This window comes from Marinobacter sp. bablab_jr008 (genome assembly GCF_016464145.1).
GTDB classification, from domain to species: domain Bacteria; phylum Pseudomonadota; class Gammaproteobacteria; order Pseudomonadales; family Oleiphilaceae; genus Marinobacter; species Marinobacter nauticus.
In genome coordinates this window covers 114130-171800 of sequence record NZ_JACDWW010000054.1, presented here as the reverse complement: position 1 = coordinate 171800, position 57671 = coordinate 114130, and the positions used below count along the sequence as shown (strand labels likewise).

The following is a 57671-nucleotide window of genomic DNA, read 5'->3' as shown; positions in this document are numbered from 1 at the left end:
GTGGAGAACCCGTCCCGGATGACCAATCGCCGGATCTACGAGACCATCGGCATTCGCTATGCCGATGTGCATTCCATGAAAACCATCGTGGACGAAATCCGGGAGATGCTGAAGAATCATGAAGAGATTGATGCCAACGAGACCTTGATTGTTAATTTTCTGGCATTCAATTCATCGTCACTGGATATCATGGTGTACACCTTTACCAAAACCACCCAGTGGGTGCGTTTCCATGAGGTGAAGGAAGATGTGTTACTGAAAATCAGTGACATCATCGAAAACCATGGTGCCGAGGTGGCCTTCCCGACGCGCACGCTGCATCTGCCGGATGGGGTGCGGGTAGACGGGCGTGATTCCTCAAAACGTGAGGACTCAAACGACAAGTCCTCGGACAAGGACGCTGATTCCGGAAAATCCGGAAAAAATATCGATCATGATGGCGGTTACGGTGAAGCCGATTCAGATTCCGGAGACGGGGAATGACAGTAACGAATGACAATGTGCCGGTAGGCATTATCGGTGGTACGGGGCTGACCAGCCTGAGCAATATCCAGATCACCGGAGAAGAGACAGTGACAACTGCGTGGGGTGAGCCCTCTTCCGCGCTGGTGCGGGGGCAACTGGGTGATCAGCCTGTTATCTTTCTGGCGCGTCATGGTAACCCGCACCGGATTCCGCCCCATCAGGTCAATTACCGGGCCAACATTCAGGCGTTGCATGATGCCGGCGCTCGGGTGCTGGTGGGTGTAAACGCGGTTGGTGGCATACATGCCAATATGGGGCCGGCCCACATCGTGATCCCGGATCAACTGATCGACTATACCTGGGGCCGGGCCAGTACTTTCTTCGAAGGCGAGCTGGAGGAAGTTACACACATTGATTTTACCTGGCCCTACGATCAGGAAGCGCGTCAGGTGTTGATTGATGCTGCTCGCGCGGCGTCGCTGTCATTTTCCGGGTTTGGCGTCTACGGCGCGACGCAGGGGCCCAGGCTGGAGACGGCGGCGGAAATCCGCAGGATGGAGCGGGATGGCTGTGACATCGTTGGTATGACCGGCATGCCCGAGGCAGTGCTGGCGGCAGAGCTGGGCTTGCGGTACGTCAGCCTCGGGCTGGTGGTGAACTGGGCTGCGGGTAAAACCGACCACATTATTACCATGGCCGAGATTGAAGAAGCGATTGCCCAGGGCATGTCCGGCGTTCGTCAGATTCTGGAGCGTTCCATGGCAAGTCTGGGGCAGCTTGCGCTTACCCCTCGATCTTCTTGAAGAAAACCAGGACGCCGACGGTGGGGGAGTCGATGAAGTGGATTTCCTCACTGCGCATCCGCCGCGTTTCACGAATCCAGGTCACCAGTTCTACTGGTGCCGGACGAAGTTGGTAAGCGGTACCGGTGCCTTCTGATGCTGAACCACCGGTTTCGCTATCAAGTGTATTGCCCGAGTCCTGATCGGAAAACTCCGCAACCGCTTCGGTCTGAGGCGGTGTTTCAGGCTCTGCCGGCAGAGCCTCGGGATCATCGCTGACGGCCCAGTGGTTAAGCTGCACATTGACGTGCAGGTAGCGCTGGCGGTCGATGGTTATCTGGCCTTCCACCGCTCGCTGGCCAGACTCGGCCAGCCAGTCACCGATTGCGACACGCAGAGGTTCGCCCTCGTAGTCGGGCGGAAAGGCTTCATACCAGCCGGCACTCGCCAATACCCGGTAGTTACCGCTTCGCTCGAGCCGGTTGGCCGCCTCGCCCAGGTGCAGTTGGTTGCGGGGTACCAGGTTGAGTTCGGTTACCCGCTCCCCGGATTCCTGCTCCACCCAAAGGGTTTTGCCGGCCGCTTCGACAGGTTCCACCGACTTGTTCGCCATCTGCTCTTCAATGCCGGCCGGGTCCACCAGACGCTGTAAAATCACCAGCTCTGCCCGGTAGTAGTCGTTCGGGACATTGCCTGAAGCGCCCTGGGCCCACAGGGTTGCCGGTGTGAATGCAACTGAGGCGAACAGCGCGGCACTGGCCAGGGTTTGCCGGGAGCATAAAATGTGAGCTTGCAAGGGCGTTACTCCACCTGAATCCTTTTTTGTCATGATGCCTTTGCCGGGGCCTTGTCGGGCGCCAGTTCGTCGAGCATCGCTGCGATGGCGTCGAGTTTACCATCGGTTGAGTCATCATTCAGCCGGAAGCGAAAGCTGTTGGCGCCTTCGAGCCGGTATCGATCCGGAGCGGATTGCACTTTTTTAACCAGTTCGAGAGGGTCGACCGGTGTCGTTGCCCCGAACTCAAGCCGCACCCATTCCTTGCCGGCATCCACTTTCACGATGCCCAGAGTCTCTGCCTGCAAGCGTAGCTGTGCCTGGCGCATGAGGTTCTTGGCCGGGGGCGGTAATAATCCGAAGCGGTCAATCATCTCAACCTGAAGTTCTTTTAATGCCTCACGATCCTTCACGCTGGCAATACGCTTGTACAGCATCAGGCGGTTGTGGACATCCGGCAGGTAGTCGTCGGGAATCAGGGCCGGAATGCGCAGGTTCATTTCGGTGCCGTGGCTGAGAGGCAGCTCGGCGTTGGGCGTGCGGCCGTCGCGAATCGCTTTTACGGCTTCGTCCAGCAGCTGCATGTAGAGGGTAAAGCCGATGCTTTCGATCTGACCGCTCTGTTCTTCACCCAGCAGCTCGCCAGCGCCCCGGATTTCCAGGTCGTGGGTGGCCAGCATGAAGCCTGCGCCCAGGTCCTGGGATTCGGAAATCGCATCCAGTCGCTTCCTTGCATCGGCGGAAATGGCCTTTGGCGGTGGTGTCAGCAGATAGGCGTACGCCTGGTGATGAGACCTGCCCACGCGACCCCGAAGCTGGTGCAGCTGCGCCAGGCCAAATTTGTCTGCCCGTTCAATAATAATGGTGTTGGCGCTGGGGATGTCGATGCCGGTTTCCACAATAGTGGTGCACACCAGTACGTTGAAACGCTTGTGGTAGAAATCCGACATGATCTGTTCCAGCTGGCGCTCGCGCATCTGGCCGTGTGCCACACCCACCCGCGCCTCCGGAATCAGTTTGCGCAGATCTTCCGCGGTTTTCTCGATGGTGGCGACATCATTGTGCAGGAAATAGACCTGACCGCCCCGCAGGATTTCCCGCAGAATCGCTTCTTTCACCATGGCGTCGTCGCGCTGGCGCACAAAGGTTTTCACCGACAGCCGGCGGGCTGGTGGGGTCGCGATAATGGACAGGTCGCGCAGGTGGCCCATAGCCATGTTCAGGGTTCTGGGAATCGGTGTGGCGGTGAGGGTCAGCATATCCACCTCGGCCCGCAGGGATTTCAGTTTTTCCTTCTGCTGAACGCCAAACCGGTGTTCTTCGTCGATAATCACCAGCCCCAGATTCTTGAAGTTGATATCGCCTTGCAGAAGCTTGTGGGTGCCAATGACGATATCTGCCTTGCCTTCCTCTATGGCAGTGATGGCCTTGCTGGTCTGGCTGCCGCTGCGGAAGCGACTCAGAAGCTCTACAGTTACCGGCGTATCCGAGAACCGGTCACGGAACGACTCGTAATGTTGCTGGGCCAGAAGAGTAGTGGGCACCAGCACGGCCACCTGTTTGCCAGACCAGGTGGCCAGAAAAGCCGCGCGCATGGCGACTTCGGTTTTACCGAAGCCGACATCGCCGCATACCAGCCGGTCCATCGGGCGTTCGCTCGTCATATCCTCGAACACCGATTCGATGGCCACCTGCTGGTCCGGCGTCTCCTCAAACGGGAAGCCGGCAGCAAAGGTCCGATAGGCCTCTTTCGGGTCCTCAAACTGGAAGCCTTTCCGGGCTTCCCGGCGGGCGTAAACATCCAGCAGTTCTGCGGCGGTGTCGCGGATTTTTTCCAGCGCTTTTTGCTTGGCGTTGCTCCAGCGTTCTGTTCCGAGCTTGTGGAGCGGTGCGTGTTCCTCATCGGTGCCGGCGTAACGGGAAATCAGGTGCAGGCTGGACACCGGTACATAGAGTTTGGAGCCGCCGGCGTATTCCAGGGTCAGGAATTCGTCGGATTGGCCGCCGGCGGTGAGTGTCTCCAGCCCCTTGTAGCGCCCCACGCCATGGTCGATATGCACGACCGGTGCGCCAATTCTCAGTTCAGACAGGTCCCGGTAGCCGGCATCGTCGGTTTCGGTTGGTTTCTGGCGCCGGCGACGCTGCAGCACCCGCTCGCCAAACAACGCCGATTCGGTAATCAGTGCCAGATTCTGGCCGGGCAACACCATGCCCTGTTCCAGTGGGGCAATGGTGATGGCCAGAGTGGTGCTCTCGTTTTCGAGGAATTCCGACCAGCTCTGCACGGTTGACAGCTTGAGCTTGTGATCGGCCAGGTTGTCGATCAGCGCCTCCCGGCGCCCGGACGATTCAGCACAGATCAGGATGCGCCCGTGGAACTCCTGAATGAACCGTTTGAGGCGCCCTGCCGGATCAGCGGCGCGCCCGTCCATGGCGACATCCGGGAGAGATTCGGTACCGCAGTTGCTGGCGCCCGCGCCGTCTTCGGGTTGACTGCTGCAGGTAATACGCGGGTAGTGTTTGAGTTGCCCGAACACTTCATCCGGCTGCAGAAACAGCTCGGTGGGGGGCAGAATAGGGCGCAGTCGATCGTGGCGGCGGTCTTCGTAACGGGCCCGCGTTTCCGCATCAAAGGCATTGACGGCATCATTGAGGCCGTTGGCAGTAAACACCAGAGTGTTGCCCGGCAGATAATCAAATAACGTGGCGGTTGCATCGAAAAACAGTGGAAGATAGTACTCAATGCCAGGCGGTGTGATGCCGTGGGTAACATCCTGGTAAACCGGCGCGTCTTTGTCGGCATTGGGGAAATATTCGAACCAGCGATTGCGAAAGCCTGAGCGGGCTTCCTTGTGCCAGGGAAATTCGTTGGCCGGCAGAAGTTCGATGCGTTCGGTTTTATCGATGGATCTCTGGGTTTCCGGGTCAAAGGTCCGGAGGGTTTCGATTTCGTCATCGAACAGATCAATGCGGTAGGGCAGGTTAGAGCCCATGGGGTAAATGTCGAGGATGGCCCCTCGTACCGCATACTCGCCGTGTTCATACACGTTGTCGGTATGATGATAACCGGCTGCCTCCAGTTGCATTCGCCAGCTGTCGATATCCAGGGTCTGGCCCACTTCCAGCAGCAGGGTGTTACCCTGCAGATAGCTTGGGGGGGCAAGCCGGTGCATCAGGGTGCGCGCCGGTACTACCAGAATGCCGTGGCGTGTGCCGGGTAACCGGTGCAGGGAGCGAATCCGCCTCGAGGTAATGTCCTGGTGTGGCGAAAACAGATCGTAGGGCAGTGTTTCCCAGTCCGGAAGCGACAATAGCTCAATGCCATCGGAGGTAATGATGGCGCCGTCTTCATCCGTGGGCAGCCCTAGGAAAAACCGGATGGATTGCTCCAGCTGGATGGCTTCGCTGGTACTTTGAGTGATGACCAGTGTCAGACCTTTGTGGGCGCGGGCGCTCTCGCAGATGGCCAGGGCGTCGGCACAGCCATTCAGTTGCCCCCATTTTCTGTGGTCGGCAGCCTTTTCAGGGGCAGCGGGGGCGATAAGCGGGGCGTGGGCCTGGCCTTTGGTCATGGGGCAAGCGTTCTCCTGAATAAATGCATCATTTGCCGGGGCGGCGCTATTCTATCGCCCGGTTGTGACAGTGTCATGGTCGGGGCAGACAAACGGCTATTTGCCGTATCGCCTTTTAAGTTGGATAATGTGCGCCCCAAATTATTTCCAGTGCTATACGAGGTTCCAACCGTGAGTCACGAACAGATCAACCAGCACCTGTCCAACTGGACTGACCGGGAGTCTACCGCAGAAGCGATGATCCCGTTGATCGGCCGCCTGTACCGTAAAAACAACGTTGTTACGTCCGTATACGGCCGTGCGATCATCAACCAGTCTGTTATCGATATCATCCGCGCCCATCGTTTTGTGCGTCAGGTTGAGGACAGCGAGCTGTCTGTTCACGATACGCTGCCCATTCTCGAGGCGATGGACAAGCTGGAGCTTGGCCGCGCTCACGTGGATATTGGCAAGCTGGCGGTCAAATTCAAGGCAGAGGGCGGTGACCTCACCGAGTTCCTGAAAAAGGAAATCGGCCCGGTGGTTGGCAAGTACGCCGAAGAGGCGGCCAAGGATGCCAAGGAAGAAACGAAGGATGTGGTGCTTTACGGCTTTGGCCGGATCGGCCGGCTGCTGGCGCGGATCCTGGTTGAAAAGGCCGGTGGCGGCAACAACCTGCGCCTGCGTGCGATCGTTGTCCGCCAGGGTGGTGCTGACAACGATCTGGAAAAGCGTGCCAGCCTGCTGCGTCGTGACTCCGTGCATGGTCCTTTCGATGGCACCATCACGGTCGATGCCGAGAACTCTGCGCTGATCGCCAACGGCAACTTTATCAAGGTGATCTACTCCGATGGTCCGGACAAGGTGGACTACACCGAGTACGGCATCAACAACGCCATCGTGGTCGACAATACCGGTAAGTGGCGCGATGAAGCGGGCCTGGGCCTGCATCTGAAGTCCAAGGGTGTCAGTCGAGTGATTCTGACTGCGCCGGGCAAGGGCGACATCAAGAACATCGTTTATGGCATCAACAACGACTGGATCACCGACGAAGACAAGATCCTGTCTGCTGCTTCCTGTACCACCAACGCCATCACTCCGGTACTGAAGGCCATCAATGACGAGTACGGTATTGAGGATGGTCACGTTGAAACCGTTCACTCCTACACCAACGACCAGAACCTGATCGACAACTACCACAAGGGCAGTCGTCGTGGCCGCAGCGCCCCGTTGAACATGGTTATTACCGAAACCGGCGCGGCCAAAGCCGTTGCCAAAGCACTGCCGGAGCTGAAAGGCAAGCTGAGCGGTAATGCTATCCGGGTGCCGACACCGAACGTGTCCATGGCGATCCTGAATCTGAACCTGAAAAGCGATGTGGATGCCGAGCAGGTAAACGAATATCTGCGCGATATGGCGCTTCACTCCGAGCTGCAGAAGCAGATCGACTTTGTGAACTCTCCGGAAGTGGTTTCCACCGATTTCGTGGGCTCCCGTCATGCCGGTATCGTCGATGCCCAGGCTACCATCGCCAATGGCAAGCGTTTGATCCTGTACGTGTGGTACGACAACGAATTCGGCTACAGCGCCCAGGTTGTGCGTTGTGTGAACCAGATGGCCGGCGTAACCTATCCGATCTTCCCGAAGCGCGCCCGCGACTAAAGTCGTAGGCCGGTCTCGGCAGTTGATTGGCAGAAAGCCCCGGTAGCGCCAGCTGCCGGGGTTTTTTGTTACTTTGGCCGTACAAAACCATTTTTGTTACCGGTGGAAATAGGTTTCCTTAATCTCTATAATTGGCGCGATTTTGGGTATGTCTGGCACCCCGTTTCTCATCTTTTCCTGCGTCAAATGGCAAACAGCAGCAACTGCTATGGCATTTGAACCTCAAGGTGCAGCCGTTCGGCGCAATCCGGACAGGAAACCAGGGCCGCAGGGGCCGGGCGTTACAAATCCACAGAATAGTTTCTGATGATTGGATGAGGCTAATGATCAAGATCAAAAAAGGCCTGGATCTTCCCATCAGCGGCGCTCCCGAACAGACCATTACTGACGGCAAGCCGGTTCGCCACGTGGCGCTCATCGGTTTTGACTATCACGGCATGAAGCCGACGATGGCTGTGAAAGAGGGAGACCGTGTCAAGCGCGGTACGCTGCTGTTCACGGACAAGAAGACCGAAGGCGTTCGTTATACTTCCCCCGCTGCAGGCGTGGTGAAAGAAATCAATCGCGGTGAGCGTCGCGTTTTCCAGTCTGTCGTGATCGAAATTGATGGCGACGATGCGGAAACCTATGCCCGCTACAGCGATTCCGACCTCGCCGGCCTGGAACGCCAGCAGGTGGTTGATAACCTGGTAGAGTCTGGCCTGTGGACAGCTTTCCGTACGCGCCCCTACAGCAAGGTTCCTGAAATCGATTCTGCGCCGAATTCGATTTTTGTATCCGTTATGGACACCAATCCGCTGGCGGCAGATCCCACCGTTATCATTGGCGAAAATAGCAAGGCTTTTGAAAAGGGCCTGACTATTATCTCTCGCCTCACCAACGGCAAAGTGTTTGTGACTGGCAAGCCCGGCTCTAACGTTGCCGTGCCCAAGGCTGACAATATTGAAGTGCATCAGTTTGATGGCGTGCATCCGGCAGGCAATGTCGGTACCCATATCCATCACCTGGATCCGGTGTCGGCCAGCAAGACTGTCTGGTCTATCAACTACCAGGATGTGATCGATATCGCCAAGCTGTTCGAAACCGGTGAAGTGCCGGTCGAGCGCATTGTCGCTATTGGTGGCCCCAAGGCCGTGAAGCCGCGCCTGGTCCGTACCCGTCTGGGTGCCAGCCTGCCGGAACTTCTGGACGGGGAAGTTGCCACAGACTGTGAAGTCCGTGCCATCTCCGGTTCCGTGTTCGGTGGCCGTCGTGGTGATGGCCCCTGTGCCTACCTGGGACGGTTCGCCAACCAGATTACTGTTCTGGAAGAGCAGAGCAAACGCGAGTTCATGGGCTGGTTGTCGCCGGGTCCCAACAAGTTCTCCGTGCTGAACATCTATTTGTCCAAGCTCAATCCGGGCAAGCTGTTCAACTTCACGACCACGACCAATGGAAGTGAGCGTGCGATGGTGCCGGTGGGTGCCTATGAGCAGGTGATGCCTCTGGATATTCTGCCAACGCAGCTGCTGCGCTCGCTGATTGTGGGCGACACTGAAATGGCACAGAAACTGGGTGCCCTGGAGCTGGACGAAGAAGATCTGGCGCTGTGCACCTTCGTGTGCCCCGGCAAATATGAATACGGTCCGATTCTCCGCGAGAACCTGACCCGAATCGAGATCGAGGGCTAATACGATGGCAATCCGACAGTTTCTCGATGGAATCGAGCATCACTTTGAAAAAGGCGGCAAGTACGAGCGCTGGTACGCCCTGTACGAAGCCGTTGATACAATTTTCTACTCGCCTGCGAGCGTAACCAAGACCACCTCCCATGTGCGTGATGGCGTAGACCTCAAGCGCATCATGATCACTGTGTGGCTGTGTACCTTCCCGGCCATGTTCTTCGGTATGTGGAACATCGGTTTCCAGGCCAACAGCTTCCTGGCAGAAAATGCCGGCGCCCAGATTGCCGACGGCGGCCTGCGTGAAGCCTTCATTACCGCCCTGGCGGTAACCGGAGCCGGAGCCGGCCTTTGGGATAACTTCGTATATGGCCTGGCGTACTTTGTGCCCATCTACGCGGTTACCTTTATTGTGGGTGGCTTCTGGGAAGTCCTGTTCGCCACCGTGCGTAAGCACGAAGTGAACGAAGGCTTCTTTGTGACCTCCGTACTGTTCGCACTGATCTGCCCGCCCACCATCCCGCTGTGGCAGGTGGCCCTGGGTATCACCTTCGGTGTGGTGATCGGTAAGGAAGTGTTCGGCGGTACCGGCAAAAACTTCCTGAACCCGGCCCTGACCGGTCGTGCCTTCCTGTACTTCGCCTATCCGGCGCAGATTTCCGGCGACACCGTCTGGACTGCGGTTGACGGCTTCAGTGGCGCCACGGCGCTGAGCTGGGCCGCCAGTGGTGGTCTGGAAGCTCTGGAAGCTCAAATTGGCTGGATGAGCGCCTTCATGGGCACCATTCAGGGCTCGATGGGTGAGACCTCGACACTGGCCATTCTGATTGGTGGCCTGATCCTGTTGGGGATGAAGATTGCCTCCTATCGCATCGTCGGAGGTGTGTTGATCGGTATGATCGGCATGTCGCTGCTGCTAAACATCATAGGTTCCGAGACCAATCCGATGTTCGCGGTTCCGGCGCATTGGCATCTGGTCATGGGCGGGTTTGCCTTTGGCATGATGTTCATGGCGACGGATCCGGTGTCCGCCGCGATGACTGACACGGGTCGCTGGTGTTTCGGTATTCTGGTAGGCGTGATGACTGTGCTGATCCGCGTGATCAATCCGGCGTTCCCGGAAGGCATCATGCTTGCCATCCTGTTCGCAAACCTGTTCGCGCCATTGATGGACCATTACGTGGTTCAGGCCAACATCAAACGGAGGCTTGCTCGTGGCTAAAGCTAAAGAAACCGTCTCCCGCACGCTGATCGTTGCGCTGGTGCTGAGTATCGTGTTCTCTGTCGTGGTATCCACCGCGGCGGTCATGCTCAGACCTGCCCAGGTCAAGAATCAGCATCTTGATATGACAACGAACATTCTCTCTGCCGCAGGTATGCTGGATCAAGGCGATACTGCAGAGCAGATTTTGCAGAAATTCGAGAGTTTCGATGTTCGCCTGGTGGATTTGGATACTGGTAAATTTGTAAAGCCTTCCGCCGTTGGTGTTGCTGAGCCCATGAAATATGATATGTACAAGGCTGCCTCGGACCCTCAGTTGTCTACGGATATTCCTTCCTCGGAAGACAAGGCTGGCATCAAGCGCCGGCCGAATGTTGCCAGGGTGTATACGCTGAGCGAGAACGGAGAGCTAGTGCGTGTGGTACTGCCAATTCATGGTTATGGCCTCTGGTCTACATTGTATGGCTTCATTTCGCTGGAAGGTGATTTGAACACCATTGAAGGGCTTGGCTTTTACTCCCACGCCGAAACTCCGGGCCTCGGTGGGGAGGTAGACAATCCACGCTGGAAGTCGCAGTGGGTGGGGAAGAAAGTTTATGATGGTGATCGCACTGAACCGCAGATCAAACTGGTTAAAGGTGGCGTAAACGTTGATGCAAAAAAAAGGCAGCATAAAGTGGATGCTCTGTCCGGGGCAACGTTGACCAGTCGCGGCGTTGAGCAACTGGTTAACTACTGGATGGGCGACCGCGGATACGCGCCGTTCCTGCAAAAACTTCGTGAAGGGGAGGTCTGATCATGGCAGATGCATCAGCCAAACAGGTTCTCTTCGAACCGATCTTCAGCAATAACCCGATTGCCCTGCAGATCCTGGGCATCTGTTCAGCGCTGGCGGTTACCACCAGCATGAACGTTACACTTGTTATGTGCGCGGCGGTTATTGCCGTTACCGCATTTTCCAACCTGGCCGTGTCCCTGGTACGCACCCAGATTCCGGGCAGTATCCGGATCATCGTGCAGATGACCATTATCGCCTCCCTGGTAATCGTGGTTGACCAGGTGCTCAAGGCCTATGCCTACGAGATTTCCAAGCAGCTCTCAGTGTTCGTTGGTCTGATTATCACCAACTGCATCGTTATGGGCCGCGCGGAAGGCTTTGCCATGAAGAACGGCCCCTGGCTGAGCTTCCTGGACGGCGTTGGTAACGGTCTGGGCTACTCGGTACTCCTGATCTTCGTTGCCTTCTTCCGTGAATTGCTGGGCGCCGGCTCACTGTTCGGTGTCTCCCTGATGCCGGTGGTGAACGAAGGTGGCTGGTACATTCCTAACGGCTTGTTGCTGCTGCCGCCGAGTGCGTTCTTTATTATCGGCCTGGCGATCTGGGGTCTGCGGACCTGGAAGCCGGAGCAGGTTGAAGAGCCGGACTATAAAATGTCTCGCCATGTCGCCAAGGAGGCCTTCTGATGGAGCATTATATCAGCTTGATTCTGAAGGCTGTTTTTGTTGAAAACATGGCGCTGGCCTTCTTCCTGGGGATGTGTACCTTCCTGGCCATCTCCAAGAAGATCGAGGCCGCAACCGGTCTTGGCATTGCCGTGGTGGTCGTGCTGACGGTCACCGTTCCGGTGAACAACCTTCTGTACAACAGCGTTCTGCGCGAAGGCGCCCTGGATTGGGCTGGCCTGCCGAACGTAGACCTGAGCTTTCTCGGATTGCTGACGTATATCGGGGTAATCGCCGCGATCGTACAGATCATGGAAATGGTGCTGGATAAATACATTCCGGCCCTGTACGCGGCGCTGGGTGTGTTCCTGCCGCTGATTACGGTTAACTGCGCCATCCTTGGGGCGTCACTGTTCATGGTTGAGCGTGACTACACCTTTGGCGAGAGTTTGGTGTATGGCTTCGGCGCTGGCGTTGGCTGGGCTCTTGCCATCATTGCTCTGGCGGGTATCCGTGAAAAGCTCAAGTACAGCGATGTTCCGAACGGACTGCGTGGCCTTGGCATCACCTTCATTACCGTTGGTCTGATGTCACTGGGTTTCATGTCGTTCTCAGGCATCTCCCTGTAATTCACCCGGTGATTCGGTTTAACGAAAAGGCGAGACCATGAATACAGAAATTATTCTCGGCGTGGTCATGTTCACCGTTATCGTTCTGGCGCTGGTTGCGGTTATCCTCGCAGCCCGCTCCAAGCTGGTAAGCACCGGTGACGTGACCATTGAGATCAACGACGACCCCGAGCACACGCTCAAGACCGCCGCGGGCGGTAAGCTGCTGGGTACTCTGGCCAACAGCGGCATCTACCTGTCCTCTGCCTGTGGCGGTGGCGGTACCTGTGCCCAGTGCAAGTGCAAGGTTCTGGACGGCGGTGGCGCCATGCTGCCCACGGAAAAGACCCACTTCACCAACCGCGAAGAAAAAGAAGGCTGGCGTCTGTCCTGCCAGGTTCCTGTGAAGCAGGACATGAAGATCGAAGTGCCTGAAGAGTTCTTCGGTGTGAAGAAGTGGGAATGTGAGGTTATCTCCAACCACAACGTAGCTACTTTCATCAAGGAACTGGTACTGAAGTTGCCTGAAGGCGAGGAAGTAGACTTCCGCGCCGGCGGTTACGTGCAGCTGGAATGCCCTCCGTACGAAATCAACTTCAAGGATTTCGACATCGAGGAAGAGTTCCACGAGGACTGGGACAAGCACGATATCTGGCGCTACAAGGGCGTGAACAAGGAAGAAACCATCCGGGCCTATTCCATGGCGAACTACCCGGAAGAAAAAGGTCTTCTCAAGTTCAACATCCGTATCGCTACGCCGCCTCCTGGAACTGATCATCCGCCAGGTATCATGTCCACTTACGTGTTCAACCTGAAGCCGGGTGACAAGGTCACCGTCATGGGACCGTTTGGTGAGTTCTTCGCCAAGGATACCGATGCGGAAATGGTGTTTATCGGTGGTGGTGCCGGTATGGCGCCCATGCGCTCCCACATCTTCGACCAGCTCAAGCGCCTGAACTCCAAGCGCAAGATCAGCTTCTGGTACGGTGCGCGTAGCGTACGCGAAATGTTCTACGTGGAAGACTTCGACGGTCTGGCTGCAGAGAACGACAACTTCGAGTGGCACGTGGCGCTTTCAGACCCCCTGCCAACCGATGACTGGAACGGCCCTACGGGCTTTATCCACAACGTGTTGTACGAAAACTATCTGAAGGACCATCCGGCTCCGGAAGACTGTGAGTTCTACATGTGTGGACCCCCAATCATGAACGCGTCTGTGATCAAGATGTTGAAAGATCTTGGTGTAGAAGACGAGAACATCATGCTGGATGACTTCGGAGGTTAATCAGACCGCATGACATCCCGCATGTTTCGACCCGCCAGGGTAGCCGTGGTCAGCGTCTTTATGGCGCTGGCTCTGGCCACCCTGGCGGGTTGTTCGTTTCAGGAAGAAGAAAAAGTCTGGGAGATCTCTGGCGGGATTTTCGGGACGACCTATCACATTAACGTCGTATTGCCAGAAGATGAGCAACGGCTTCAGACTCTGGCCAAGGGCATTGAGAGCACGCTGGATCAGGTGGACAATGCCATGTCGACCTGGAAGCCGGATTCCGAGCTGTCTCAACTGAACAGTCTGCGGGACCAGTCGGAGTGGATTGAGCTTTCGCCGGCATTGTTCGAGGTTATCCGGCGGTCAGTCGAGATTGCTGAACTGACGGGTGGGGCGTTCGACGTGACCATTGGCCCGGTAGTGAATCTCTGGGGGTTTGGGCCCAAGGCGCGGCCTGAACAGATACCCTCCGACGATGAACTGAACACCGTACTTGGTGGCACCGGTTGGGAGCACCTGGAGTTCGATGAATTGGCCAGTGCCATTCGCAGCGAGAAGCCCCAGTACATTGATTTGTCAGGTATTGCCAAGGGCTATGGCGTGGATGCGGTGGCCCGTTACCTCGACAGTGAAGGTGTTGGCGCTTACCTTGTGGAAGTGGGCGGCGAAGTGCGTACCAATGGACGCAAGCCGGACGGTACCGCCTGGCGTCTGGCTATTGAGCAACCGATAGAGCAGGGCCGGGCAGTAAATAGTGTGGTGGCGCTGGATGCTCAGGCCATGGCGACGTCCGGCGATTATCGTAACTATTACGAATCGAACGGCCAGCGGTACTCCCATACAATAGACCCTGAGACGGGAAAGCCGATTGGTCATCGACTGGCATCGGTTACGGTTATTGCAGAAGACTGTATGACGGCAGATGCCTTGGCAACCGGCTTTAATGTGATGGGTTTTGACAAGGCCATGGGCCTGGCAACCCGTGAAAACATTCCCGCTTTTTTTATTGTGAGGGGAGACAACGGCTTTGAAACCCACCAAACACCGGCGTTCTCGTCTTACCTTGTCCAGTAAAGGAGGGCAGTAATGGGTACCTTTCTTTTGGTGTTGTTTATTGTGGTGCTGCTGATTGCCGGTATGTCGATCGGTGTGATTTTCGGTCGAAAGCCGATCAGCGGAACCTGCGGTGGTATTGGCGCTCTGGGAATCAGTACTTCCTGTGAGATTTGCGGGGGCAATACCCAGAAATGCGAAGAGAGCCGGAGCGGCTCGGATGAGCCAGTAAAAGCGGAAGACCTGGCATACGATGCCACCAAGGCCGACAAATAACCGCTCCAGGCCAACAATACATTAATAACTATAGCTACGCTTTCAGAGTGTAGATAAGGAGTCAGTGCGCGCATGGCAGAGCATCATTACGACGTGGTGGTTATTGGCGCCGGTCCTTCGGGAGAAGGGGCGGCAATGAATGCGGCGAAGCACAACAGGCGCGTCGCCATCATTGAAGACAAGCCTACGGTTGGCGGTAACTGCACCCACTGGGGCACCATTCCGTCCAAGGCACTGCGTCACTCGGTCAAGCAGATCATCACCTTCAACACCAACCAGATGTTCCGGGACATTGGTGAACCGCGCTGGTTCTCTTTTCCGCGGGTATTGCAGAACGCCCAGAAGGTGATTGGCAAACAGGTGAAGCTGCGCACTCAGTTCTATTCCCGTAACCGGGTAGACCTTATCAACGGCCGTGCCGCATTTGTCGATAAGCACCGGTTGGAAATCCGTGGCAACAAGTCTGTGGAAACCATCCATTTCAAACAGGCCATCATTGCCACCGGTTCCCGCCCGTACCTGCCGCCCGATGTCGACTTCCGTCATCATCGGATCTACAACTCAGACTCCATTCTGAATCTGTCCCACACCCCGCGTACCCTGATTATCTACGGTGCCGGTGTCATTGGGTCGGAATACGCCTCTATCTTTGCTGGACTGGGTGTGAAGGTAGACCTGATCAACCCGGGCAGTCGCTTGCTGTCGTTCCTGGATGATGAAATTTCCGATGCCCTGAGTTACCACCTGCGTAACAACGGTGTATTGGTTCGCCACAATGAGCAGTATGAATCCGTGAAAGGTGACGATCACGGCGTTGTACTGTCACTGCAATCCGGCAAGAAGATTCGGGCCGATGCCTTCCTGTGGTGTAATGGCCGTAGCGGCAATACCGAGAATCTGGGGCTTGAGAACGTGGGCCTGACACCGAACAGCCGGGGCCAGCTGGCGGTAGACGAGCATTACCGCACGGAAGTCGAGCATATCTATGCTGCCGGCGATGTGATTGGCTGGCCAAGCCTGGCCAGTGCCGCCTACGACCAGGGGCGGGCGGCCTCGTCTGACATTACCCAGGACGAGTATTTCCGCTTTGTGGACGACGTGCCTACCGGCATTTATACCATTCCGGAAATCAGCTCTGTTGGTAAAACCGAGCGCGAACTGACCGAAGCCAAAGTGCCATACGATGTCGGCCAGGCGTTCTTCAAGGATCTGGCGAGGGCGCAGATTACCGGCGAAGCCGTGGGCATGCTGAAGATTCTGTTCCACCGGGAGACCCGGGAAATTCTGGGGATACACTGCTTTGGTGACCAGGCCGCCGAGATTGTTCACATCGGCCAGGCCATCATGAACCAGGAAGGGGAAGCCAATTCCCTGAACTACTTTATCAACACCACCTTCAACTACCCGACCATGGCGGAAGCCTATCGGGTAGCTGCCCTGAACGGCCTGAACCGAATCTTCTGATCAGACCGTTGCCCACCAGAGCCCTGCTTCAGGCGGGCTCTGGTGAGATTTCCCGTATCGGCAGGTTCAACACCGCCTTGGCCCGGTTGTCGAAAAACATACGGGTGCTGGTGGGGTAATCGGTGATAATACTGTCGACCCCCATCTCTTCCAGAAGCAGCATGTCGTGGATACGGTTAACCGTCCAGGTAGAGACATGCATATTCCGCCGATGTGCCGTCTCGACCATGCCTTTGGTCAGTATTTTCCAGTTCACACAGAAATATTCGCAGCCCAGCCGGGTGGCCAGGTTCAGTGGCTTGGGAAACTTGCGCTCGGCTACCAGGCCGATGCGTATGTTTTTGTCGCGCCGCCGGATTTCTCGCAGAAACCAGGGATCGGAAGAGGTGATGGCGGCCGTCTGGTACAAATCCCGGCGCTGGATGATCTCGGTCAGGCGATTGCACAGGATGTTCAGCCTGTGCCGTGTATCCTTTTTCACTTCCAGTTGAAGGTGCTCAATGTCATCAAACTGATTGAGCAGATTCTCCAGCGAGGGAATGCCGGTTTTCCGGGACCATGAGCTGGTATTGCGGCGCGCATCCATCTCGGCCAGTTCGGCGGCGGTATACTTGCCGACACTGCCTTTCTGGCCGGTGGTGCGGTCCACGGTCAGATCGTGCACCAGCACAGGAATGCCGTCTTTAGACAGCACCAGATCCAGCTCAAAATGCCGGATACCATGCCGGTGGGCATGGATGAAGCCAGGCATGGTGTTTTCTGGAGCCTCTCCTTTGGCTCCACGGTGACCATAAACGATCATTCTGCTGTAGTTTCCCTGAGGCGTTGGTAGATGGCCTGGCGTTTCTTCCAGGTCTCGTGGCACAGGCGAATATCTTCCAGGTAGGCCGGTAATTCGTTCATCAGAAGCGCCTGAGGGCCGTCTACCAGAGCTTTCTCCGGTTTCGGGTGGAAGTCCACCAGCACCATGTTTGCACCGGCAACGACGCCCTGTGCGGTTGCGTGCATCACATCAAGAATACCATCCGGTGACTGGTCCCGGCTGCCCACGGAGTGGGACGGATCCACACACACCGGCATGCGGGTCAGGCGTTTGACCGCAGGCACATGGGCAAAGTCCACCATATTGCGGTGGGGCAGGCCGGCCTCGGTTTTCATACCGCGTAAACAGAAAATGACGTTGGCGTTGCCCTCGCTGGCCAGATACTCGGCTGCATTCAGGGATTCGTTCAGGGTGATACCGAAACCACGCTTGAGGAGCACCGGATAGGTGCTCTGCCGGCCAATGGCCTTGAGCAGTTCGAAGTTCTGGGTGTTTCGGGTGCCTACCTGCAACATCACGCCGGTTGGCCGCCCGAGTTTTTCCAGGCAGGTGTCAATTTCCTCGATATGGCTTTCATGGGTGATTTCCATGGCAATCACCTTGATGCCATGCTTGCCTGCTTTCTCGAACACCCAGGGTAGACAGCCCTTGCCGTGGCCCTGGAAGGAGTAAGGGTTGGTGCGCGGCTTGTAGGCCCCCATTCGGGTACATACCTCTCCGTTGTCTTCCAGCGCCTGCAGCATCATTTCCACATGCTCAGGCACATCCACCGCGCAAAGGCCGGCGAAAATGTTCAGGTTGTTCTGGCTGAACTCCACGCCGTTATAGGTGAACCCGCTCTGGCGTTTGTCATCCTTGTGGCGGCCAAGAATGCGGTAATCCTCGGAGATCCGGATGGCACGCTCCACCGCCGGCAGGGCTTCAATTTCTGCCTTTTCCAGGGATTTGGTGTCGCCAAGCAGGTAGATTTCGGTCAGTCGCTGGCTGGCACCCTGAATTTCGTGTACCCGGATACTGACGCCCGGAAGGTTTTCCAGGTATTCCATGGTCTGGCGATAGGCTTCACTATCGAGCGCGGTGTTGGGGTGAAGAATGGCTAACATGGAATCTCCTTGAATCAGGATGCGGATTCTTCCGCCCGGTGACGGGCCTGCATGAACTCGCGATGATTAAGATGCAGCAGGTCTGCCATTCGGCGAATAAGGTGTTCCTCGTATTTGTCGATACGGCCGTCGGCAAAGGCTACCCGCCAGATGCTCTCCAACAGGGACTGCTTCTGTTGCTGATCCAGATGATCGTTAATCTGCCCGGTAAACTGATACAACGACGTGGCGTCCTCGGCGTGGGCCAGGGCATCGTTCAGGATTTCCTCAGCCTCTTCCCGGGTAATCTGATGAGCCTTAACCGCGCAGTCCACAATGGTCTTAAGTTCTCGCTCATCTTCCTGGTTATCCACCCGTGACAGCTGCACCATCAAGGCAGTGGCCGCCACGGCCAGCTGGTGTGCATCCGGCTTGACCGGTTCCGACTCGGCAACGGAAAACAGTTTCTTCAGGCGTTCGATCATGGTCAGTTACTTTGTTTCAACAAATGTCAGGCCGCCTGCGCGAGCTGGCGAACCCGGTGCTCCAGTTCGATCTGGTCTGCCGCAAAACGGCGAATGCCATCAGCCAGCTTCTCGGTGGCCATGGCGTCTTCGTTGGATTCCCAGCGGAACTGCTTCTCGTTAATCTGCCCCGGCTTGTCGGGCGAGGAAGCCGTCTCCGGGTTGAGTTTCCTGGCCAGAGTGCCCTGATCATCCTTGAGCTCCTGCAGCAGTGCCGGACTGATGGTGAGCCGGTCGCAGCCGGCCAGCATCTCGATTTCGCCGGTGTTGCGGAAGCTGGCACCCATTACCACCGTATTAAAGCCATTGGCCTTGTAGTAATTGTAGATGCGTGAAACCGAAAGTACGCCAGGATCTTCCTCGGCCGGATAGCTGTCGCGCCCGGAGCTGGCCAGGTGCCAGTCGAGGATACGGCCCACGAACGGTGAAATCAGATGGGCGCCGGCCTGGGCACACGCCACTGCTTGCACAAAAGAGAAAAGCAGCGTCAGGTTGCAGCGGATGCCTTCCTTCTCAAGCTGCTCTGCTGCACGGATACCCTCCCAGGTGGAGGCAATCTTGATCAGAACACGGTTAGTGTCCACGCCCTGGCGGTCGTAAAAGTCCACCAGGCGGCGGGCACGCTCCAGAGTGGCGGAGGTGTCGAAGGACAACCGGGCATCTACCTCGGTGGAGACCACGCCCGGAATCAGCCCGAGAATTTCCTTGCCAGCCAGCACTGCCAACATGTCGGTTGCGACCGTAAGTTGTTCGGCATCCGAGCCACCGTGCTTGGCCGCATAGGCCACGGCCTTTTCCAGCATGGGGCGATACGCCTCTGAGGCCGCGGCCTTCAGCAGCAGGGAAGGGTTGGTGGTGGCGTCTTCCGGGCGCCACTGCCGGATAGCATCAATATCGCCGGTGTCGGCCACAACCGTGGTCATGGTTTTAAGCTGTTCGAGTTTGCTGTTCATTCGTCCTGTCATCCCGATGGTTCGGTGTTATCCGGGCATTCATCCACAATGCCCTTTTAACTCCTACAATAACGGCAGCTTACGACAGTAACAAGACAACAAAAGGTATGGTGGCGATCAGGTTTCCAAACTGGGTTCCGGTTCTCTGACTTTCGCCAGCGCCTGTTCGACCACTTCCAGCCCCGAGCCGGGTTTGTTGGCATTCTCACTCAGATGACGGCGGAACTGCCGTCCTCCCGGCTGCCCGAGGAACAGGCCCATGATATGGCGGGTAATGTGGGTGAGGTACACGCCGCGGTCCAGTTCCTGCTGAATGAACGGGAACATGGCGCGGAGCGCCTCATGGCGACTGGTAACGGCCGGTGGCTCGCCGAAAAGCGCAGCGTCTACCTCGGCCAGCAGCCAGGGATTGTGGTAGGCCTCTCGCCCCAGCATCACGCCATCGGTGTGGGTGAGGTGCTCGTGGCACTCCCCGAAGGTTTTGATGCCACCGTTGATGATGATTTCCAGGTGCGGATAGGCCTGTTTCAGACGATACACCCAGTCGTATTTGAGCGGTGGAATATCCCGGTTCTCCTTTGGGCTCAAGCCTTCAAGAACGGCGATGCGGGCATGCACAATGAACGTTTTGCAGCCGGCTGCTGCCACGGTTTCAATAAACTCGCACAGCTCGTCCCAGGATTCCCGGCCGTTAATGCCGATGCGGTGCTTTACCGTAACCGGAAGGTCGGTGGCCTCAATCATTGCGGCCACGCCCTCTGCTACCTTGTCTGGATGGCCCATCAGACAGGCGCCGATCATGTTGTTCTGCACCCGGTCGCTGGGACAACCTACGTTCAGGTTAACCTCGCTGAACCCGAACTGTTGCGCCAGCCGCGCGCAATGGGCCAACTCGTTAGCGTCGCTGCCGCCGAGCTGAAGCGCCAGCGGATACTCTGAAACATCGTGGCGCAGAAAGCGCTCGGTATCGCCATGGATGAGCGCACCTGTGGTGACCATTTCTGTATAAAGCAGCGCCCGCTTGCTGAGGATGCGGGCCAGGTAACGAAAGTGCGGGGTGGTCCAGTCCATCATGGGAGCGACGCAGAAGCGACGGGACAGGGCCTTGGTGGTGGCTTGTTCAGAAGTCATCGTATTCCGGATACAGAAAAATTCGGAGTGGAGTCTAACACGAAATATGATCAGCCCTGCCTCCGTAGTATCCTAAATCCGGCTCTCTATACCTGCATGGAGTAATCCAATTTATCGGAACGACTGGATGATACTGCCACCGCCAAGATCCCCAGCCAGCTTCTTTCGGGCCCTCTGGTTCTGTTTGGTTGCTGTGGTGGCTGGTGCCCTGACACTCTCTCAGGCAAATGCCACGCCATGGACGTTCTCGCTCCAGCAAGGTCGGATGGACCTGGCGCTGCCTGACTATGAAATCGCCGGCTGGAAAGCGACGGGCATTCACGCAGATATCGTCAATTCCGTTGAAGCAAGTAACAAGCAGGTCGGCGTTACCTTCCGCCCGGGGTCCCGGCTGACAATAGCCCGCATTGCCCGGCAATCCGGAAGCACCCCCGCAGAGTTAATTGATGTTCAGCTGGATCTCGCGGATACCGAGGTAACCGTTGATCTCGGCGCCCCGGGTGCTATGCCGGAACGCACCCGCATCTCCGGAAATGTGCGCATCGACGTAGCGGAAGTCCGCCACCCGAGCCTGAAGCCCCAACGCCGGTGGTTTGAGGGAGAGGTGAGCGGAACGCTGGCAGATCTGGAGCTGGCGGGAAAACTGAATGCCAGCTCCGGCCTGATAGCCAATCTCGTCTTGCGTAACCGGTCGGCGAGCGACTTCACTGCCGACATCCGCACGACCATGGCTGCGCAGAACGCAGGAGAGGCGCTTGCGGCCACCCTCTTGAACTGGCCGGAATTGCTTTCCCTGGACAGCGGTGAACTAACACTTCAGGCAAATCTCTGGGTGGAGCCAAATGAACCGCTGGCGGTGGATGCCCGGCTAGACCTCTCTGATGTTTCCGGGGTAATGGACCGTACGGCGCTCACCAACCTGAGTGGGCGCCTGTTGTTTGCCCTGGAAGCGGACACATTAACCGCCGCCCTGCGAGACATCCGGATAGGCGAAGTCGATTCCGGAATCGGCATTGGGCCGATTCAGCTCCTGGCGGATTACGAAGCGAACCTGGCTGCGCCGCTCAGGGGGCAGCTTGCCGTTCAGCAGGCGACAGCCGAGTTTCTGGGTGGCCGGCTTCGCGTAGCGCCGCGCACTGTCGATCTCTCGAATCGTCCCTGGCAGGTTCCCATTGATGTCTACGATCTTTCGCTGGAGCGACTGCTGCAGGCGTATCCGGCAGAGGGCTTCTCAGGCACCGGCACCTTGACAGGCCGCATCCCGGTAGCGGTGACCGACGCTGGTGTGCGAGTAGACGAGGGCGCACTAAGGGCGGTATCGCCCGGTGGCAAACTCATCATGCCGGCCGAGCGACTGCAGGCCATGTTGGGCAGCAGCGATGCCATGGATCTGGTGGTGCAAGCTTTGCAAAACTTTCACTATTCGGTGCTGGAGAGCACGATAGACTGCGATGAAGAGGGCAAGCTGGCACTCGGCCTGAGGCTGGAAGGTGAGAATCCGGATCTTCGTGGTGGGCAGCCGGTTGTGCTCAACATCAATCTCGAAGAGGATATCCCCGCCCTGTTAACCAGCCTTCAGCTGAGTGGCAGAGTGAACGAAGCCGTGACCGAAAGGGTTCGGGAGCGGTTACAACAATCCGGGCAGGAGGCAGTGCCATGACAAACCTATGGCGTTGGTGCCGGCCACTGGCGGCCAGAACATTCCTGGTTTTAATGTTGCCGCTGGCGCTATTCGCGTGCACACCCACTGTGCAGATGGCGGCACCAAAAGAACCGATTACCGTCAACCTGAACGTAAAGATTCAGCATGAAATCTACGTGAAGGTGGACAAAGAAGTGGACGAGCTGTTCAGCGAACAGGGGCTGTTCTGAGCGACACCGGACAATGCCAACGGCTGATCAAGGGGTTGAATATGAAACGACTGATACAACTGGGCGCCTTTGTATTGGCACTCGCCATAGCAATACCGGCGCTGGCCATGGGGCTGGAAGAAGCGAAACAGAAACTGGACACGGCTAAACAGCAGGGCCTGGTGGGGGAAACACCAACCGGCTACCTGGATGTAGTGCGCGCAGAGGGCGATGCCCAGGCCGTGGTGAAAGCCATTAACCAGGCTCGCCGGGACGAATACACCCGTATCGCCGAAAAACACGACATTCCGGTGACACAGGTTGAAACCGTGGCCGGTCAGAAAGCCATTGAAAAAACGCCCTCAGGCCAGTTTGTGTTGATCAACGGCAAATGGGTGAAGAAGTAAGTCTCAATCGGCCGCTGGGGCCTGCTGCCGAATGGGAGCGGAACCCGTGCTGGCCGACCAGAGCGGATAGGGAATACCTGCCAGCCGGTTCATCACAAAGGCATGGGCCAACAGCAACGCCACCCCCGCCATGAGCACTGGCAACTGCGCCGGGTTGGGCATCAGGCCCAGGGAAACGATCAGTGCCGTGGCACCGGCCGGAGGGTGAGCCACCCGAAACACCACCATCAGGCAGCTGGTAAGCCCCAGCGACAACGCCGCCGCACCCACCCTGGGCAGATCAACACCGGTCATGAATGCCGAAGCCTGCCCCTGCAGCCCGAAAATGTACAGAGCCAGCAAGCCCATCAGTGCGCCAATCAGGTGCCCGCAGAGTGTATTTCTGGGAGACGCCGGTTGCGCCATGGGCACATAGAACAGAATAAAAGCGGTGGCACCGAGGGAGGGGAAAATGAAAGCCTCCTGCGTAACCAGCGCCACAAACGACACCAAAGCAATACTGAACCCGCCATTAACCAGGTTGAACACCGCCATCACCGTGGTACGGCTGTACTTGCTCGCCAGGCGCTCCAGGTGCAGCGCCTGAACCAGGCCTTTGGCCAGCTGCCAGCGGAGTTGTTCGTTCCTGCGTCCCATACTGCCTGTTCATGCCCTGAATTGGTGCGTTAAAGGGTGCGGGATGATAAGCACTGACGAATATCAAGGCAAACAGGGATTTTCGATAATGGTTAAGAGCTTTATGAATAACCTGAGCTTTTGTCAGAAAGAAAGCGCATAAAAATACCGGGTTCCCTTTCCGCTCATAACACCGTATTTTCTGGGAAACCGTTGACCAAAGAGTGCGGCATGGGAAGCAATTGGCTGATAGGCATTGATCTGGGTGGCACCAAAACCGAAGTCATCCTGATGGACCGGCAAAGCCAGGAGCATTACCGCCAACGGGTACCAACCAGCGTCGGCAACTATCAAGCCACCCTGCAAACCATCCACGCCCTGGTACAAAAGGCTGAAGCCCACGCCGGCACCAGCGGAATACGTGTGGGCATAGGCATACCTGGCAGCGTTTCGGGCAAAACCGGCCGCATTAAAAACGCCAACTCCACCTGGCTGAACGGCCAGCCCATGCAGCAACATCTGCGTGAACTCCTGCAACGGCCGGTAACCCTGACCAACGATGCTAACTGCCTGGCGCTTTCCGAAGCCACAGACGGGGCAGGGCGCAACCATCACACGGTATTCGCCGCCATACTGGGCACTGGCTGTGGCGCCGGCATCAGCGTGAACGGCCAGCTGCTGACCGGCCCTAACGGCGTAGCCGGCGAATGGGGCCATAACCCGTTACCCTGGACGCCGGAGACTGAACTGCAACAGCGCCCCTGCTTTTGTGGCCGGTACGGCTGCAACGAGACCTTTCTTTCCGGAACCGGGCTGTCACTCACTCACAAACTGCGCACCGGACAGCAACTGCCCGCTCACACCATTGTTGAAAACGCCCGAAATGGCGACCCGCGAGCCACCGAAACCCTGCAGCAATACCTGGAGCACCTGGCCCGGGGCCTGGCCGCCGTTATCAACGTGCTGGACCCGGACATCATCGTGCTGGGTGGCGGCATGAGTAATGCTGAACAGATCTATCGGGAACTGCCCGGAAAGCTTGCCAGCTATGTGTTTGGTGGTGAGTGTGATACGTCGATTGTGAACGCCGCCCATGGAGACTCTAGTGGAGTGCGCGGAGCCGCTTGGTTAGCCAAGTCCTGAACCCACGCACAAAAACGCCGCGACACGACAATGCCTGTCGCCCCGGTGACTAAGCTGGAAGAACGGTAAAACCAGTGGAGGGCGTACCGTGTGAGCAAACACCATTGCGAAACACCTGATAACAGCCCTGGCCTTGGCGCTCTTGGTGCTGGATCCTAGCTGGCTGCCTGCGCAGGAAAACTGCACCTACCAGAAAAACGCCTTGGGCGACTGGAACGACAACCGCACGGGCGCCGGCTACCTAAAAGACATCTTTGGCGATTGGGAGTCTTCCGATGGCATGCAAACATGACGGAAGAATTCACTAGGCAATTGGCGGGATAAGCGGGGCAGGTGTGCAGGGAGGATTCTTTGGGTGGGGAGGCAATAAAAGAGACTAATTGCTCAGTATCTGTCTTTTGTATGGTCATAAGCCTTGGAATGCCCTGGGATGTCTTGCAGTATTGAGGTAATTAAAAGTATGCAGGCTGACTTTTGTGTGTTCCCGAATCGTTAACAGGGATTGGTTGCTCCAGGAACACTAAACCACTAATGCAAACAAATTTCCGGACAGGTTGCGGATAGTGATATGGATCGAGTTGTAAAGCAGTCCTCGCTAATACGAGAAGTTGATGCAACCCCTTATGCCGCCTCACTAATTGAGGGTCACAGGGATTTCGGTTATAGCCTTGAAACAGCTTTGGCTGATGTGATCGACAATTCGATATCAGCTGGATCGACTACGATCCAGCTGATAGCAAACACCGCCGTCGAAGAACCTTCGATTATCATCGCAGATGATGGTTCTGGTATGTCCGAAGCGGAGTTGGTCGAAGCTATGCGTCTTGGCTCAAAAAACCCTTCAGACAAAAGAGCAGCGCAAGATCTTGGACGATTTGGCCTTGGCCTCAAAAGTGCAAGCTTCTCCCAGTGCCGATCACTCACTGTAATTTCATCACAGAACTCCAAAGTGTCCTGTGCCCGCTGGGATCTGGATCGGGTATCTCAGCGAAATGACTGGTCCCTCGAGCTACTGGACGATCACTCGGTCCTACCCGGTCTTGATTTGTTGCCGGCAAATGGGACAGTTGTTGTGTGGGAGAAGCTAGATCGTCTGATTGGGGGCTATGGGGACGATCGCGTAAAACGGGTGAGCCACCTGAATGAGGAAATAGGTCTGGCTGAGCGCCATTTGAGGTTGGTGTTCCACCGGTTTCTCGAAGGAAGAAATCCGAGGATAAGAATTTTTCTTAACAGAAGACAGCTAAAGCCAATAGATCCAATGGCTTCCGGGCACCCTTCCACGCAAAAATCCCCGGAAGAAGTTTTAGGTTTGAGCAAGGGACAGGTGCGGATTCGTTGCTACACCCTGCCTCATCATAAAAAGATGACTCGTGAAGAGTGGGACGAAGCTGGAGGCCCGGAAGGGCACTTGAAATCCCAAGGTCTTTATATTTATCGGGAGAATCGCCTAATCATATCCGGGGGGTGGCTTGGGCTAGCCCGGCAGACCGAGCTGACTAAGCTGTGCCGGATTGCTGTTGATATACCCAACACTATGGATTCTGATTGGAAAATCGATGTAAAAAAGGCTTCGGCACAGTTGCCTCCCCAGGTGAGGGAGCGTCTGAGAAAGATTGTTGAGCATTTTGTTGGTACGTCTAAGCGAACATACCGAAAGCGTGGGCAACGTCTGGTAGACGAGACAGCACAGCCTATTTGGACCCGTGTTCAGAAAGACGGGCAAGTTATCTTTCGCCCCAACTCCGACCATCCTGTCTTTAGAGCCTATGCAGATCAGCTACCTGATGACCTGAGGGAAGGGTTCTATCGCTGTATCAGAATTGTCGGGTCAGGTTTGCCGATAGCAACGCTGCATGCGGAGCTGGTGGGTAATGCTGAATCAGTAGTTGCTGATCATGCTGACGAAGAAGATCTTCGCCAACTGGTTTTCACGATGGCCGATGCACTGCTGGGTTCGGGTATACCCGCAGATGCCATTTCTGGCGCAATGCAGAGCCATCCGGTTTTGCGTGATAACTGGTACGTGGCTAAAAAAATAATCGAAGATTACTTGGAACAATCCGACTTTTCAGAAACGAGGGCTTAGCGTGAATAATAGTAGTAGCTATGACCGGTTGATTGGTGTTGTAGAATCGGCATTATTTAATCAGCCACGAAAAACTGAAGAAGAACTTCGAAGTTTGATTGGAGCCCTTGCAACTCCTGTTGCTCCGGATCTAAGCCCTGATCAGTTAGAGCAAATGGCCAGAGAGGTAGAGGCAAAGCAGGGTATTAAGGCAGGCTTGGGAGCAGTCGTTGATAGCGATGACTTTGAACCTTGGCTAGACGATGCGAAGGCCAGAATTGAACCATTCTATTGGCAAAGGTATCAGAAGCTTCTGTTACAGAATGGGCTGCCCCGGGATGTTGTTACTTCTACCGACAAAGTCACTGATAAAATTCTTGGGCGACTAGGTGATCCGGAAAAACAAGTTCAGTGGGATCGTCGTGGAATGGTCGTTGGTCATGTTCAAAGCGGAAAGACTGCGAATTATACCGGCCTCATTTGTAAGGCTGCAGATGCAGGATATCGTCTAATCATTGTGATTGCCGGTATTCACAATAATCTTAGAAACCAAACTCAAGCGAGGATCGATGAGGGCTTCATTGGTCGTGACACGGGCAGGACGCAAGAGAAAGGAAGTGGTTCTGGAAGAAATAAAGTTGGGGTAGGGCACTTTGATTTCACCAGAACCCCGGTTAGCCTGACAAATACCATTAAAGACTTTAACAAAGAAACTGCCTCAACGAATACGAGCGAGATTGATTCATATAAAGTTCCGGTCGTTTTGGTGATTAAGAAGAATCACCGAACATTAGGGAATCTTTTAGACTGGCTTCGAGATAATAGTGCTCGGGGAGATCTTGAGATGATTGATCAACCCATGCTTCTTGTTGATGATGAAGCGGATAATGCATCCATAAATACAGCGTATAATAAAAATTTGATAACAAAAATAAATGGTCAGATCCGAGATCTTTTGAATATGTTTCATCGGAGCTGTTATGTTGGTTATACTGCGACTCCGTTTGCAAATATATTTATAGATCCTGATGAAGACGATGAAATGTTTAATGAGGATTTGTTTCCTAGAGATTTCATTATTGGGTTGGATGCGCCTACCAATTATTTTGGTCCTTCAAAAATATTCATTGACGGTATACCTGAGAATGGTGATCCGGAATGGCTGAGATACATAAAAGATAATGAGGATATTCTTCCGATAAAGCATAAAATTGATCATGAGCTGGATGAGATTCCAAAGTCACTTTTGACGGCTCTGAGGGCATTCTTGCTCTCCCGAACAATAAGGGATTTGAGAGGGTCGGAGTCATCACATTGCTCAATGTTGGTGAACGCTAGTCGGTTTACGGCGGTGCAAAGCAAACTGAGAAATCGTATTCATGAAGCGTTGGATCGTATAAAAGACTCAGTGAGAGTTAACGCTTCTCTCGGTGATGCAGGATTGTCAGACCCTGAATTATCAGAACTCAAGAGGGTCTGGCAAACAGAGTATTCAGGCACTGAATTCGAATGGGAAGAGGTTCAAGCAGCCTTACTTGAATCGATTGCCGCAGCGAAGGTTGTTGAGGTTAATAGCAGAGCGAATGATCTTGATTACACACGCAGCGTGGAGAGAGGGCAAACGGTTATCGCGGTAGGTGGCTTCTCGCTATCCAGAGGGTTAACGCTGGAAGGCCTCACAGTCACCTGGTTCCTGCGAAATACCATGATGTATGACACATTGATGCAGATGGGACGTTGGTTCGGATATAGGGATGGTTATGAAGACCTCTGCAGAATATGGATGCCAGAGGAGGCGATAGACTGGTATGCATTTATTGCTGAAGCCGCAGAAGAGTTGCATGATGAACTGAAGACTATGGAGAAGGCTAAAGCAACACCTAAGATGTTTGGGTTGGCGGTCAGAAGTCATCCAGCATCTTTGTTAGTCACTGCAAGAAATAAAATGGGCGCGAGTTCCAAAGTTGTGGCAAAGATCGGGTTGTCTAATCAGTTCATTGAGACAGCGAAGGTCAGCATTTCCGCTAAGGATATTTATAAAAATAAGAGCAACGCGAAGTCGTTTGTTGAGAGTGTATTGAACCTTGGGCTTAATTCTGAACAAAGCAAATGGGGGTATTTGTGGAGGGACGTCCCTGTTCGTGAAATTGACCGATTTTTAGTTGGGTGGCGGAATGCCGAGCAAAGTGTCACGACAGACACGGCTCCCGTGCGAGCATACATTAATGCGCGTGTTCAGGACGAGTTGGCATACTGGGACGTGCTGGTAACCAGCAAACGACAAGGGGAAGAAGATAACTCTCTGGGATTGCCTATCATTCCTGCGGAACGGTCCGTAACTCTCGGTGAGCCAAAGTTGCAGTATATGGCGTTTAGTGGGAAGGGTATGCGTCTCGCTTCAAGAGGCATAGAAAAAGCTGGTCTTTCCGAGGCAGAAATTATTGAGGCCGAATCGGCCTACCTTGAGATCAACAAAAGTAAAGTCGATAAAGGCAAGGTTAATTTCCCTGATCACATATATAGAAAGGTAAGAAAAAGAGGGCTTTTCATATTGCATCTCGTATCTCCAAAGATACCAGACGACGAAAAGCAACTTCGTGGGCAGACTCAAGTTCCAGGTGAAACGGTTGTAGGGTGGGGAATGAGTCTCCCGCGCTCTCTGCATTCTGAAGAAACTGTGGAATACGTGGTGAACGCTGTCAGGTACAAAGAGCTGTTTGGCGATGACGACGAGGATGAGGATCAGGAGAGCGATGATGACGGCAACAACTGATCCATGGAGTAAGCTGACGAATGATGAGGCCCGGCGGGTGAGTGTGGCTGGTCAGTTCGATTTTTTCTGGGTTGTGTTGGAAAAAAACACTCCAGGTCTAATGCTAAGACTTCCTCAACTCCCACTCTCACCTCCTAAGCTTCCCAAGCTTAAAAATCTAAGTCTGTCGTTCCGAAAAGCAGGTGTTTCGCCGGCGTTCGTTATCGCCTTGAATGAGCGAAGCCAGATTGAGGTTTTCGAGACTCTATGCAGAGATGTTGTTGCTGCGGGAGAGGCTGCAGGGAATGTTGGAGATGCGCTGCTCAGGGCGGTTCAGCGGACCCAGCGCTGGCACTACCTGTTGAGAGGAGGTAGTCAGAGAGGGATTTCAGTTGAAGAGCAGCGGGGCTTGGTAGGTGAGCTGGCGTTTCTAAGAGAAGCGGCTTCTGGTATCGGCCCTGAAGCAGCAATAGATGCTTGGAAAGGTCCTTCAAAATCATCGAAGGACTTTGAGTTTATTGGCTGTTGTGTCGAAGTTAAGGCTCGGAGAGTCGCGGCAAAACCCTTCGTGTCAATTTCCTCCGAGGAGCAGTTAGCTGATGTTGAGGGTTGCAGGCTTTTTCTGAGGGTCTGGAATATTTCCTCAGCAATTTCTCCAGATGGTCTGACTTTGCATGACCATGTAAAAATGACAGCTGCTCATTTCGAGGATTCGGTTGCGGCTTTTGACCAGTGGGAAGAAGCAATCTTCGCAACTGGATATGATCCGGATAATGATTATTCGGACAGACGTTGGCACCTTGGCGGCTCCCAAACTTATGAAATTATGGACGGATTCCCCCGGGTTTCTGTGCCGCTTCCTTTTGGCGTTGAGATGGTGAGTTACTCATTATCTCTCGAGGCCTGTTCGAACTTTGAAACTAATGCCGACCTAATTAAAGTAATCAAGGATGGCCCGAGTAATGAATGAGCTACTTGAGTTTCACTATCAACTTATTGCTGATATTCAAGGCGATGCTGATGCAATGGGTCTCGTAACTGCAGAGGCTTTTTTTGAAAAAGTCGCGGATTTGTTATCGGAAGCTGGCGAAGTCGATGAGGCAGACCGGGCATATTATGAGGGTAAGTATGCAGCCTATCAGATGCAGGTAGATGGTTATGGTGGAGATCCCATCGAGAATTCGGGCGTTTTAACCCTAATGATCTGCGATTTTGGCCTGAATGATGAGATTCGGGTGCTGAATAGGCAGCACATTGAGAAATTGCAGAATCGACTTTACCGATTTCTGGTATCGAGCCTGAAGCCAGGCTTCAAAGATCAGCTGGAAGAGACGAGCTCTGGCTTTGGATTGGCCGACCTTATATCCACTCGTTGGAATGCAATTGAGAAGATCAAACTCGTAATTGCTACAAATGGCAACTTTAGTGCGAGGTCGGATGCAGAATCTCTTGACCCGATTGATGGTAAACCAATCACTTTGAGTGTTTGGGACCTCAAGCGACTCAAGCAGTTTATGGATCAGGGGCAGGCCCGAGCAGATCTTCAGATTGACTTTGAACGAGATTTTGGAGGAGGAATACCTCTGTTGAAAGCTTCTGGAGGAGATGGATCTCTTGAGAGCTACCTCGCTGTTATTCCGGGAAAGCAGCTGGCTGCAGTTTATGAGAAGTGGGGGCCGAGGCTTTTGGAGGCTAATGTTCGCAGCTTCCTCCAGGCGAGGGGCAAAGTGAACCAAGGAATCAGGAATACGATCCGCGATGAACCACACATGTTCTTTTCATATAACAATGGGTTGAGTGCAACAGCTGATGGGATTGAGCTAAAACAGGCGGAATCTGGGTTAGAGTTAGTGCGGGCAGATAATCTACAAATCGTGAATGGTGGTCAGACCACCGCCTCTCTGCATGCTGCCAAAAAATTGTTCGAAGAACAGTTAGATCAGATTCACGTTCAGATGAAGCTGACGATTGTTCCCAGCAGTCAATCGGAGGAAGTTGTTCCTCGGATTTCAGAGTACGCGAATAGTCAGAACAAAGTGAATGCAGCAGATTTCTTTGCGAATCATCCATTCCATATTCGGGTTGAGGAGTATTCGCGGCGGTTGTTGGCACCTGCGGGCGAGGATGGTTATCGTGAAACGAAGTGGTTTTATGAAAGAGCCCGCGGTCAGTACGCTGACGAGAGGGGACGACGGACGCCCGCTGAGCGGAAAAAGTTTGATGCTGAATATCCTCGCGGGCAGTTCTTCACTAAAACTGATTTGGCGAAATATGAAAACACCTTCGAGTGCCTTCCACATATTGTAAGCCGGGGGGCACAGAAGAACTTTGCTGAGTTTGCGAAGAATATTGGTAAACAATGGGGCAAGGACGACTCGGTATTTAATGAGCTTTGGTACAAGAGACTAGTTTCAAAGAATATTGTTTTTAAAACGATGGAGAGGCTGGTATCCGGTGCGGATTGGTACGAAGGTGGGTACCGAGCGAACATTGTGACTTATGGCATAGCCAAAGTTGTTCATGATGCTATGCAGAAGGGAAATGTGATTGATCTTGACATGGTATGGAAGAATCAAGCTATTGCTCCCGAGCTCAAAGCGATGCTTCTAGCAGCCGGGGAGGTCGCCCAGGATGTTATTAACAATCCTCCAGCAGGAGTTCGAAATGCTAGTGAGTGGGCTAAAAAGGATATTTGCTGGAAGTGGCTCTCGGAAAAAGAAGTTGTCTATCCGGGAAAAACCGATCGGGTGATCATTTCTTTGGAATCGGCCAAGAGCCGGGCTAAAGAGGCGAAATCTGAGGCTGCCTTGGATCAGAGTGTGAATGCAGAGATCGAGGTCCATACCTTGGGTAGTAAGTTTTGGAAAGTTGCACGGGACTGGGCGCGTGAGCGAGCAGTACTAAGCCCCAAAGAGCTTGGGGTTTTAGAAACCTGCTCTGCAATTCCGAGAAAGATGCCATCGGAGAGGCAGTGTGCAGTAGCATTGACCGCACTCCAAAAATTAAAAGAAGAAGGGTTTTCGGATTAATGTGACCTGCACCAAAACTTTGAGCTCCTAATTGATAAATTCGGAGCTCAAACCTCTTCAGTTTTTTACCTTAAGCAGGTCGAAAACAACTTTTGCAATATAGTTAGCTAGTAAGGGCGGAACAGCATTGCCAACCTGAACATATTGCTCAGTTCGGTTCCCCTCAAAGAAATAATTATCGGGAAATGTCTGAATGCGGGCCGCTTCTCGAACCGTCAAACTTCTGCACTGTGAAGGGTCGTAGTGGATGAAGTAATGCCCATCCTTTGATATGTGACTGGTGACCGTACTTGCGACACGATTTTTTGCTTGCACCTTGAAGCGGTCAGTAAAATTGCCACTCTTCCAGTTCTTATGCTTCGGGGTGAGGTTTTCGGGGAAATCACGTGAGCGCGGTGATATGCCATTTTTGGCTGCGGCATAGCAACTAGCATAAAAATACCGGTGCAGATCTTCGGCCATATGATTTCTGGCCTCGTGGTTTACGAAGCCAAGTAGGTGCTCATCCTCGTACCACCTCTGCAAATACTCTGGTAAACGATTTTTACTCTTTTGTTTCAGCGGAACGAATCTACCACCTTGGTTCAGTTCCCTGGTGGTAGAATCATATGCGTGTTTTGCATCATTTTGAGCCTCAGTTGAGAAGGCTAGTTCTGTATAGACTTTGAGAAATCCTTTTTCAAAGTTGTCCTTCCATGTTTGGGAGTCATTGGGTTGGGTTCTGGATAGCCCACTCCTGAGTGTAGGTAAATCTGCAAGGATTTCCCCGACAGTAATTTGGACGTCCTGTCTCCAGTCAGATAGAAGTTCGCCAGTTAACTCCTTGGGCAACAGGTCTTTGCGGACTCCCAGAACTATCACCCGATGCCGAGCTTGAGGAATTCCGAATTCCTCAGCACGGATCACGAAATCCTTGTTCTGATAACTACCATAGAGGTTATGACCTTCAAGTGGGTGAGCAAAGGGCAGTAACTCATATTCGACCCTCTCTACTCCTTCCTCATCGGGTTTGATCGCGCGGGCAGGACAAACGAGATCTTCGCGAATCTTCTCGAAAATTGATTCACCATTAACTTTGGCCGTCAGAATTCCTTTAACATTTTCCATCACGAAAATGTCTGGCTGCACTAGATCGAGAACCTTCAGGTATTCCTTGTAGAGAAAGTGACGGTGGTCCTCTTCAGCAATATACCCCTTGATGCCCTTGTTCCTGGCTCTGCCAACCAGTGAGTAGGCTTGGCAAGGCGGGCCGCCGATGACGAGTTTCCTTCCTTTATGGCCATCAATCTGTTCTTTAATTATCCGAAAGATCTCATCATGGTCTTCACTACCCAGAGCTTTGGGACCACCAAGTGTTTCCCGTTTTGCCGCAGCCCATTCTTCGGGGAACTTCTCCGAAAAGAATTGTTCGGCGCTGACTTTATGGCCGCTCCGAAGGTATTCATAGTATTGGGGCGGAATACCGCGGCCCAGAAACTGCCGGTAAAAAGCTCGCAGCGTAAGCGTCTTATGAGCGCTGGCTTCTTTTTCAACTGAAGCGACGATCTTGAAAGGGTGTGTTCCATCGGGAGTTTTGAAGGCAGAAAAGCCCTCACCAAGCCCGCCCGGGCCAGCAAAAAGATCGATTACTTTGATAGTGTCAGTCATGCGGAGTTCGCCAAAATCAGGTAAGCGAGTAGGATACCAGGTAGCGCTCTAAATTCCAGAAGGCATTTGTTAGATGGTCGACGTCGTAGACCGACAAACTCGTTCCAGAATGATGTCGGGGATTCGCGGCAGGAACACAAAACCGGAAATCTTGATCCGCAAGGCTCTCCATGCACGCGGCTTCAGGTTTAGGTTGCACCGTAAGGGCTTGCCCGGTTCTCCCGATATTGTGCTGCCGAAATACCGAGCAGTGATTCTGATTAACGGCTGCTTTTGGCATGGCCATGATTGTCACTTGTTCAAGTGGCCCAAAACCCGTCCGGATTTTTGGCGGGAGAAGATAGAAGGGAATATCGCCAGAGATCTCAGGAATCAGGCTGAGTTGAAGAACCTTGGGTGGCGCCTGTGTATTTTGTGGGAGTGCGATGTTAAAGGAGCAGGAGAGGTTCGCTGTACGGAGGTCATTACCAGGATAATGGATTGGCTTTGCAGTGAATCAGATGAAGTTCATATCCCTCACTCCCGCACTCAGTCTAGTTCCACTACTGACAACAGTGGCTGACCAAATGAGAATAAACCAGTAGGACGTAATGACAGCCGCCCCCTACAACAAAAACGCCCAAAAATTCTTCACTCAATACCAGTCCCTGACCTTCGAACAGGCCCACAAGGATTGGCTCCCTCATTTGGACAAGAAATCGGGCCTCGCGCTGGACGTGGGCGCCGGCAGTGGACGAGATGCACTTGCCCTGGCAGAGCGTGGCTGGGATGTGGTGGCGGTTGAGCCCGCGGCGGAATTGCGTCGCTTGGGTGAGGCGGCAACGGCACATCGCAGTATCCAGTGGATGGATGACTCTCTGCCGGATCTGAGCGAGATCCGCAAACTCAGTTACCGGTTTGGTCTGGTGCTGGTGTCTGCGGTGTGGATGCATCTGCCCTCTGCACACCGGGAACGGGCGTTCTGGATTCTGACTGAGCTGCTGGCGCCGTCCGGCATGCTGGTGATCACGCTGCGCCATGGGCCGGGGGATGGTGAACGGCAGTTTTATGAAGTAACGAAGGCCGAGCTGGACAGCTTTGCTCTTCGTGGCGCGGTTATGTCGGTGCCTTTGGCGGATTCACCTCGGGCCGATCAGTTAAACCGTTCCGATGTGTGGTGGGAAACCGCCGTTTACCTGGCTGCAGACAAACCTTCCAGCTAAAGCACAAGTTGTTTCACCAACTCCCCCGCCGAAACCTCCCTGCACCCACTCACATTCTGCCCACTCCACAACGGCGAAAAATCGCCGGAGCCCGCCGCTTCAGCCGCTGCCCTGAGCGGCGCGATGGCGTTGGTTGCCAGTGGAAATGCCGGCGCGAAATCTGAAATCGGCCCGAGTTCTCGCATTACCCGGTTCACAATGCCCCTTGCCGGGCCGCCGGAGAACAGGTTGGTGAGTGCGGTATGCCTGGCTTGCGGGCTTTTGAGTGCTTGCCGGTGCAGGGGCCGGGTGGTTGCCTCCGGGCATAGCATAAAGGCAGTACCGATCTGTGCTGCAACGGCACCAAGCTTCAACGCCGCTTGAACACCCTCTGCCGTGGCAATGCCGCCGGCAGCGATAACGGGAATGTTCACGGCGCCCACAATCTGTGGCAACAGGGCGAAGGTGCCCATTTGTGTGGTCATGTCTTTTGTGAGAAAAATCCCGCGATGGCCGCCGGCTTCCAGCCCTTGGGCGATAACGGCGTCTGCACCGTGTTGTTCCAGCCAGATGGCTTCCTCTACGGTTGTGGCGGTTGAGAGTATTTTTGCCCCGGCTTGCCGGACTCGATCCAGCAATGCCGGCTCTGGTAGCCCGAAATGAAAGCTCACCACCGCCGGGCGGAAGGCTTCCACAATGGCAGCGGATTCGTCATTGAAAGGCATGCGGCCGGGGCCGTTGCTGATGGTGGCTGGATCGATTGCGAATTCTTTGTAATAGGGAGCGAGAGCCTGTCGCCACCTGGCCTCCTGCTGGTCATCCGGGTTGGGTGGTGTGTGGGCGAAGAAATTGAGGTTATAGGGGCGGCCATGGGTGGCCTCATTCAGTGCCTCAAGTTCTGCTTTCAATGCATCCGGGCCGAGCATGGCGCAGGGCAGAGAACCCAGGCCGCCGGCATTGGAGACGGCCGCCGCCAGGCGGTAATCCTGAACACCGGCCATGGGGGCCTGGATGATGGGGGTTTTGATACCCAGCGATGCCAGAAAAGCATGGCTATTTAATGCTGTCATTTTGCGTATTCTCCAGATTCTGTGCGGCGGCGCTTTACCATTCTCCGTCCCTTTGTTTGCCCCGAACGGTTCTGAGTATCTGGCCCCTCACTCCCTCCTGTTCCAGTTGCGCCAATACCTCGGCAAGTTCCTCGGCAAGCCCTGCATGGCGGCGATTAAGGTAGTGGTGGAGGGTAAAGGTGGCCACCGGCTCTGGTAGTATGTGCAGGTGGTGCCAGTCGGCGTTTGCCAGGGGTGTAATGCCTTCGATGCTGGCCACGAAGGCCAAGTCGACCCGTCTCATTTCAAGCAGGGTTCGGACCTGTTCATAGCTTTCCGCGTGAATGGGTTCCATGCCCAACGCTTTGGCGGTATTTTCGGCGATTATTACGCCCCGGCGCACGGCCACTTTCAGTGGGTCGTCTGCGTGGGATTCGGGCAGTTCTTGGATTTCCCGGTTACGCACCACCACGTGAAACTTGCCCTTGAGTAGTGGAAAACCCACTCTGACGAGGTTCGGATAGCCGTCGGCCACGGTTTCTATGCGGAACAGGTCGCCGTCCAGGTTGCCGGTATCCGCCATCAGCAACGCCCGGCGAGAAGGGGCGACCAAGGTGGTCATGTTGATGTCCAGCCGCTGGTAAGCGGTTTCCAGTATCTGGACCGCGGCGGTGGTGCTGGGCACGTCGTCTATAACGGCAATGCGCACTTCGTCTGGTCGCTCGCTCGCGGCGAGCGCAGCGGGTAATTGGCTGAGTCCGGCCAGAATCCCTGCACAAAACAGGTTTTTAAGGTGCACGCTATTCCCCCTCTGCTCCATTGAAGGGCCTATCGACATACTAGTTCCAATTCTTGTCTATGCCTGTTTTTTTTCGGTTACTGAACTTTGCGCCCGGTGTATTCGGTGAAGTCCGGTTTCTGTGGTTGGTGCTGGTCGTCGGTCATATAGGCGGAGGTCAGCACGAACTCTGCGGTGGCCCGGTTGCAGGCGACGGGGATGTTCCAGAGGGCGGCTATGCGCAGCAGGGCCTTGATGTCCGGGTCGTGGGGCTGAGGTTCGAGAGGGTCCCAGAAAAACACCAGCAGGTCGATTTCGCCCTCGGCAATCTTGGCGCCGATCTGTTGGTCGCCGCCCAAAGGCCCGCTCAGCAGGCAGTTGAGGTCTTTGCGCCCGAGGCTTTTACTCAGTAGCCGGCCGGTGGTACCGGTGGCGTACAAGCGCAGCGGGGCAAGCCGGGTGCGGTTTTCGTTCGCCCAGTCCACAAGTTCCTTTTTCTTGTTGTCGTGCGCCACCAGGGCAACGGATTTTACGGCCATGTTGCGTCCTTTGTTCTGTGAGAGTCCGTGAAAGGGGTAGAGTGTTTCATAAACGCGTGGCCCGGGAAATAGGACGATGGCGGCATCACGCCGGCCCCCCGTTGCGTCAATAGCCAAACGCGGGGCATTGGCCGGCATTGAAGGCATGGAGGATTCTGGTGGTCTTGCGTAGGCTGGCGGGATAACAACGATTTTCGGAGCGTGCGGTATGAAGGGTGGTAAGGCACACAAAAATTCTGAGTGGCAGGTTTACATCACCGGTGGTGCCAGTGGTATTGGCCTTGAACTGGCAAAGACTTACCTGCGTTCAGGAGCGGCGGTTACCCTGTTCGATATTCAGCCCACGGAATCCGCTGTGCAGGCGTTGGCGGCCATAGCCGGGCCGGAATCCGTTCGAGCGTTTGCCATGGACGTAACCAAACCGGGCGGAGTGAGAGAGGCCTTTGCATCCGCGGCGGAGTCTTCACCGCCAGACCTGGTTATTCATTGCGCGGGTATTGCCATTGCGGCCGATTTCGAAGCCATAGACGACGATGCCTATGCCCGGGTGATTAACATCAACCTGGTGGGCTCACGCAATGTGGTGGCTGGCGTGCTGCCCCATATGAAAGCGGGTGCGCACCTGGTGATGGTTGCTTCCATGGCCGGATTGGTGGGCTGTTACGGGTACGCCGCCTACTGTGCCTCCAAGTATGGCGTGGTGGGGCTTGCCGAGGTGTTGCGGATCGAACTGGCTAGCCGGGGCATTGATGTGTCTGTGGTGTGCCCTCCGGAAGTGGAAACGCCAATGGTGGAGGCTGAGCGCCTGAACCGCCCCAGGCAAACCGAAGCGCTGAAGCTGATGGCCGGCACCTTGCCTCTGGAAGTTGCTGTGGCGCAAATACGTAAAGGTATCGATCGCCGCCGGTTTATGATTATCCCGGGTTGGCGGGCCAGGGGGCTCTGGTTCACGAACAAGCTTTTGCCTGGCACGCTTACCCGCAAGTTTGCCGACTTTCTGGTGAGCCGATGAAGCGATCCAAACCTCAGGAGAGTGCCTGATTAAGGTCGGCGATCAGGTCTTCCGCATCCTCCAGGCCAACGGACAGGCGTAGCATGCCATCGCCAATGCCCCGTTTGAGGCGTTCTTCCCGGCTCAGGCCGTGATGACTGGTGGCGCTTGGTTGGCTTACCAGGCTTTCTACGCCGCCCAGGCTGGTAGCGAGCAGAAAGACGTTCAGGGAATCCGCCACTTTTTCGGCTGCCTGCTGGCCACCCTTCACTTCAATACTGAGCATGCCGCCGAAGCCGGTCATCTGCCGTTTCGCCAGTTCGTGGCCTTCGAATGAAGGCAGGCCCGGGTAGTGTACTTTGGTGATTTTCGGATGTTGTTCCATGGCTTGAGCAACGGCCATGGCGTTTTCGTTGTGTTGGCGGACTCGTAATGGCAGCGTGCGCAGGCTGCGGGAAAGCAGGGCAGCGGTTTCCGGGGCAATCAGCTGGCCCAGGTTCTTGCGCCAGGCGACCACGGGTTTTGCCAGGCTTGCAGAGGTCATCAGGGCACCGGCGGTCAGGTCGCTGTGGCCACCCAGGTATTTTGTGGCGCTGTGCAAGACGAGGTCTGCGCCCAGTTCCAGCGGTTTCTGGTTGATGGGGCTGGCGAACGTATTGTCCACCGCCACCAGCGCGCCGTGCTGGTGGGCCGTTTCAGCGATGGTGCGAATGTCCAGGATCGCCATGTTCGGGTTGGCCGGGGTTTCGAAATAGACCAGCTTGCCCGGTTCGTTAAGTGTTTCCGCCAGTTGGTCCTGCTCTTCACGGAACAGGAAGGTCACTGGAATGCCCAGCGCCTGGCAGTGATTCTTCAGTAGTTCCTGTGTGCCCCCATACAGATCGCCTACACACACAATTCCATTACGGCCATGGGCCAGCAGGGTTGCCGAAATTGCCGCCATGCCGGACGCAAACCCCAGTGCTGCTTCAGCATTTTCGAGCCCGGCCAGTCCCTGTTCCAGTTCCTGGATGCTCGGGTTGGTGCCCCAGCGAGTGTACAGGTTACCGTCGCTTCGCCCCTCAATCACATCCAGCAAGTCTGCCGTGTTTTCAAACCGGTAGGTGGTGGTGTTGTAAACCGGCGAGTAGGGGCTGCCGAAGGCATCCTTATGGCGGCGATTGTGGATGATGCGGGTAGCGGGGCCTTGGTTGTCTGGGGTGGTCATGGTGGTTCCTGTTCGTCGCTGAATTGTATTGGATGGAGCCGCGGACATTTTGTGACTCAAAATGTCTTTTGGTCCGACAACAGTTTCTGAGCTTGTTCCCTGAGACCTGCGAAAATTGGACCGGCGACTTTGTCGGGAAACTCTGTGGGTAGTAATGCGCTGACGGATTCGATGACGCTATCAGTGTTGGCTGCCGTTTCCTGCATTATGGCTGTAGCCCGCTTTGGCGAAAAGCCGGTGGCCTTTGCCGTTGACAGGAAATGTCGGGTAAGCATTCTGCTCCAATGATAGTGGCGACTGCGGCGTTTTAGCGACATGGCCATTTTGATCCTTGCCGGCGGCAAGCTTCCTTTTGCCATGAGTGGAAAGGCTGATATGACATCGTAGAGTGGCGTCATTCGGTAGGCCGATTCAGGCTCAATGAACAGGCTGAAGTTCTTTGCATGTCCGTCGATGGCGGCAAGTAGCCAGAACACTAGCTGGGTTTTGAAGAAGGTTTCCCGGTCGTGACGGGCATTCTGGGAGCCTTCCAGCAGCTTGATGCATTGCTGAATGCCGGGGCCGCCATCGCTTTCGTATTTAAGGGCGGGCGGGACTCCCAATGCCTGGCACAAATCTTCCTGCGGCAAGCGCATAAGCCACGAGCCATCGCTGGACCATTTCCGGTCAAAACGTTCAACAATCAGGATACTTTTGCGACCAAAGTGCGCAATGTCCGCATTGGCGGTGGGCAGTCCAAAGGCCTTCAGAATCTGGAGACAGAGCCACTCGTTTTCGCTGCTGTCGCGCAGATCTATGTTGCTGTGCTCCAGAAAACCAATCGGTAGTTTGAATATGTGGCTGGTGGGGGTTACTCCCTGTGGAAGTTGCCACTGGTTTTGGTGCCACAATAATGCGGTTTTTTCCTGCGCACCGGCCAGAGAAATGCGGAAATCGTGATCCTTGCTCATGCCCAGAGGGGCATCTTGGTAGCCCTCCAGAAGGTGTTCGATCTCTTGGTTGCTGAGTGGTATCGCTACGGTTTGTTCAGTGGATGGAAGCGTCGTCCCATTGGGATAGAGCTGGATGGCGCCTATGCAGTCTCTGTCAACGCTGGCGAGTAGATCGAATGGATGGTTGCTGGCGACACGAAATCGGGCCTGCATACGCGTTCGAAGGGTATCGGAATCTGGTAGCAGGTTATCGAAGAAGTTATACACCCTTTCGCCTTTGTAAGGCGAAAGGGTGAGCGGTAAAGATAGTGAAATGGCACGGGCACCAGGTCGGTTTACCCACTCCCGGAGATATTGAAAGGTCATTGCTCCTGAGCGAGCCTTTTCCAGGATACCAACTTCTATCCCGTTTAGCGCTACCAGTAGTTGTGACATTTCACCACTCCTGATCCCAACCGGACTCAGCTTGTTTTGAGTTGCGCTCACTCAAATGCAGTTCCAGGTCAAGGGCTGTAAGCAGTTTGAAAAGGGTTTCTACCCGGGATGCTTCCGGCCTGTTCTCAAATCCAGATATGGTCGCCTGCTTCACGCCAACACTATCCGCAACCGTGCTTTGGCTGAGTTGACGCTCTTTCCGGATATTCTTCAGGGCTTGCGCCAACATTTCTGGTGAAGTGATTTTCACGTCTATCCCCTGCAAAGGATTTTGTAAACATTATACCCTCGGGCGGATAAAGTCTATTTATCCTTTATCGGGGATAAGTTTTCAGAAGTTGGGCTTTCGGGTATTTGGTGGCCGGGAGGTGAGCTGCATTGTAGACTGTTGCGTATCCTGACGATAACAGACTTGCTCAACCGAAAGAAGGAAGACGCTTTGTCCATCAAATTGACTCAGTTCAGCCACGGTGCCGGATGTGGCTGCAAGATTGCTCCGGACGTTCTGGACCGCATCCTTCACACGGATGCCCCGGAATTTCACGATCCGCGACTGCTGGTGGGCAACAGCAGCCGCGATGATGCCGCAGTTGCCGATGTGGGTAACGGCCTTGGCATTATCAGTACCACCGATTTCTTTATGCCGGTTGTGGACGACCCGTTTGATTTCGGCCGCATTGCTGCCACCAACGCCATCAGTGACGTCTATGCTATGGGCGGAAAGCCGGTGATGGCCATCGCGATTCTGGGCTGGCCGGTCAATGAGCTGGAACCGGAAATTGCCGCCAAGGTGATCGATGGTGGGCGCGCAGTGTGTGCCGAGGCGGGTATTGCCCTGGCTGGTGGCCACAGCATTGACTCACCGGAGCCGATTTTCGGGCTGGCAGTAACCGGCCAGGTGGCTGTTGACCGTATTATCCGCAATGACACCGCCAAGGCGGGCGATCTGTTGTATCTCACCAAGCCACTGGGCGTTGGCATTCTCACCAGTGCTTCCAAGAAAGGTAAGGTTACCCCGGAAGATCTGGCCGTGGCGGTGGAGAGCATGGCGACCCTTAATAAGGTTGGGGAAGCGTTTGCCGAGGTGGACGGTGTCAATGCCATGACTGATGTCACTGGTTTTGGTCTTGCCGGGCATCTGTTGGAAATCTGCCGGGGTAGCGGGCTGAAGGCCACGGTTAGCCGCAAGGCCGTGCCGGTGCTGCCAAACCTGAAACCCTATATTGATGCCGATTGCATCCCTGGTGGTACCCACCGAAACGCTGCGGCCTTCGGCAAGGCGATTGCCGGTATGACCGACGCTGACAAACTGCTGTTCTGTGATCCGCAAACAAGCGGTGGTTTGATGGTCAGTGTTGCTGAAGCGAGTCGGGAGGCCTTTGAGGCCATCGCCCGAGAGCATGGGCTGGATCTGCAGCCTCTGGGGCGCCTGGAAGCCGCGGGCTCCGATGAAAGCCTGGTGTTTATCGAAGACTGAGCCCGGCGAAATATAAAGCCGCATCGGAATTGCTCCGCTGCGGCTTTTCTTTGTTTAAGCGTGGCCGTTACCGGAATACCAGCGGCAGAGCATTGAATCCGCCCGTAGGGAACATCGCCCGCTCAGGCGGTTCGCCTGCCACGGGTTCTATGGCGTCTACCTGCTTCAACAACTCTTCCATGAAAACTCTCAGTTCCATTCGCGCCAGCGGTGCGCCCGGGCAGATATGAATGCCAGCGCCGTAGAGCAGGTTCTTCGATGCGTTCTGGTGCGGGCAGAACTGGTCCGGGTTGCCGAAAGTATCTTCGTCCCGGTTGGCGGATGCCCAAAGAAGGGTGATTTTTTCGCCGGCGGGAATGGTTCTGCCGCTTATCTCGACCTCTCGGGTGGTTACTCGGCGGTTGGAAATGAGTGGGGCGTCCATTCGCAGGATTTCGTCAATGGCTTCGGGGAGCTGCTCTGGCGCGGTCTTAAGGTTGTTCAGCAACTCGTGGTGGTGGGCCAGATAGTTGGTCAGTATCGAGATGCTGGCGGAAATCGTGGCCAGTTCGCCGACCGTCCAGTTGCGCAATAGGCTGACGAGTTCTTCGTCGCTCATGGGTTTGCCGTTGACCTGCTCCCGCAGTAACCGGGTGGTGACATCGTCGGGCGCTTGGTCACCGGCCTGACGGCGGGTATCCAGCAGTTCCCGAATATAACCGTCGAACTCTTCCGCAACATCGGCCATGGCAGCACGGTCCCGGGCCAGGGTTGCCCGGTGATTCTTCATCACCCACTCGGCCAGTGGTTGATGCAGGCTGTCTGGCCAGCCCATAAACGCGCACTGAATCTGTAACGCAAAGGGGCGGCTAAGCGCGTTGACCACATCCAGCGGCTTGTTTTTGTCCAGGGTTTGTACCAGCGCCCGGGCCACCTTCCGGCATATCGGTTCAAAGCGCGCCATGGGCTCCGGCGCAAAATAGGGTTCGATGGCCTTGCGGTAGGGGGTATGTTCGGGCGGGTCCATGCCATTCGGTACGGACAGGTGGGCGGAGACGGCGTTGCTGAAGGTGTGGTGATCCTCCAGTACCTGCATGACATCGGCATGGCGAAACAACGTCCACTGCTGGTAATCACTCCAGGCCACCGGGCATTCCTTGCGCATGGCATCGTAGGCGCGGATCTGGTCCTTCTGAACCTCGGCTGATCTGGGATCCCAGTCTTCGTGGTGCTGCTCTGCCATACGGCCTCCTGATCTGTCGGTTAGCATTGGGGAAATGCTACCACCGGAGGCCGCTCTGCCTTTGGAGAAATATCAAGTCCTGATATTTGTAAAGGAAAGTGCTTATGGGTTTCGGGTAACGCCAATCACTTTCAGGTGGATGGGCTTACGACCTTTCATGGGCCATTCGATACTGCTGCCAATGCTCAGCCCCAGCATGGCGGCGCCGGCCGGTGCCAGTATCGAGACTTTGTGATCGGCGTCGCCTACCTCATGGGGGTATACCAACGCCACTTCGTGCTCCTCGCCGGTGTCTTCGTTCAGAAAGCGCACTCGGGAGTTCATGGTCACCACGCCCTCTGGCATGTCGGCCAGCGGTTTCATGTCGGCACGGCTGAGTTCGTCTTCCAGCCCATCGGCTACGTCAGACTGGCCGGCGACCCGCTCAAGCAAGGTGCTGAGGCGGTTGTAATCTTCTTCTGCAACAGTGATAGGTGGCAATTCAGCCATAGGAATCTCCAGGTAAACAATCGATTGTTGGTTAGGCGCTGAATCCGGACGGGAAGAGAGTGGATTCAGCGAAATCAGAGGCGGATGGCAGCCCTGCCGGTGTTCCCGAAGGAGGACCGCAGTGCCAGAGATATCGTGTAATTGCCTGAACGCAGAATGTTCACGGGAATTGCACTTCGCCTTTCGAGTTGAAGAAGCTCTGAATCTACCCCCGGGTGAGCAAAATGGCAACTGCGAACTTGCCGAAGATCTGTGCTAGTGTCTTGCACCTGTGAACGGGCTGGTGTCTGGTTGTCGGGAGGTGGTGATGCCAATGGTGGTTCAGGCTTTGATTCCTGTCTTCGTGCTGATCATGTTGGGCCATGGCTTGCGCCGCGTGGACTTTCCCGGAGGTGATTTCTGGCCCCGTGCGGAGCGCTTCACCTATTACGTACTGTTTCCTGCCATGCTGGTGTTCAAGCTTGGGCAGGCCCGGCTTCCTCCTTCCGCCTACGGTGATACGGCGATGCTGATTATCGCCATGCTGCTGGCGATGACGCTGGTGCTGGTCGCTGCGCAGTGGCTCTGGGGCTGGTCCGGTCCGGTGTTTTCATCGGTATACCAGGGTGCGATTCGTTTCAATTCCTACGTGGGCCTGGCCGCGGGTGGCATGCTCCTGGGGGATGATGGGCTCTCGCTCACGGCTATCGCCGTAGCCATTATGGTGCCGTTGTTGAACCTGCTGTGTATTCTGATGTTCGCTCTGGTAGCAGGGCGAGAGCAAATCAATCTGGCGGCGGTGATTCGGGCGATTGTCACCAACCCGTTGATCGTCGGTTCGGTCATTGGCGTGCTCTGGAGCTATTTTCAGGTAGGGTTTCATCCCTTGCTGGCGGGCATACTGGAGCCGTTGAGCAATCTGGCGCTGCCAATGGGGCTGATGTGCGTGGGAGCTGGTTTGCAGCTCAGTGCCCTGCGTGGTGGATCGGTACCGTTTATGGTGTCGTCGGCCCTGAAGCTGGTGGCGTTTCCGCTGATGACGGCGGGTCTGGCCTGGATGCTCGGGCTGGAGGGGCTGCTGGTGCAGGTGGCGGTGCTGCTGGCAGCCTTGCCTACCGCTACGTCGGCTTACATTCTGGCGCGCCAGCTTGGCGGGGACGCGCCGCTGATGGCAGGGATCATCAGCGGGCAAACCCTGTTGGCGATGGTCTCTATTCCGGTGCTACTGAGCCTGCTCTGGTAAGCACTTGAGAACCGCATCGGCCACAGATTGCTGAAACTCGATGTAGCCTGCCGGTGTCGATTCAATGTCGGTTGCCAGCGGGTCCCAGGTGCTGAAGGTGACGTTCAGTCCTTCGGTAATGGAACGCCACCACTGGCGGTTGAATTGGGGCTCGGTCAGCAGGCACGGGTGATTGGCAGCTTCGAGCTTGGCCTGAACATCGGCGATGTGTCGGGCGCCAGGGGAAAGTTCCGGGTTCAGGGTCAGAACGCCTTCCAGCGTCAGCCCATAGTGCTCGGCGTAGCGGGTAAAGGCATCGTGATAGGCGAACAGGCTGATGTCATCCAGGCCGGCAAAGCTCGCTCGAATACTCTGCTCTTTGTTGAGCAGTTCGGTTTGAAAACGCTCCAGGTTGGCATTCAGTTCCTCGGGGTTTACGCCCTCAAGTTCGCTCAGTACATTCCGGATGTCTTTCGCCATGTCCAGTGCCAGCATCGGGTCTACCCATATATGTGGGTCTTCGCCGTCGCCGTGATCGTGATGATGGGCGTCGGATTCGTGATCATGCCCATGCTCATCATGATGCTCGTCGTGCTCAGATTCTCCACCTTCGCTCTCCAGGAAAGCCACCGCCCGGCCGGCGAACTCCTTGCCACCGAGCAGACGGTTGAGGAAGGTTTCCATATCCGGGCCGACCCAGAAGATGACATCCGCTTGTTCCAGGGCACGCCGCTGAGAGGGCTTCATGCTGTAGTTATGAGGGCTGGAACCGGGTGGTACCAGTGTTGAGACCTCCACACTGTCACCCGCGACGGCTTTGACCAGAAGTTCAACAGGTTTAATGGACGCAACCACATTGGTAGCGGCGGCGGGTGTTGCGATAGCCAGGGCTGAGAGAGCAATGGCCAGGCGGGTGATTTTCTGCGGCATGGTATATCGAATCCTGCATGTGCGTGAAACGTTATAATATAACAATATTTGTCGTGGATGCAAAAGCCGCCCATGCGAAACCGCAGGATGGCCGCTATAATGCGCCCTTTATAAATCGGCCACTTATTTTCAGGATGGTTTCATGACAGTACGCACCCGAATTGCCCCGTCGCCCACCGGCGATCCACACGTTGGTACCGCCTACGTGGCCCTGTTTAACCTTTGCTTTGCCCGTCAGCACGGCGGCCAGTTCATTCTGCGCATCGAAGACACCGATCACGCCCGCAGTACCGCTGAATCCGAGCAGGACATTCTGACTGCGTTGCGTTGGCTGGGTCTGAATTGGGACGAGGGTCCCGATGTTGGCGGCCCCCACGGCCCGTATCGCCAGTCTGAGCGCAAGCACATGTATGGTCAGTATGCTGAGGATCTGGTCACCGCTGGCCATGCGTTCTATTGCTTCCGTACACCGGAAGAGCTGGATGCCATCCGCGAAGAGCGTAAGGCTCAGGGCCTGAATCCCGGCATCAAGGGCGATCTGGAGCTGCCGGAAGACGAGGTGAAGCGCCGTCTGGATGCGGGTGATCCGTACGTTATCCGCATGAAAGTGCCCGTTGAAGGCGTGTGTGAAATTCAGGATATGCTCCGGGGTACCATTGAGATCGATTGGGCCCAGGTGGACTGCCAGATTCTGTTGAAGTCTGATGGGATGCCCACCTATCACCTGGCCAACGTGGTTGATGACCATTTGATGGGCATTACCCACGTGCTGAGAGGTGAGGAATGGATCAATTCCGCGCCCAAGCACAAGCTGCTGTACCAGTACTTCGGCTGGGACATGCCAGAGTTGTGTCACCTGCCGCTGCTGCGCAACCCGGACAAGAGCAAGCTGTCGAAGCGCAAGAACCCGACCAGTATCAACTTTTACGAGCGTATGGGCTTCTTGCCAGAGGCTGTGACCAACTACCTGGGTCGTATGGGCTGGTCCATGCCGGACGAGCGTGAGAAATTCACTCTGGATGAGATGATCGAGAACTTTGATATCCAGCGCGTGTCCCTGGGTGGCCCCGTGTTTGACGTGGAAAAACTGCGTTGGCTCAACGGCCAGTGGATTCGTGAGGAGCTGAGCGACGAGCAGTTCATGGCGCGGATGCAACAGTGGTGGTTTAACCAGGACGACTTGAAAGCCCTGGTGCCCCATATCAAGGGTAGGGCAGAAGTGTTTTCCGATGTGGCGCCCATGGCCCAGTTCATGTTCAGCGGCATGCTGAACCTGAAGCCGGAGGACTTTGCCCATAACAAACTGGATGAAGGCCAGATCAAGCGCGTGCTGCAGTTTGCCCTCTGGAAGCTGGAAGCCCAGCGCCACTGGAGCAAGGACACCATCTTTGCCGACATCAAGGCGCTGGCGAAAGCCATGGACCTGAAGATGGGCGATTTCATGTTCTCGATCTTTGTGGCCATTGCCGGAACGCCTAATTCCTGGTCGGTGATGGACTCCATGGCGTTGCTGGGGCCGGACATGACCCGCTCTCGTTTGCGTCATGCCCTTGAGGTTATGGGCGGCTTTTCCAAGAAAGAAACCAAGAAAGTGGAGAAGGAATACGTCGCTCTGGGTGTTTGATGAGCGGTTTGTTGGTTAATTGAACGATGCGAACAGGGATGTTCAAAAAACTTTAAAAAAAGCGGAATCGGGTGTTGACGCCCCAAGGGCGGATCCTTAATATACGCATCCGTTGAGGGGCCATAGCTCAGCTGGGAGAGCGCAACACTGGCAGTGTTGAGGTCAGCGGTTCGATCCCGCTTGGCTCCACCAATTTCTAGTCCCCTTCGTCTAGTGGCCTAGGACTCCGCCCTTTCACGGCGGCAACAGGGGTTCGAACCCCCTAGGGGACGCCAATTAGGCTTGACGGTTTAGTCCACCGGATAGCCATCAAAAAAACCGCCTTCGGGCGGTTTTTTTGTGTCTGAACGAATGATCGGCGGGATTCGCGCCGTTTAGGGCGCCAATCCCGGGTGGCCGGTTCAGGCTCGTATGGCAATAGCGCCTTTGCCCACTCCCTCGTAGGCTTTTACCCGGATTTCCTCTCCGGAGAACTCCGCTTTCAGTTTGTCCGCAATGTGGGCGGCAATCAGCTCTACGGTTGTGTCCGTTTCCAGCATGTATACGCTGTGCTCAGGCAGTGTCAGGGCAAACTCCCCCTGGTTGGCCTCATATTCGAAGGTGATGTAGCCAATGCCATCCTCGCCCACGAATCGGCGAGCCACGTCTTCTTCTGTGCCTACATAGATATCCTGCCAGAGCTTCGCCCAGCGTTCTTCGAGGTCGTAGGCCCGGTGTCCGTTGCGGTCAATGCGGATCGGGGAGCGATGCCCATGGGCAATGCGCTGGCAGTTGCCCAGGTGCTTTTTCAGGCCGTGAACATAGTGGTAGTAGGCGCCTTCGATGACTTCTTCGCGCAGGTTGATGTCGACGGAGATGACATTGCCGGGCAGAACGGCTTTAAGCTCCTTTTCCAGCAGGGCGGCCACGGCAGACGGGACGACCCGGTCCGAGGACAGCCAGACAACGGCTTCGTCCGGCGAGCTATGCTCGATGTGACCGCCGCCAGAGAGTGCCCAGCGGAAAGTGTTGGGCGCGTCCTCGCTCCATTGCAGGCCTTGATATCCGCGGGGAATCACCAACCGGTGGTCCACGCGTTCGTCAATCACCCTTTTGATGGTGCGCTTGACGTTGCTGAAGTCAAAGACCATGCCCTGGTCGTCCAGTTCTCCTCCCAGCACCACATCGGCAATCCAGCTTTCGCCAACCAATCCTCGAGCGGGATCCAGATAGGCGAAATCAATCACAGTGAGGTTGTCGACAAAGAGATGGTTCATGAAGGGTCCGGCGTGGTCAGGTTGCATGATGGCGGAATTCTAGCAAAAATCGCTGCATTCAGCAGTTTCAGGGGGCGCATCATAAACGCGAATCATAGCATCAAGGATCCGCAGTTTCCGGCATTGGTGCTGGCAGCCGGCCAGGCGAGACGAATGGGGTGTTACAAGCAGGCTTTGAAGCTGCCAGGTGGCGGTTCATTGCTAGGGCACGCTATTGGTCAGGCGCGGCAGCTATCGGCGCAGACGTGGGTGGTTGCGGGCGCAGGCTTCCCTCTGGTGCGCTTTCGCTGCAATCGGCAACCGGCGCGCTGGGTGGTTAACGAGCGTTGGCGGGAGGGCTTGTCGACGTCGTTGATTGCCGGCCTGCAGGCACTTTCTCCCGCTGCTTTGGGTGTGTTTGTGCTGTTGGCAGACCAGCCCTTACTGGATACCGAAGGGCTCAGACGGCTGTCCGCAAACGCCCGGCGGAAGCCAGAGGTGCCCTGGGCAGCCAGTTATGGCAAGCGGGTAGGCGTGCCAGCCTGGATTCCGAAATCGCTCTGGGGAGATCTGTTATTGCTTAAGGGCGATGCGGGGGCGGGGGTAGTTCTGAACCGGGCCGGAACCCGTCCGGTTGAAATAGCCGGGGTGCAACAGGACGTTGACACCCCTCAGGACTGGCAGCAGGTCCGTGGGCAATTAGCCGAACAGGCCGGATAACCAGGCGATTCCTACGCTGAAAATACCCAGACTGATGGCCAAGCCAACGGTATAGATGCGCGAGTTGGCCGAGCGCTGCTGAGACACGTACAGATCGATGGTGCGCTGGGCAATGTCCTCGGCGGTCTCCCGGGAAATCTCGTGGGCCTGCTGAATGGCTTCTGACTGCAGGGTTTGCCAGAACTCGGTGTCGATGGTCTGTACGCTGGTGATGTGATCCTTCAACTCCGCCATGTGCTCGGAGGTGACCCCGGCGTTTTTGGAGAGTTCTTTTTTCAGGGAGGTAAGTTCGCGACCCAGGTTCAGGTTCACTTCGGCGGCCACTTCGTCGCGCAGGTTGCGGGTGCGTTCATCCAGCATCTTGCTGAGTGACTCCAGGCGCTCCTCAATGGTGGCTTCCTGCTTGCTGCGGGTTTCGTCCAGCGCACGCTTGAGGTGATCGAACTGCTCGTCGAAAAGGGAACTGAGCAGTTCATGCAGCCGGTTGTTGATATGAGTCTTGACCGCCGAGCGGGCAATCTGCTCAATCAGGTCGCTGGTCAGAGGCACCACATTCGGGGCGCTTTGGCCGTTCAGGCCGCTTTCTGCTTTTGGCGACAGTTGCACAGAGGCATCCTCCGGAAAGTCCATGGGTTCGTCATCTGACTCGCGCAGGTCATGGCCGTTCATTTCAACAGGTGCTTCTGGCACGTTCCCCTGCTCGACGTCACTGGCCAACTGCTCCAGCATCAGGTTGAGACCTTCGTTGTGAGGCGGCTTGGTAAGGATGTTGTAGACACCAAAGTTGCGCGCTTCCTCCATAAAGGAAGAGGATTTCTTGGAGGTACACATGATGATCGGAATGCCGGCCGTTTCCGGGTTGTTCTTGATGGCCTTGGTGGCTTCCACGCCATTCATGCCGGGCATCAGGTGATCCATAAAGATCACGTCTGGCCGGTCGTGGCTCTTCAGGAAATCCAGCGCTTCTTCTGCTGATCCCGCCATGTTCACTTCCATGTCCCGACTCTCGAGCAGTTTGCTTAGCGCAAACCTGGCAACTTTGGAGTCGTCCACCAGCAGAGCATTTTTGATTGCCATGTCACTACCTCAACCTGTTACTGCAAACGCGTGGGTGCTGCGACCGGGTGATTACCAGCCTTCCAGTTGCGGGCACTGGGTTGCCCGATAACTCTTTTCCCGATAACAGACACCGGGTTCCGTGGTGCGGGCGGTAAACACTTCGCCGGCCGCGGTTGTCAGGCGAACCTGTCCATAGGGTTCACCATGGCGGAAAGTGGCCTCGATGGAGCTGCCGTTAGGGTTGCGCAGCAGGCCTTTGCCGTGGAACTTGCCTTCCATGTACTGGCCATCGTATTTCTTTCCGTCAGCAAAGACTTCCGAGCCCTTGCCATGAAATTCGCCGTTGGAGAATTCGCCTTCGTAGGAGCGTCCGTCCGGGTAGGTGAGGGCGCCCTGGCCGTGGAATTCATCATTCCGAAAGCCGCCAACGTACAGCATGCCATCGGCGGTGGTCAGGGAACCATGGCCATTCATACGGCCCTGCTCCCAGTTTCCGGTCAATATGTCGCCGTTGGCCAGGGTAAGCGTGCCCTTGCCGTGGAACTGATCGTTCTGGAACTGGCCGGTATAAGTCGTGCCGTCTGCGGAGCGCCAGCGCCCCTCACCGTGCCGTTCGCCCCGTTTCCAGTCGCCCTCGTAGCGGCTTCCATCGGAGTACCAGGCGGTACCGGAACCATCAAACTCGGCGTCCACGAAGTGGCCTTCATAACGCAGGCCGGAGCTATCTTCCCAGGTGCCATCACCAGTGGTGATGCCGCCGCGCCATTCACCATTCCTGTAGTTTACGGTGGTGAAGGCTTCCAGTTTGCCGACCAGCGTGAGTTCGTCGCCGGCTTCCAGTGCCACTGAATTGCTCCAGGACTGGTATCCGGGCTTTTCGATGGTGATGTCATAGAGGCCGGGGTCCAGCTCCAGGTCCAGGCGGGTGGCGCCATAGGATTTACCGTTGATCGTAACCTGATCGCCCACCACGTTGGAGCGTAACACCAGGGTGCCGGTTTTCGGAGGCTCGGGCGCGGGTTTCGTCTCCGGCACGTCGCGTTGGGAACGCATAGCCGAAACTGGTTCGGCCATGGCCAGCATTTCCGGGTTTTCGGGCATTGGTTCAACGGTGAACGGTTCGCTGTTTGCTGCTGTTTCGGTCTGTTCGCCGGTGGCCGGAAGCGCGTTGTCGACGGGCTGCGGCGTCTCCGGAGTGTCTGCCAATGGTGTCTCGCGGGTATCAGCAAACAGCGGCTCTTCAGCCACAGGTGCGGGTGTTTCGGCTTCAATCCGGGTTGTGGGTGTTTTCGCGGCTGAGGTTTCCGGCGCGGTGGCATGCTCCACGGTTTGCGCCAGAGCCGGAGCTGTGGTGTCGGTGGTATCCAGATCCTTGCGAACCGATGCGAATCCGGCAGTAACCAGAAGCATGAGCGCAAGTGCATTGATGAACAGCAGCGGCCTGAAATCGACCATGACAAAACCTCTTGATCCAAGTGTTCCGGATGCTTTGTTATGGGTTCATCTTAACCACTGTCTGCAACGTTATGTAACAGAAAGTGTCTGAACTTGATCAGAATGCCGGTCGTATCACATTTTGTCCGGAAGCCGATCATGGTTAAGTTGCTCCCAGGACTTCATGTAAACATCGGCTTCATATTGATAGGGAGACCGGAACGGGGTCAGAACAAAATCGAATATCAGGAAAAAGGAGCCGATCGACAGCCAGGCGATCGTCAGGGTGCTGATGGTCGTGGCCTGTTCCTCCGGATTCGAGTTGACGAACTCCTGCAGCATCGGGATCAGGTCACCGGCCATGACTACCGGGTTGAAGCTGGCCAGGACAAAGGGCAGCCAGAAGGCAATGAAGATGGGGAAGAAGCCGTAAGACCACAGCACACGCCGTAACAGGTAGATAGCAACTTCCCGCCAGAATCGCTGTCGAATCTCGGGAACTTTGCGGATTCGCTCGAGATACTGGCGTCGTTCGGCCCACCAGGCGGCAACTTCAGGGGCGTCGATGTGGGATTTGTCTGGGCTGCGGTCTGTCATGGATTGGCAGGCTACCTTGTTGAGTCCGTTCCGTGCATGATATCCGATACTACGTGTTACCCTGTAATTCTCCAATTGTTCTATACACAGGATTTTTTAATGGCTGCAGTGACTGACAACGCAATCCATCCGGCTTTTGAGAAACTTCGCAGTCACCGGATCGGCACCCTGAACCTTGAGGTTGAGGAGTATCGCCATAAAAAGACCGGTGCACGCCATCTTCACCTGGCGGCGGATAACGACGAGAACGTATTCTTCGTTGCTTTGCGAACGTTCCCGATGGATTCGACCGGTGTCGCCCACATCCTGGAGCATACCGCCCTGTGCGGCAGTGAGCGTTACCCGGTGCGTGATCCGTTCTTCATGATGATTCGCCGCTCCCTGAACACTTTCATGAACGCGTTCACCAGCAGCGACTGGACTGCTTATCCCTTTGCCAGCATGAACCGCAAGGACTTCGATAATCTGCTGTCGGTGTACCTGGATTCCGTGTTCTTCTCCAAGCTGGACCCGCTGGATTTTGCACAGGAAGGTCATCGCCTGGAATTTGACAAGCCGGATGACCCATCCAGCGACCTGGTCTACCGGGGTGTGGTCTACAACGAGATGAAAGGGGCGATGAGTGCACCTACCTCCCAGCTCTGGCAGAACCTGACCAGCCATCTGTTCCCGACCACGACTTATCACTACAACAGCGGCGGCGAGCCGGACCATATTGTCGATCTGAGTTATGACGACCTGGTGAAGTTCTATCGCCACCACTACCACCCGAGCAATGCGATTTTTGCGACCTACGGCAATATCCCGGCCCGGGAACACCACGAGAAGTTTGAAGAGCTGGCGCTGAAACGGTTCGATCGGCTGGATATTGAACTGCCGGTGAAAGACGAGAAGCGCATGTTCGCGCCGGTCCGGGTAGAGCAGGGCTATGCGGTAAATGAAGGTGAGAGCACCGACAACAAGACCCACATTGTGATGGGGTGGTTGCTGGGCCACAGCTTCGACCTGCAGGAAAATCTTGAAGGCCAGTTATTGTCTGCCGTCTTGCTGGAAAACAGCGCATCGCCGTTGATGCGGGCGCTGGAAACCACAGACCTGGGCCATGCGCCGTCTCCCATGTGCGGGCTGGAGGATTCCAACCGGGAAATGACCTTCGTTTGCGGTATTGAGGGCAGCGAGCCGGAGCGCAGGGCGGATCTGGAACAGCTGATTGAGTCTACGCTGCAGAAGGTGGTGGATGACGGTGTCAGCCAGGAGCGCCTCGAGGCCATCCTGCATCAGTTGGAACTGCACCAGCGGGAGATTGCCGGAGACCAGTTCCCCTACGGCTTGCAACTGATCATGAGCGCGATTGCCCCCATGGTTCATGGTGGTGATCCGGTGGAACTGCTGGATCTCGAGCCGGTATTGGCGACATTGAGGGAAAAGATCAAGGATCCCGAGTATGTGCCCGGGCTGATCCGGCGCAAGTTGCTGGAGAACCCGCACCGGGTAACCCTGACTTTGCGCCCGGATGAAAAACTCGAAGGCCGTCGTCAGCAGGCCATCAAGGATGCCCTTGCCCGGCGCAAGGCGGAGCTGTCCGACGATGATATCAGCCATATTGTGCAGCGTGCTCAGGCACTGGAAGAGCGCCAGATGCGCAAGGATGATGATTCCATACTGCCCAAGGTTGGGCTGGATGATGTGCCGCTGCAGATGCCGGAGCCGGAGGGACGGTACGATGCCGAAACCGGTGCGACCGTTTATTCCCGAGGCACTAATGGCCTGGTGTATCAGCAGGTGGTGCTACCGCTGCCGGCTCTGAGCAAAGACGAACTGTTGCTGTTGCCTTATTACACCACTCTGATTTCCGAAGTGGGGTGTGGAGAGCTGGATTACTTGCAAATGCAGGATCGTATTTCTGCGGAATCTGGCGGCATCGGCGCTTCTTTTACTGCCAAGGGGCAGATTGATGATGTTCAGGCCATGACCGGCTATCTGATTTTCAGTGGCAAGGCGCTGAGCCGCAACAGCAAAGCGCTGACCCGTCTGCTGAAGGATGTCTACACCGGGGCCCGTTTTGACGAAAAAGAGCGTGTTCGTGAGATCATTGCCCAGATCCGGGCTCGCCGTGAGCAGGCGGTGACGGGCAGCGGGCATGCCCTGGCCATGGGCGCAGCGGCTCAGGGCGTCAGTTCCGGTGCCTGGTTGTCGTACCGTCTGGGTGGTCTGGCTGGAATTCGTGGTACCAAGGAGCTTGATCAGCAGCTCAAAGATGAAGCCGGCCTGGCCGATTTCTGTGGCAAGCTGGCCGCGCTGCACAACCGTATTCGCAGCCAGAACCGCCAGTTCCTGCTGATTGGTGAGGACGACCAGTTGTCGCCCATGCTGGATGAGTTGGGCACTTGCTGGAGCGGAGTGTCTGCAGAGGGTGAGGGTAACTGGTCCATGGAGCCGGTCAGCTACAACACCCGGGAGGCCTGGCTGACATCTACCCAGGTCAATTTCTGTGCCAAAGCCTACCCGACGGTTGCGGTGGATCATCCCGATGCGGCTGCGCTGACGGTACTGGGAGGCTTTCTCCGGAACGGTTATCTGCACCGGGCCATCCGTGAAAAAGGCGGGGCCTACGGTGGTGGCGCCGGCCAGGACAGCGTGAATGGTGTTTTCCGGTTCTTCTCCTATCGCGATCCACGCCTTGCGGAAACCCTGGATGACTTCGATGCAGCGCTGAACTGGTTGTACAGCGAAGCGCATGAGCACCAGGCTCTGGAAGAGGCTATCCTGGGTGTGATCGGCCAACTCGACCGCCCCCGCTCGCCAGCCGGAGCGGCTCGCCATGCTTACCACAACAGGCTGTTCGGGCGTACGCCGGAGCAGCGCGCACGTTTCCGTGAGAGGGTTCTTGGTGTCACTCTGGACGAGCTTAAGCGCGTGGCCAAGACCTGGCTTGCGCCTGAAAAGGCCAATGTGGCCGTGGTGACAAGCCCCGACAACCGTGCGGTTGTGGAAGGGCTTGGCATGGACATTCAGGAACTTTGATCTGACTGGCAGAGGGCCATTGGCTCTCTGCCGGGTTTCCTGCCTCAGCGGTGCCGCTTCAGGCCCGTTGTCACCATGATTCTGGTCGAGATTTCCTCAACGGAATACGCCGTAGTATTCAGATAGGGAATCCGCTCCCGCTTGTACATTAATTCGATTTCTTCAATCTCATGCATGCATTGTTGCAGCGACGAGTAGCGGGAGTTTGGCCGGCGCTCGTTACGAATGGTGGCAAGGCGTTCCGGTTCGATGGTCAGGCCAAACAGTTTTTCCTTATGGGGCCGGAGCGCGGCGGGCATCTTCTGGTCGTCCAGATCTTCTTCGGTAATCGGATAGTTGGCGGCCTTGATGCCATACTGCAGGGCCAGGTACAGGCAAGTGGGCGTTTTACCGCTGCGGGATGCTCCGATCAGAATCAGGTCGGCCTCGTCGTAATGCCGGGTGCGGGCACCGTCGTCATTGTCCAGCGCAAAGTTGACTGCGTGGATCCGACGCTCGTAGCTGCCCGCGTTATTGATGGAGTGGGATTTGCCTACGGAGTAGGAGGACGACGAGTTGAGTTCCTGCTCCAGAGGGTTCAGGAAGGTTCCGAAGATATCTACCATAAAGCCGTCGGCCCGGCTGATGATTTCCCTGATGCCGCCATTAACGATGGTGTCGAATACCAGCGGCCGTTCCCCATCGATTTCCGACGCTTTGTTGATGCGGCTGACAAGATCCCGGGCCTTCTCCTCATCGTCGATATAGGGCACGGTAACCCGCTCAAACTCGATTTTTTCAAACTGCGCCAAAAGGGCATGGCCGAGCGCTTCTGCCGTAAGGCCAGTGCCATCAGAGATAAAAAACGCCGTTCTTTTCATGGTCGTATCCGGTCTGGTTTGAACTTGTTCCCGGGAGTCTTTGGTTGCCTCCCTAGGTAATTTCCGCAGCTTACAGTATCATACACGCCAGATTCGAGACTCCGCGCTACACAGACTCAAGGGAGACACGCTTTGGAAGATTACATTATCTGGTTTGACCACCTGGGAATGTCCGACGTAGACCGGGTTGGAGGCAAGAATGCCTCCCTCGGTGAAATGATCAGTAATCTCGCCAATGCTGGTGTTACCGTCCCTGGCGGTTTCGCTACCACTGCTCATGCTTACCGTGAATTCCTGGCCACCGACGGCCTGAAAGACCGCATTGACGAAGCCCTGGATGCCCTGGATGTCAACGACGTTAACGAACTGGCGCGGGTTGGCTCCCAGATTCGCCAGTGGGTAATCGACACCGCGTTTCCGGAAGTTCTGG

At 55.7% G+C, this 57671-nt stretch carries 52 protein-coding genes and 2 tRNA genes (2 of these 54 only partly in view); 31 read left to right on the top strand and 23 right to left on the bottom strand.

Features of this window, described 5'->3' with window-relative positions:
* Both JIF53_RS08085 and JIF53_RS08080 read left to right on the top strand, forming a co-directional pair.
* Positions 1–483 carry the end of a mechanosensitive ion channel family protein gene (locus JIF53_RS08085; RefSeq protein ID WP_199452212.1) on the top strand. Its footprint begins 759 nt before the window's first position, so 483 of the gene's 1242 nt are visible here — the last part of the coding sequence; its start codon lies off the left edge, out of view; the stop codon is at positions 481–483.
* Positions 480–1268: an S-methyl-5'-thioinosine phosphorylase gene (locus tag JIF53_RS08080; RefSeq protein WP_199452211.1), complete on the top strand. Its 789-nt coding sequence runs from the start codon at positions 480–482 to the stop codon at positions 1266–1268. The genes JIF53_RS08085 and JIF53_RS08080 overlap by 4 nt, the downstream gene beginning before the upstream one ends.
* Here JIF53_RS08080 and JIF53_RS08075 read toward each other — a convergent pair.
* Together JIF53_RS08075 and mfd are read right to left on the bottom strand one after the other, a co-directional pair.
* On the bottom strand, positions 1249–2043 hold the full coding sequence (locus tag JIF53_RS08075; protein ID WP_199452210.1) for a CsiV family protein: 795 nt from the start codon (positions 2041–2043) through the stop codon (positions 1249–1251). The two genes, JIF53_RS08080 and JIF53_RS08075, sit on opposite strands and share 20 nt — an antisense overlap.
* 29 nt (positions 2044–2072) lie before the next feature.
* Positions 2073–5594: a transcription-repair coupling factor gene (gene mfd, locus JIF53_RS08070; RefSeq protein ID WP_199452209.1), complete on the bottom strand. Its 3522-nt coding sequence runs from the start codon at positions 5592–5594 to the stop codon at positions 2073–2075.
* Positions 5595–5831: 237 nt separating this feature from the next.
* Between mfd and JIF53_RS08065 the strand changes: the two genes are divergently transcribed.
* From JIF53_RS08065 to sthA, 10 genes are all read left to right on the top strand, one after another.
* Complete coding sequence (locus JIF53_RS08065) at positions 5832–7235, top strand: glyceraldehyde-3-phosphate dehydrogenase (RefSeq protein WP_370258753.1); 1404 nt, start codon at positions 5832–5834, stop codon at positions 7233–7235.
* A gap of 323 nt (positions 7236–7558) precedes the next feature.
* Positions 7559–8905: a Na(+)-translocating NADH-quinone reductase subunit A gene (locus tag JIF53_RS08060; RefSeq protein WP_141067582.1), complete on the top strand. Its 1347-nt coding sequence runs from the start codon at positions 7559–7561 to the stop codon at positions 8903–8905.
* 4 nt (positions 8906–8909) lie between these two features.
* Entirely contained in the window at positions 8910–10118 is a 1209-nt protein-coding gene (locus JIF53_RS08055) for an NADH:ubiquinone reductase (Na(+)-transporting) subunit B (RefSeq protein WP_153740430.1), read from the top strand.
* Positions 10111–10914, top strand: a complete 804-nt coding sequence (locus tag JIF53_RS08050; RefSeq protein ID WP_053112423.1) for a Na(+)-translocating NADH-quinone reductase subunit C — start codon at positions 10111–10113, stop codon at positions 10912–10914. Before JIF53_RS08055 ends, JIF53_RS08050 begins: the two co-directional genes overlap by 8 nt.
* Before the next feature lie 2 nt (positions 10915–10916).
* Positions 10917–11582: an NADH:ubiquinone reductase (Na(+)-transporting) subunit D gene (locus JIF53_RS08045; RefSeq protein WP_008175066.1), complete on the top strand. Its 666-nt coding sequence runs from the start codon at positions 10917–10919 to the stop codon at positions 11580–11582.
* On the top strand, positions 11582–12190 hold the full coding sequence (gene nqrE / locus JIF53_RS08040; protein WP_153740429.1) for an NADH:ubiquinone reductase (Na(+)-transporting) subunit E: 609 nt from the start codon (positions 11582–11584) through the stop codon (positions 12188–12190). Before JIF53_RS08045 ends, nqrE begins: the two co-directional genes overlap by 1 nt.
* 37 nt (positions 12191–12227) lie before the next feature.
* Complete coding sequence (gene nqrF / locus JIF53_RS08035; protein ID WP_011785400.1) at positions 12228–13454, top strand: NADH:ubiquinone reductase (Na(+)-transporting) subunit F; 1227 nt, start codon at positions 12228–12230, stop codon at positions 13452–13454.
* Between the two features lie 9 nt (positions 13455–13463).
* A complete protein-coding gene (locus JIF53_RS08030; protein WP_011785399.1) occupies positions 13464–14513 on the top strand; it encodes an FAD:protein FMN transferase in 1050 nt (349 codons plus the stop codon).
* 12 nt (positions 14514–14525) lie between these two features.
* On the top strand, positions 14526–14768 hold the full coding sequence (nqrM, locus tag JIF53_RS08025; protein WP_011785398.1) for a (Na+)-NQR maturation NqrM: 243 nt from the start codon (positions 14526–14528) through the stop codon (positions 14766–14768).
* Between the two features lie 72 nt (positions 14769–14840).
* On the top strand, positions 14841–16232 hold the full coding sequence (gene sthA, locus JIF53_RS08020) for a Si-specific NAD(P)(+) transhydrogenase (RefSeq protein WP_011785397.1): 1392 nt from the start codon (positions 14841–14843) through the stop codon (positions 16230–16232).
* Between the two features lie 28 nt (positions 16233–16260).
* On the opposite strand, the gene JIF53_RS08015 is transcribed toward sthA, so the two are convergent.
* The 5 genes from JIF53_RS08015 to dusA all read right to left on the bottom strand — a co-directional run bounded on the left by JIF53_RS08015 (position 16261) and on the right by dusA (position 20745).
* The gene (locus JIF53_RS08015; RefSeq protein ID WP_199452208.1) at positions 16261–17034 is read right to left on the bottom strand and encodes a glycerophosphodiester phosphodiesterase; all 774 of its coding nucleotides are present in this window, start codon (positions 17032–17034) and stop codon (positions 16261–16263) included.
* Positions 17031–18158, bottom strand: a complete 1128-nt coding sequence (locus tag JIF53_RS08010; protein ID WP_199452207.1) for a 3-deoxy-7-phosphoheptulonate synthase — start codon at positions 18156–18158, stop codon at positions 17031–17033. Before JIF53_RS08010 ends, JIF53_RS08015 begins: the two co-directional genes overlap by 4 nt.
* 14 nt (positions 18159–18172) lie before the next feature.
* Positions 18173–18622, bottom strand: a complete 450-nt coding sequence (locus JIF53_RS08005) for a TerB family tellurite resistance protein (protein WP_153740423.1) — start codon at positions 18620–18622, stop codon at positions 18173–18175.
* A 26-nt stretch (positions 18623–18648) separates the two neighbouring features.
* Complete coding sequence (gene tal, locus JIF53_RS08000) at positions 18649–19614, bottom strand: transaldolase (protein WP_153740422.1); 966 nt, start codon at positions 19612–19614, stop codon at positions 18649–18651.
* 117 nt (positions 19615–19731) lie between these two features.
* Positions 19732–20745: a tRNA dihydrouridine(20/20a) synthase DusA gene (gene dusA, locus JIF53_RS07995; RefSeq protein ID WP_199452206.1), complete on the bottom strand. Its 1014-nt coding sequence runs from the start codon at positions 20743–20745 to the stop codon at positions 19732–19734.
* 127 nt (positions 20746–20872) lie between these two features.
* Here dusA and JIF53_RS07990 point away from each other — a divergent pair, with 127 nt between their 5' ends.
* The 3 genes from JIF53_RS07990 to JIF53_RS07980 are packed head-to-tail and all read left to right on the top strand — an operon-like array spanning position 20873 to position 23003.
* Complete coding sequence (locus JIF53_RS07990) at positions 20873–22405, top strand: YdbH domain-containing protein (protein WP_199452205.1); 1533 nt, start codon at positions 20873–20875, stop codon at positions 22403–22405.
* Entirely contained in the window at positions 22402–22617 is a 216-nt protein-coding gene (locus tag JIF53_RS07985; RefSeq protein ID WP_011785390.1) for a YnbE family lipoprotein, read from the top strand. The genes JIF53_RS07990 and JIF53_RS07985 overlap by 4 nt, the downstream gene beginning before the upstream one ends.
* A gap of 41 nt (positions 22618–22658) precedes the next feature.
* Complete coding sequence (locus tag JIF53_RS07980; protein WP_041656354.1) at positions 22659–23003, top strand: YdbL family protein; 345 nt, start codon at positions 22659–22661, stop codon at positions 23001–23003.
* Positions 23004–23006: 3 nt separating this feature from the next.
* On the opposite strand, the gene JIF53_RS07975 is transcribed toward JIF53_RS07980, so the two are convergent.
* Positions 23007–23639 (bottom strand): HPP family protein, encoded by a 633-nt coding sequence (locus JIF53_RS07975; RefSeq protein ID WP_114433333.1) that lies wholly within the window; start codon positions 23637–23639, stop codon positions 23007–23009.
* A gap of 210 nt (positions 23640–23849) precedes the next feature.
* Here JIF53_RS07975 and JIF53_RS07970 point away from each other — a divergent pair, with 210 nt between their 5' ends.
* From JIF53_RS07970 to JIF53_RS07950, 5 genes are all read left to right on the top strand, one after another.
* On the top strand, positions 23850–24761 hold the full coding sequence (locus JIF53_RS07970; RefSeq protein WP_199452204.1) for an ROK family protein: 912 nt from the start codon (positions 23850–23852) through the stop codon (positions 24759–24761).
* A 568-nt stretch (positions 24762–25329) separates the two neighbouring features.
* On the top strand, positions 25330–26850 hold the full coding sequence (locus JIF53_RS07965; RefSeq protein ID WP_153740348.1) for an ATP-binding protein: 1521 nt from the start codon (positions 25330–25332) through the stop codon (positions 26848–26850).
* Between the two features lies 1 nt (position 26851).
* Complete coding sequence (locus JIF53_RS07960) at positions 26852–29602, top strand: Z1 domain-containing protein (protein ID WP_153740347.1); 2751 nt, start codon at positions 26852–26854, stop codon at positions 29600–29602.
* Positions 29583–30551 carry a PD-(D/E)XK motif protein gene (locus JIF53_RS07955; RefSeq protein WP_227548858.1) on the top strand — a complete coding sequence of 323 codons (969 nt, stop codon included), beginning with the start codon at positions 29583–29585 and terminating at the stop codon, positions 30549–30551. Before JIF53_RS07960 ends, JIF53_RS07955 begins: the two co-directional genes overlap by 20 nt.
* Positions 30544–32610, top strand: coding sequence for an AIPR family protein (locus JIF53_RS07950; RefSeq protein WP_153740346.1), 2067 nt, complete (start codon positions 30544–30546; stop codon positions 32608–32610). Before JIF53_RS07955 ends, JIF53_RS07950 begins: the two co-directional genes overlap by 8 nt.
* A 57-nt stretch (positions 32611–32667) precedes the next feature.
* Here JIF53_RS07950 and JIF53_RS07945 read toward each other — a convergent pair whose 3' ends face one another.
* The gene (locus JIF53_RS07945) at positions 32668–34257 is read right to left on the bottom strand and encodes a DNA cytosine methyltransferase (RefSeq protein WP_153740345.1); all 1590 of its coding nucleotides are present in this window, start codon (positions 34255–34257) and stop codon (positions 32668–32670) included.
* A 73-nt stretch (positions 34258–34330) separates the two neighbouring features.
* Here JIF53_RS07945 and JIF53_RS07940 point away from each other — a divergent pair, with 73 nt between their 5' ends.
* Together JIF53_RS07940 and JIF53_RS07935 are read left to right on the top strand one after the other, a co-directional pair.
* The gene (locus JIF53_RS07940; protein ID WP_153740344.1) at positions 34331–34819 is read left to right on the top strand and encodes a very short patch repair endonuclease; all 489 of its coding nucleotides are present in this window, start codon (positions 34331–34333) and stop codon (positions 34817–34819) included.
* Between the two features lie 124 nt (positions 34820–34943).
* Positions 34944–35459, top strand: coding sequence for a class I SAM-dependent methyltransferase (locus tag JIF53_RS07935; protein WP_228285503.1), 516 nt, complete (start codon positions 34944–34946; stop codon positions 35457–35459).
* Here the strand turns inward: JIF53_RS07935 and JIF53_RS07930 are convergent.
* From JIF53_RS07930 to JIF53_RS07920, 3 genes are all read right to left on the bottom strand, one after another.
* On the bottom strand, positions 35456–36508 hold the full coding sequence (locus JIF53_RS07930; RefSeq protein ID WP_153740343.1) for an NAD(P)H-dependent flavin oxidoreductase: 1053 nt from the start codon (positions 36506–36508) through the stop codon (positions 35456–35458). The two genes, JIF53_RS07935 and JIF53_RS07930, sit on opposite strands and share 4 nt — an antisense overlap.
* A 34-nt stretch (positions 36509–36542) precedes the next feature.
* The gene (locus JIF53_RS07925) at positions 36543–37286 is read right to left on the bottom strand and encodes a hypothetical protein (RefSeq protein WP_153740342.1); all 744 of its coding nucleotides are present in this window, start codon (positions 37284–37286) and stop codon (positions 36543–36545) included.
* Between the two features lie 77 nt (positions 37287–37363).
* Positions 37364–37804 carry a methylglyoxal synthase gene (locus tag JIF53_RS07920; protein WP_153740341.1) on the bottom strand — a complete coding sequence of 147 codons (441 nt, stop codon included), beginning with the start codon at positions 37802–37804 and terminating at the stop codon, positions 37364–37366.
* 208 nt (positions 37805–38012) lie between these two features.
* Here JIF53_RS07920 and JIF53_RS07915 point away from each other — a divergent pair, with 208 nt between their 5' ends.
* Complete coding sequence (locus tag JIF53_RS07915; protein ID WP_199452203.1) at positions 38013–38816, top strand: SDR family oxidoreductase; 804 nt, start codon at positions 38013–38015, stop codon at positions 38814–38816.
* A 13-nt stretch (positions 38817–38829) separates the two neighbouring features.
* Here JIF53_RS07915 and JIF53_RS07910 read toward each other — a convergent pair whose 3' ends face one another.
* From JIF53_RS07910 to JIF53_RS07900, 3 genes are read right to left on the bottom strand one after another with little or no spacing between them, the layout of a single operon-like run.
* Positions 38830–40002 carry a trans-sulfuration enzyme family protein gene (locus JIF53_RS07910; RefSeq protein ID WP_199452202.1) on the bottom strand — a complete coding sequence of 391 codons (1173 nt, stop codon included), beginning with the start codon at positions 40000–40002 and terminating at the stop codon, positions 38830–38832.
* Positions 40003–40058: 56 nt separating this feature from the next.
* A complete protein-coding gene (locus JIF53_RS07905) occupies positions 40059–41369 on the bottom strand; it encodes a type II toxin-antitoxin system HipA family toxin (protein WP_199452201.1) in 1311 nt (436 codons plus the stop codon).
* Position 41370: 1 nt separating this feature from the next.
* Positions 41371–41619 (bottom strand): helix-turn-helix domain-containing protein, encoded by a 249-nt coding sequence (locus JIF53_RS07900; protein ID WP_199452200.1) that lies wholly within the window; start codon positions 41617–41619, stop codon positions 41371–41373.
* Positions 41620–41808: 189 nt separating this feature from the next.
* On the opposite strand from JIF53_RS07900, the gene selD reads away from it, so the two are divergent.
* Positions 41809–42846 carry a selenide, water dikinase SelD gene (gene selD / locus JIF53_RS07895; protein ID WP_199452199.1) on the top strand — a complete coding sequence of 346 codons (1038 nt, stop codon included), beginning with the start codon at positions 41809–41811 and terminating at the stop codon, positions 42844–42846.
* Positions 42847–42913: 67 nt separating this feature from the next.
* Here the strand turns inward: selD and JIF53_RS07890 are convergent, their stop codons facing one another.
* Positions 42914–44068, bottom strand: a complete 1155-nt coding sequence (locus JIF53_RS07890) for a cytochrome P450 (RefSeq protein ID WP_199452198.1) — start codon at positions 44066–44068, stop codon at positions 42914–42916.
* A gap of 102 nt (positions 44069–44170) precedes the next feature.
* Positions 44171–44557 carry a nucleoside diphosphate kinase regulator gene (rnk, locus tag JIF53_RS07885; protein ID WP_014421109.1) on the bottom strand — a complete coding sequence of 129 codons (387 nt, stop codon included), beginning with the start codon at positions 44555–44557 and terminating at the stop codon, positions 44171–44173.
* Between the two features lie 307 nt (positions 44558–44864).
* On the opposite strand from rnk, the gene JIF53_RS07880 reads away from it, so the two are divergent.
* Positions 44865–45779 (top strand): AEC family transporter, encoded by a 915-nt coding sequence (locus JIF53_RS07880; protein ID WP_199452197.1) that lies wholly within the window; start codon positions 44865–44867, stop codon positions 45777–45779.
* Here the strand turns inward: JIF53_RS07880 and JIF53_RS07875 are convergent.
* Complete coding sequence (locus JIF53_RS07875) at positions 45759–46688, bottom strand: zinc ABC transporter substrate-binding protein (protein ID WP_199452196.1); 930 nt, start codon at positions 46686–46688, stop codon at positions 45759–45761. The genes JIF53_RS07880 and JIF53_RS07875 overlap by 21 nt on opposite strands.
* Before the next feature lie 142 nt (positions 46689–46830).
* Between JIF53_RS07875 and gltX the strand changes: the two genes are divergently transcribed.
* From gltX to JIF53_RS07860, 3 genes are all read left to right on the top strand, one after another.
* The gene (gene gltX / locus JIF53_RS07870) at positions 46831–48312 is read left to right on the top strand and encodes a glutamate--tRNA ligase (RefSeq protein ID WP_199452195.1); all 1482 of its coding nucleotides are present in this window, start codon (positions 46831–46833) and stop codon (positions 48310–48312) included.
* A 116-nt stretch (positions 48313–48428) separates the two neighbouring features.
* A tRNA-Ala gene (locus JIF53_RS07865) sits at positions 48429–48504 on the top strand.
* A 7-nt stretch (positions 48505–48511) separates the two neighbouring features.
* A tRNA-Glu gene (locus tag JIF53_RS07860) sits at positions 48512–48587 on the top strand.
* A 126-nt stretch (positions 48588–48713) separates the two neighbouring features.
* On the opposite strand, the gene JIF53_RS07855 is transcribed toward JIF53_RS07860, so the two are convergent.
* The gene (locus JIF53_RS07855) at positions 48714–49568 is read right to left on the bottom strand and encodes a 6-carboxytetrahydropterin synthase (RefSeq protein ID WP_199452194.1); all 855 of its coding nucleotides are present in this window, start codon (positions 49566–49568) and stop codon (positions 48714–48716) included.
* Here JIF53_RS07855 and JIF53_RS07850 point away from each other — a divergent pair.
* A complete protein-coding gene (locus JIF53_RS07850; protein ID WP_228285502.1) occupies positions 49560–50267 on the top strand; it encodes a nucleotidyltransferase family protein in 708 nt (235 codons plus the stop codon). The genes JIF53_RS07855 and JIF53_RS07850 overlap by 9 nt on opposite strands.
* Here JIF53_RS07850 and JIF53_RS07845 read toward each other — a convergent pair.
* From JIF53_RS07845 to JIF53_RS07835, 3 genes are all read right to left on the bottom strand, one after another.
* The gene (locus tag JIF53_RS07845; protein ID WP_199452193.1) at positions 50247–51344 is read right to left on the bottom strand and encodes a response regulator; all 1098 of its coding nucleotides are present in this window, start codon (positions 51342–51344) and stop codon (positions 50247–50249) included. The genes JIF53_RS07850 and JIF53_RS07845 overlap by 21 nt on opposite strands.
* 51 nt (positions 51345–51395) lie before the next feature.
* Entirely contained in the window at positions 51396–52781 is a 1386-nt protein-coding gene (locus JIF53_RS07840; protein ID WP_199452192.1) for an MORN repeat-containing protein, read from the bottom strand.
* Between the two features lie 114 nt (positions 52782–52895).
* Complete coding sequence (locus tag JIF53_RS07835) at positions 52896–53357, bottom strand: hypothetical protein (protein ID WP_023010480.1); 462 nt, start codon at positions 53355–53357, stop codon at positions 52896–52898.
* 99 nt (positions 53358–53456) lie between these two features.
* On the opposite strand from JIF53_RS07835, the gene JIF53_RS07830 reads away from it, so the two are divergent.
* Complete coding sequence (locus JIF53_RS07830; protein WP_199452191.1) at positions 53457–56381, top strand: insulinase family protein; 2925 nt, start codon at positions 53457–53459, stop codon at positions 56379–56381.
* A gap of 44 nt (positions 56382–56425) precedes the next feature.
* Here the strand turns inward: JIF53_RS07830 and JIF53_RS07825 are convergent, their stop codons facing one another.
* Complete coding sequence (locus tag JIF53_RS07825; protein WP_011785359.1) at positions 56426–57241, bottom strand: pyruvate, water dikinase regulatory protein; 816 nt, start codon at positions 57239–57241, stop codon at positions 56426–56428.
* A gap of 132 nt (positions 57242–57373) precedes the next feature.
* Between JIF53_RS07825 and ppsA the strand changes: the two genes are divergently transcribed.
* A protein-coding gene (gene ppsA / locus JIF53_RS07820) for a phosphoenolpyruvate synthase (protein WP_014421120.1) crosses the window boundary here: on the top strand, positions 57374–57671 show its 5' end (the start). Its footprint extends 2075 nt past the window's final position; only the first 298 of its 2373 coding nucleotides appear in the window; it begins with the start codon at positions 57374–57376; its stop codon lies off the right edge, out of view.

Coding starts and splice junctions, on each gene's coding strand:
- JIF53_RS07990 (WP_199452205.1), top strand. CDS start 20,873: ATGATACTGCCACCGCCAAGATCCCCAGCCAGCTTCTTTCGGGCCCTC.
- JIF53_RS07830 (WP_199452191.1), top strand. CDS start 53,457: ATGGCTGCAGTGACTGACAACGCAATCCATCCGGCTTTTGAGAAACTT.
- JIF53_RS07880 (WP_199452197.1), top strand. CDS start 44,865: ATGCCAATGGTGGTTCAGGCTTTGATTCCTGTCTTCGTGCTGATCATG.
- JIF53_RS07975 (WP_114433333.1), bottom strand. CDS start 23,639: ATGGGACGCAGGAACGAACAACTCCGCTGGCAGCTGGCCAAAGGCCTG.
- JIF53_RS07835 (WP_023010480.1), bottom strand. CDS start 53,357: ATGACAGACCGCAGCCCAGACAAATCCCACATCGACGCCCCTGAAGTT.
- gltX (WP_199452195.1), top strand. CDS start 46,831: ATGACAGTACGCACCCGAATTGCCCCGTCGCCCACCGGCGATCCACAC.
- JIF53_RS08030 (WP_011785399.1), top strand. CDS start 13,464: ATGACATCCCGCATGTTTCGACCCGCCAGGGTAGCCGTGGTCAGCGTC.
- JIF53_RS07940 (WP_153740344.1), top strand. CDS start 34,331: ATGGTCGACGTCGTAGACCGACAAACTCGTTCCAGAATGATGTCGGGG.
- JIF53_RS07965 (WP_153740348.1), top strand. CDS start 25,330: ATGGATCGAGTTGTAAAGCAGTCCTCGCTAATACGAGAAGTTGATGCA.
- JIF53_RS07985 (WP_011785390.1), top strand. CDS start 22,402: ATGACAAACCTATGGCGTTGGTGCCGGCCACTGGCGGCCAGAACATTC.
- JIF53_RS08010 (WP_199452207.1), bottom strand. CDS start 18,158: ATGTTAGCCATTCTTCACCCCAACACCGCGCTCGATAGTGAAGCCTAT.
- JIF53_RS07915 (WP_199452203.1), top strand. CDS start 38,013: ATGAAGGGTGGTAAGGCACACAAAAATTCTGAGTGGCAGGTTTACATC.
- JIF53_RS07955 (WP_227548858.1), top strand. CDS start 29,583: ATGATGACGGCAACAACTGATCCATGGAGTAAGCTGACGAATGATGAG.
- JIF53_RS07910 (WP_199452202.1), bottom strand. CDS start 40,002: ATGACCACCCCAGACAACCAAGGCCCCGCTACCCGCATCATCCACAAT.
- nqrF (WP_011785400.1), top strand. CDS start 12,228: ATGAATACAGAAATTATTCTCGGCGTGGTCATGTTCACCGTTATCGTT.
- dusA (WP_199452206.1), bottom strand. CDS start 20,745: ATGACTTCTGAACAAGCCACCACCAAGGCCCTGTCCCGTCGCTTCTGC.
- JIF53_RS08065 (WP_370258753.1), top strand. CDS start 5,832: ATGATCCCGTTGATCGGCCGCCTGTACCGTAAAAACAACGTTGTTACG.
- JIF53_RS07970 (WP_199452204.1), top strand. CDS start 23,850: ATGGGAAGCAATTGGCTGATAGGCATTGATCTGGGTGGCACCAAAACC.
- JIF53_RS07905 (WP_199452201.1), bottom strand. CDS start 41,369: ATGTCACAACTACTGGTAGCGCTAAACGGGATAGAAGTTGGTATCCTG.
- JIF53_RS08005 (WP_153740423.1), bottom strand. CDS start 18,622: ATGATCGAACGCCTGAAGAAACTGTTTTCCGTTGCCGAGTCGGAACCG.
- JIF53_RS07840 (WP_199452192.1), bottom strand. CDS start 52,781: ATGGTCGATTTCAGGCCGCTGCTGTTCATCAATGCACTTGCGCTCATG.
- JIF53_RS07945 (WP_153740345.1), bottom strand. CDS start 34,257: ATGACTGACACTATCAAAGTAATCGATCTTTTTGCTGGCCCGGGCGGG.
- rnk (WP_014421109.1), bottom strand. CDS start 44,557: ATGGCTGAATTGCCACCTATCACTGTTGCAGAAGAAGATTACAACCGC.
- JIF53_RS07920 (WP_153740341.1), bottom strand. CDS start 37,804: ATGGCCGTAAAATCCGTTGCCCTGGTGGCGCACGACAACAAGAAAAAG.
- JIF53_RS08060 (WP_141067582.1), top strand. CDS start 7,559: ATGATCAAGATCAAAAAAGGCCTGGATCTTCCCATCAGCGGCGCTCCC.
- JIF53_RS07850 (WP_228285502.1), top strand. CDS start 49,560: ATGGTTCATGAAGGGTCCGGCGTGGTCAGGTTGCATGATGGCGGAATT.
- JIF53_RS07855 (WP_199452194.1), bottom strand. CDS start 49,568: ATGAACCATCTCTTTGTCGACAACCTCACTGTGATTGATTTCGCCTAT.
- JIF53_RS07980 (WP_041656354.1), top strand. CDS start 22,659: ATGAAACGACTGATACAACTGGGCGCCTTTGTATTGGCACTCGCCATA.
- JIF53_RS08055 (WP_153740430.1), top strand. CDS start 8,910: ATGGCAATCCGACAGTTTCTCGATGGAATCGAGCATCACTTTGAAAAA.
- JIF53_RS08080 (WP_199452211.1), top strand. CDS start 480: ATGACAGTAACGAATGACAATGTGCCGGTAGGCATTATCGGTGGTACG.
- JIF53_RS07825 (WP_011785359.1), bottom strand. CDS start 57,241: ATGAAAAGAACGGCGTTTTTTATCTCTGATGGCACTGGCCTTACGGCA.
- JIF53_RS07950 (WP_153740346.1), top strand. CDS start 30,544: ATGAATGAGCTACTTGAGTTTCACTATCAACTTATTGCTGATATTCAA.
- JIF53_RS07845 (WP_199452193.1), bottom strand. CDS start 51,344: ATGGCAATCAAAAATGCTCTGCTGGTGGACGACTCCAAAGTTGCCAGG.
- JIF53_RS08015 (WP_199452208.1), bottom strand. CDS start 17,034: ATGATCGTTTATGGTCACCGTGGAGCCAAAGGAGAGGCTCCAGAAAAC.
- JIF53_RS07930 (WP_153740343.1), bottom strand. CDS start 36,508: ATGACAGCATTAAATAGCCATGCTTTTCTGGCATCGCTGGGTATCAAA.
- nqrE (WP_153740429.1), top strand. CDS start 11,582: ATGGAGCATTATATCAGCTTGATTCTGAAGGCTGTTTTTGTTGAAAAC.
- mfd (WP_199452209.1), bottom strand. CDS start 5,594: ATGACCAAAGGCCAGGCCCACGCCCCGCTTATCGCCCCCGCTGCCCCT.
- JIF53_RS07875 (WP_199452196.1), bottom strand. CDS start 46,688: ATGCCGCAGAAAATCACCCGCCTGGCCATTGCTCTCTCAGCCCTGGCT.
- tal (WP_153740422.1), bottom strand. CDS start 19,614: ATGAACAGCAAACTCGAACAGCTTAAAACCATGACCACGGTTGTGGCC.
- JIF53_RS07890 (WP_199452198.1), bottom strand. CDS start 44,068: ATGGCAGAGCAGCACCACGAAGACTGGGATCCCAGATCAGCCGAGGTT.
- JIF53_RS08045 (WP_008175066.1), top strand. CDS start 10,917: ATGGCAGATGCATCAGCCAAACAGGTTCTCTTCGAACCGATCTTCAGC.
- nqrM (WP_011785398.1), top strand. CDS start 14,526: ATGGGTACCTTTCTTTTGGTGTTGTTTATTGTGGTGCTGCTGATTGCC.
- sthA (WP_011785397.1), top strand. CDS start 14,841: ATGGCAGAGCATCATTACGACGTGGTGGTTATTGGCGCCGGTCCTTCG.